Origin of the sequence: Zobellia barbeyronii (assembly GCF_018603515.1) — a bacterium.
Classification (GTDB): domain Bacteria; phylum Bacteroidota; class Bacteroidia; order Flavobacteriales; family Flavobacteriaceae; genus Zobellia; species Zobellia barbeyronii.
In genome coordinates, this window is record NZ_JACATN010000003.1 from 57,672 (window position 1) to 115,342 (window position 57,671).

Genomic DNA, 57,671 nt, shown 5'->3' on the forward strand with positions numbered 1-57,671 from the left:
ATATTTCAATGTTGGGAAGTAATGAACATATCAAATGGGAACAGAAACCAGAAGGTTTGGTGGTTACATTTCCAAAAGAAAAACCATGCGATTTCGCTTATGTATTAAAAATTGAGCGGCGTTAAAATTTCTCACTAAAGTCATATAACAATCGTATAGTAACTCAGAAAATGATGTATTTAAATTACCATCGGCAAAAAGAAAAAACCACAATTACATTTACTTTATTATCAATTATATTTTTTCTTTTTTGGAGCTTGGGCTTGTCAGCTCAAAGCGTTCTTCTTGGGGATAACGCCCCCTATCCCAATGTAAATGATGGTGATTTTAAATTGATAAAGGCCGGTTCTTGGCGCCTTGGATTGCAGTCTCCTTTCTGGACGCCCTCTAATGAGCCACAAAAAGAAGGTCATTCTATGGGTTTGGTTACTGGACGGTATTTTAGTTCTTTTGATTATGCTTATATCGATTCTAAACCCCTGAACACCAATTCTGATCATCAAAACCTGAAACCCGGTGATGAACTGAATTGGAGCCTTGGTGCCGATTTGGAATACATAAGTAACGGTACTATTTCGTTACATCTATTCTTTGGAAATCAAGAGTACATCTTAGCCGAAAATATGAAACTCACAGGCTCTGACAAAACTGTTGAACATTTCTCAGGAAGTTATACGGTTACAAAAGCAGATGTTGTAGCCGGACCTCCACATATTCGTGTCTCATTCTATTCAAGTGAAGACGTTAAAGTCTATCTAGATTATGTGAACTTGAATATAAAAACGCCTGAAAAACAAGGCCCTAAGCTTTCAGGAAAAGTTATTGACCAAGGTATTCAGTTAGATTGGCAAGATGAAAAAGCAAATCCAGATAGTACATTTTCAATATACGGAAGCAAAGGTGAAAACGGAGAATACAAAAAACTGAATACTACCCCTAACTCTACCTTTACGGATACAAACCTTATTAACGGTATTACATATAGCTACGTTGTAACCCGTCTCAACACCTCAGAATCTGGAGGATCTAACAAGGTACTTCTTAAGAAAATAGACAGTGATGCCCCTACCCCTCCAACAGCCCTAAAAATTAAGGCATTTGATACCGAGATTAAAATTGAATGGGAGAAAAACCCAGATATTGATGTAGCCAATTATTCGGTTTATAGGGGGGATGCCAACGGGAACCATCTACGACAAATTGCTCATGACCTTACGGATTCTAAATATGTAGATTTTACCCCTATAAAAGATTCCCTTAACTCCTATTTGGTATTTGCACACGATTATTCAGGTAATAAAAGCATGGCTTCTCAAATAGTAAAAGCAAAAGTAAAAGCAGTTTCCGGAGCTTCCTTTAGCGACCTTATTCTACCGATGCCCATTCACAATAAACTAAGAACCGATCTTTGGGGAACGGAGGGTGTTTTGCCTCGTGACCCGGATAACGGTATTGAAGACCCTGAGTGGAGCTATTGGGGTGGTAGACCTGTAAAAGATAGAGACAACAAATACCATATGTTGGTAACTAGGTGGCCAGCAAACGCAACTAAAGGTCATTGGGAATGGCCAAATTCAACTGTAGCGCATGTGGTCTCTGAAGCACCTACTGGACCATACAAGGTAAAAGAAGATACGGCGTATGATTTTCACAATGGGCTGGGCCATAATCCCGATATTATATTGTTAAACGACGATACATATCTGTTTTATTCTTTGGTAAATTGGGAAGCTACATTATTTACTTCCAAAACCATGAATGGCCCATGGAAACGTCTAGGGGTTATGACGGTAGATTGGAAAAGCACAAATGAAGATGAAAAACTGTCGTACCGTTATTATCGTAATCTATCTGGAGTTCAGTTAGAAGATGGTAGGTTTCTATTTGTGACAAAGGCCGGAGAAATGATGCGCAGTGAAACAGCTGATCCTCTAGGGCCGTATACCGTTCTGACCGATCAGATTAGATACAACCAAATTATTCCCGAAAAATATAGAAACTCCAATTACGAAGACCCAGTACTTTGGAAAGATGAAGTACAATACCATATGATGATTAATGCCTTTTGGGACTATCGTGCAATTTACCTACGTTCCCCAAATGGTATCCATTGGAAATTCAATCCCGGAACGGCATATACACCAGACAATACTTCCTATGAAGATGGTACGCGAACCCATTGGTACAAATTAGAGCGGCCCCATGTATTACAGGACCAGTATGGTAGAGCCACTCATCTTTCTCTTGCAGTAATAGATGTCTCAAAGGCAGATGATTTGGCCAGAGATAAACACAGTTCTAAAAATATTATTGTTCCCCTTACTGTGCATAAACGCATTAAGATGTTGAATAAAAAGAAGATAGATTCAACCACAAAAAAGATTAAAATTCTGGTGTTTTCAGAACAGGGTTTTGATGCTCAAAAAGATATTGACCTTGCCTCTTTGCGATTCGGTGCTACGGAGGAGGTTGATTTTGGAAGGGGATCAAAAGCTATTAAAACCAAGAAAAAAGGGAATGACCTTATTATTGAATTCAACGGCACCGGAAACGGAATTACAGCTATCAATTTTGCAGGAAAACTACTTGGAAAAACAAAGGAGGGTAAGTTGATTATAGCCTTTTCAAAACTTTCATCAAACAAAGATTAAGCATTACACACATTTCAAAAAAGAGATGGCCTTAAACCAAAAAATAGGATGAATACATTTAAAATAGTTTTCTTTTTTCTGTTCTTATTTTCTTCAGCACAGATAGAAGCTCAGTCTAAAAATGTCATTATCATCTTCACAGATGACCAAGGGTATGAAGATTTGAGCTGTTTTGGTTCGAGTAATTTACAAACCCCAAATATTGACCGTATGGCCAAAGAGGGTCTAAAGCTCACTAGTTTTTATGTGGCTTCATCTGTCTGCTCTCCTTCCAGAGCTGCTTTATTAACGGGAAGAATGCCCAAACGTGTAGGCGTGCCGGGTGTATTGTTTCCTAAACCGAATGAAGGCGGACTTCCTCCGGATGAAGTAACCATTGCAGAGCTTTTAAAAGAAAAGAACTATAAAACCGCATTGGTAGGCAAGTGGCATTTGGGGCATGATAAAAAGTATTTACCCTTAAATCAAGGCTTTGATTCGTATTACGGTATTCCGTACAGCAATAACATGTCTGTTGCTCCAGGTATTGACATTTCAAAAGATGTAGTATTAAACGATAACTACACGTATGAACATATGGCTTCGGATATCAGTAGAGTAGAAAAAAACCTAACTAAGGTGCCCGAAGAAGACCTTAAAAACAAACCTCCATTAATGCGGGGAAATGAGATTATTGAATACCCTACCAATCAAACAACACTTACCGAACGGTATACCAAAGAAGCCGTTTCTTTTATCGAGCAGAATAAAGAAAAACCGTTCTTCCTATACTTCGCTCACTCATTTCCGCACGTGCCTGTTTTTGTTGGTGACAAGTTCAAAGGAAGTAGTGGAACTACCCCGTATTATGATGCCCTTCAAGAAATTGACTGGAGTGTGGGTGAAATTTTAAAAACACTAAAAGAGAATGGTTTAGATGAAAATACAATGGTGATTTTCACTTCTGATAACGGACCAAACCGTCACGGTTCTGCTAAACCGCTCAAGGGAAGAAAATTCGATACGTATGAAGGCGGACAACGTGTTCCGGCAATTATCTGGGCTCCAGGTAATATAAAAGCTGGTACGGTTAGCGATGAAATTGTTTCATCACTTGATATTTTCCCCACCATAGCTAATTATGCGGGTATTTCTTTACCAAAAAATAGAGTGTTTGATGGTTACGATATGTCATATTTTTTCAGCGGAAAAACCAAAAAATCACCTAGAAAAGAAATGATTTTCTATGGTTCTAATTCAACAAAAATTGACGGTATTCGTGTTGGAGATTGGAAGTATTTAATTAAGGGGTATAGAAAAACCTCTTGGCATAAACTTTCTGAGGCAGACCTTAAAATTAAATTATTCAATGTAAAAGATGATAAATCCGAGTCTGAAAATGTAATTGATTTGAATGCTAAAAAAGCAAAAAAACTTTTAAAACGAATGCAGCATTTTGATACTGATTTAGAAATGGATATTTCAAAAAAATAATGCACTCATTTAGTTTGCACGAGTGATACCTCCTGGAAAGGAAAAGCACTGATGAGTCTAAGTAGGCTGATATGAAATTATCAAAGATTAATGTAAAAAAATAAATTTATGAGATTATATAAAATGATTTTTGGCTTTGCTATAGTGCTTACTTTTTGCCAATGCCAACAGCTAAAAAACCAAAAAACGGATAAGGAAAATTGGCAAGTTCTTTTCAATGGAAAAAATTTGGCCGGATGGGTAGTTAAGTTCAACCATCATGAATTAGGAGATAATTATGCAAATACTTTTAGAGTGGTTGACAGTGTGATTCAAGTAAATTATGATGGTTATACTGAATTTGGAGAACGCTTTGGACATTTATTTTATCATAAACCATTTTCAGCTTATCACCTTAAATTCGAATATCGTTTTACAGAACAGTGGATGGACGAGGCTCCTATTCATGCCTATCGTAACAGCGGTATTATGTTTCATTCACAAGACCCAAAAATCATTTTAAAAGACCAGAAATGGCCTGTAGCTGTAGAGTTTCAATTTTTAGCCGAAGAAACAGAGGGGGAACCAAGGCATACGGGAAATTCATGCAGCCCGGGAACGCACATTCATAAAGATGGTAAATTAATTAAACAGCATGTGGTACAGTCTAGTTCCAAAACTTACAAATGGAATCAATGGGTGAAGGGTGAGTTAATTGTAGATAAGCAATCTAATATAACGCATATAGTGGAAGGAGATACTGTTTTGCAATACTCCAACCCTATAATTGGAGGTCGTGCTATAGTAGGTTCTGATCCAGCTATGCTAGTTGATGGCAAAGCAATATCAAGTGGCTTTATTGGTCTACAGGCAGAAGGTCAAGGAGTAGAATTTAGGTCTATTAAGATTAAGACACTGGATTAAAAATTACAGAAAAAGGAAAATAATTACATCATAAATTCTCTCCAATATTGAATTTAATGGAACAATTAAGGCTTAATAAATATTAGACAAAAAACATGATGACTTTTTTTAATAAACAGACAACACTATTAATTCTTCTACTATTGATAAGTGGATGCTTTGCAGAGGCAGCTAGTCAACAAAAGCCAAACATCCTTTTTTGTATTGCCGATGATCAATCTTTTGTCCATACTTCCGCTCAAGGTACGGCAGAGTTAAACACGCCTAATTTTGACCGCGTTGCCAAGAGTGGGGTTATATTCAACAACGCCTATACGAACGTGTCTTCTTGTGCTCCGTCAAGAGCTTCCATTTTAACCGGGCGTAACATTTGGGAACTTGAAGAAGGGGGACTATTGTTTGGAGGATTGCCTAAAAAATACACCACTTTTTCGACTCTATTATCCCAAAACGGATATAGCACAGGGTATTCTGGCAAAGGGTATATGCCGGCCAATCAAAAAGAACCCTACCAGATACGCCCATTAGCTCCAGAGTTCAACGACATTAAAATGGATGCCCCAAAAAATATGTCCAATAAAGATTATGCGGAAAACTTCAATGCATTTCTTTCTAGTAAAGAAGAGGGCAAACCTTTCTTTTTTTGGTTCGGGTCACATGAAGCCCACCGAGGATACGATGCTGGAAGTGGCGCTAGAGCAGGCAAAGATATTTCAAAAATAGAGGTACCCGGATTCTTACCCGACAATGAATTGATACGTAATGATATCGCCGATTATTACAATGAAATAGAATGGTTTGACTCGCACTTGGGTCGTATGATCAAAGCGCTAGAAGAAGCCGGAGAGTTGGAGAACACTATCATAATTGTAACGGCAGATAATGGAATGCCTTTTCCCCGTGCAAAAGGTACCTGCTATGATTATGGCACACATATGCCTTTAGCCATATGTTGGGGCAATAAAATTAAAGGGGGCAACCACGTAGATGATTTTATAAGCTTCACTGATTTTGCTCCCACTTTACTAGAAGCCGCTGGTATTGCTGTTCCCGAAGATATTACAGGAAATAGTTTTCTAGAAGTTTTGCTGTCCAATAAAAGCGGGCAAATTGACCCTAAAAGAGATCGGGTATTTACGGCTTTGGAACGCCACACCTATTGCCGTCCCGGAGGAGCTCCCTATCCCATACGAACCATTCGCAAAGGCGATTGGTTGTACATGCTAAATTTTGAACCTGACAGATGGCCTTCCGGTAATCCTGATTTTGCTTCTCCACACCAAGGTTTTTACGGAGATATTGACGCGGGACCTTCCCGTGAATATTTAATTGTAAACAAAGATGAAGCCTCTGTAAAATTTTATGCCGACCTATCACTTAAAAAACGCCCTGAAGTAGAGCTGTACAATGTAAAGGAAGACCCTTATCAATTACATAACCTTGCTTCTGACGATTCTTATGCAAACCTGTGTATCGAATTGAAAACAGACTTGTTTGCCTATTTAAAAAAGACGAACGACCCAAGAATGCAGGGGGAATCGCCTTGGGACAATTACCCCTATTTTTTTGAAGGTTTCGAAAAAGAACATTTGAAACCTGTTAAGGAAAGACAATAACAAACCATAACACTACTTAAAATATAGAACACGTATGAATCCATCCACATTAATAAACAAAATATGCTTCCTAGTTTTATTTGCAGGACTTAGCAGTTTCCTTAATGCTAAGGAACAACCAAATATTGTAATCCTAATGGCCGATGATATTGGTGTTGGAGATATCGGCTTTTATCACAAAGAAAGAACGGGTAAAGAACCATTGGTTCCGACACCTAATATAGATGAACTCATTGCAAATGGTATGCGCTTTTCTGATGCCCACTCCCCTGCTTCTTTATGTGCTCCTACCCGATATTCAATGATGACAGGCAATTATCCATACAGAAATACAAATAGCCCTTGGGGTGTTTGGTCTCCCTTAACAAATGACGGTATTGATGATGACTCCACTACTCTATCTCGGATTGCGAAAAAAGCAGGATATAACACGGCATTTTTTGGCAAATGGGGATTAGGCGGCGTTTGGAACGGTGCTCCAGAGAATTATTCAAAAACTGAAGGAGGTGCTCAAAAATTCGACTTTGATTATTCTATAGAACTTCCTCAGGGGATTCAAAACAAACCTTATGTCTATTATGAAAATGGCGCGTGGATGAAACTCAAATCAGATTCAAAACTGGTACACATTCCGTTTGCACAGACGGAATATGATGAAGATAACAGAAAGCGTAATCGTGATGGTATTGGCGATTCTAATTGGAACCCTTCATTAGCTGGCCCAATATTAGCTAACAAAGCAGTGGAGTATATAAAAAAACAGAACCACAATCCATTTTTTATTTACTACTGCAGCCAGGCCGTTCACGTGCCACACAGCCCATCTGAAACTCTAGACGGAGTAAAAATAAAAGGTTCAACCTTAGGTAATCATGGGGATATGATTGCAGAACTAGATGCCCAAGTAGGTATGATGATAAAGGCTCTCAAAAAAACAGGCAAATATGAAAACACACTCTTTGTATTTACTTCAGACAATGGTGGTCTTAATCACAACAGAGCCTTAACTCAGGCAGGACATGATTCCAGTAATGGATTGGCAGGTAAAAAAGCATCAATCTATGAAGGGGGACACCGTGTTCCTTTCGTAGCGGTTTGGCCAGGAAAAATTGTCAAAAACTCAGAATCTCAGGTACCTATTATAGGTCAAGACATGTTTGCCACCTTATCGACTCTATTAAAAATTCCGCTTGATGATAATAAAATTTTAGATTCCGCTAACCTTCTTCCCATTTTTCAAGAACAATCTACTGAACCACTGCACAAGTACCTCATGCATAGGTCACAAGATGTAAAAGGTCCTTTTCATGCCATTCGCGAAGGTAATTTTAAACTGATCATGATAGCGGATAGTAAGAAAAACCTAAAAGGACTAAAAGCAATTGAACTGTATGATTTAAAGGACAATGTTCAAGAAAAGAAAAACAAAAACTTAATTAATGAGCCCGGGCAATCAGAACGTATTCAAAGAATGCAAAAAACCTACTTGGACTTGCTCAACAATGGAGGGACGACTCTTTTTTAAAAACTAATAAACAAGCTCTTACCTAGCTTAAAATATTCTTATACATACCAGAACCAGTTACCAAAATAAAACAACGATTATGAAAAAAACAGTCTTCATTTTAATAGCCATTTTGTTATACCTGCCCTCCTGTTTACAAGCTCAGGAAAAAAATTATGAACCGGCTTGGAGTTCGCTTCGCAATCACCATACCCCTGAATGGTTAGTCAATGCCAAGTTCGGAATATACTGTCATTGGGGTATTCAGACCATCAGTTATGAAAAAGGAAAAGAAGATTGGACGGATGAACAATTGCTCAAACAATTTAAAGGCGAAAATTTTAATGCAGATGAATGGGCCAAACTGTTCGAAACTGCGGGAGCCAAATTTGGTGGAGTAATCGGATGGCATGGTAGTGATTTAAAACATTGGGACAGTGACATATCAGATTACAACACGGCTAAAGTTGGACCTAAAATAGATATTGTAGGCGAAGTTTTTAAAGCTGTCCGAAAACGAAATATGAAAACCTTAGTTTCCTATCATTCCATTGAAGGTGCTGAATGGATTAATTTTGCAAAAGAAGGTGTAGACAAGTATGATCCGGATATTTTTTGGGTGGATGCTAGTTTTGGCGGTACCAAAGGCTCACACAATAAAAAAGTGACTCGTAAAAGTAAATTTATTGGTGAAGGAACTTCACCATCTCCCGTATTCGAAGATAAGTACCAAAGGGAGTTTATTTCTTACTTCTTCAACAAGTCTATAGAGCGAAATAAAGAAGTTGAATTTGTTTATAAATCCAATGACATTCCACCTTCTGTAGGAATGCGAGATTTAGAAAATGGTATTCTTACCGAAACTGCTTATGATGTTTGGATGACCGATATGGATATGACCGTTCCACCAGATTTCCCAACACATGGTTGGTTTTATAGAGAAGGCATTCCTATGCGTTCCACCAATGAATTGGTAGATATGTTGATGGATGTTATTAGTAAAAACGGAGTTCTTTTATTAAATATCCCTCCAAAGTCAGACGGTACTTTTCCTGCCGAAGTAGTCCAAAACCTAACACAGATGGGCAAATGGTTAGAAAAGAATGGTGAAGCTGTTTATAACACAGCTCCTTGGTTTATTTATGGCGAAGGCCCTACTGATATTGATGAAGGTAACTATACGTACCATCACAACAATCATTTTGCACAAGTTCAATACACAAAAGAAGACATCCGGTTTACTGTAAACGGAAACAACCTTTACGCCACTTGCTTAGGCAAACCTGATGGTGACTTATTGATAAAATCTTTAAATTCAAGTTTTAAACTTCGCAAAGGTGATATTCAAAAAGTCGTGCATTTGGGTACAGGTAAAACCCTTCAATTTAGTCATGATGAAAAGGGTCTAAATCTAAAATTGAACGATGCTACACTAGATGAATCTGCGAATGTTTTCAAAATAACTCTTAACTAATTTTTTATATCAATTGCTGTGTCATATCGGTTTAGAAAATTAGAAATCATGAAAAAGCACATATGATATAGGCATATGATCATTTGTAACAACTTCAATAGGGTGCTATGATTATTTTTACGAACAATCATTCTTACCAACCAATATTGCAGTTTTAACCAAAAACGAACAACAAACAAACGCCAAAAACCGAATATGAATCAATTATTTTACCAGTTACCAAATCGTTCTACGATACAAAAAAGTCTCTTCGTTACTTCTGTCCTTATTCTATTAACCCTTGGCAGTTGTAAAAAAGAAAAACCGGTCTACGCAGATGTTATTTATACCAAACCAACACTTGTAAAAGACCCTCCAGTTGTTTTTATGACCCCGGAAGAGAGTATGAAAACAATGCATCTTCCTGAGGGTTATCATATGGAACTAGTTGCTAGTGAACCTATGATCAATGAACCTGTAACGATTGCTTGGGGGCCTGACGGCAAACTTTATGTTGCTGAAATGCTCACTTACATGCAAGATATTGACGGTACAGATGAGAATGAACCGTGGAGCAGGGTTTCAGTTCTTGAAGATACTGATGGCGACGGAAAAATGGACAAAAGCACCGTTTTTGTGGACAGCTTAATTCTTCCAAGGATTATTGTTCCTTTAGATGACCGCGTCCTTATTGGGGAGACCTATAACCGTAGTCTTTATACCTACAGAGATACAGATGGCGATAACGTTGCCGACGAAAAGAAGCTTGTTTTAGAAAAGAACAAACGAGACAATGCAAATTTAGAGCATCAATCTGCTACAATGATTTGGGGACTTGACAACTACCTTTATCAGTCTAATGGTTCATTTCGTTATAGGTTTACTAGAGGGGAAATGGAAATTGATACTCTAAGAGATGCACCTTCGGGGCAATGGGGAATGACACAAGATGAAGTCGGTCAACTTTACTATTCCAGTGCCGGTGGGGAAACTCCGGCGTTAGGTTACCAAAAACACCCCTACTACGGTACTTTGGAAATGGAAGGAAAATGGGAAGAAGGCTTTGAAAAAGTATGGCCTATTATTGGAACACCAGATGTTCAAGGTGGTTTTGGCCGTCTTCGTGAAGATGGGACGCTTAACCATTTTACCGCCAGCTGTGGGCAATCTATATTCTTGGGAGACAAACTACCCATGTACGGAGACCTTTTTATTCCAGAGCCTGTTGGGCGTTTGATTCGCCGTGCGAAAGTGAACTTGGTAAACGGAAAAAAAGTATTGTCTAATCCTTACGGCGAAACAGAATTCTTAGCATCTACAGATACCAACTTTAGACCTGTTGATACACAGACTGGTCCTGACGGTTGTCTGTACGTGGTTGACATGTACCGTGGTATTATCCAAGAGGGTAACTGGGTTAGAAAAGGTAGTTTTTTACGCCCCGTGGTAGAAAGAAAAGGTTTTGATAAAAATGTTGGAAAAGGTAGAATTTATAGAATAGTTCATGATGAAATAGCACCTTCAAAACAAGAAGATTTATTGCATAAAACTAATGATGAGTTATTAGATTACCTACATCACCCTAACGGTTGGTACCGTCTTACAGCACAGAAAGTATTGGTTCTAAAACAAGATAAAAGTATCGTTTCTGATTTGAAAGATATGGTTACTGTTGGAACCCCTTTTATAGGTTCTATGTTAGACGATGCCGATTATGCATTGGGAAGACTTCATGCCATCTGGACATTAGATGGTCTTGATGCCATAGACAAACCTCTTGTCATAGTCGCTTTACAAGATGAAGATGCCCGTGTACGTGCAGCAGCCTTGCGAGTAAGTGAACCATTTTTAAAATCTGGAGATGCTAGTGTTTTTGAAGCTGTTCAGGCTTTGAAGAGTGATAAAGCTCCAGAGGTTTTACAACAAGTAGTCCTTTCTTTGAATTCAGCTAAAGACAAAATGGGAAAAGAAACCATTTCTGAAATTATTGCAGCTAACCCAAGTAATGAAGCCATTGCAACTATTGGTGAAGAAAGCTTAAAGGAAGTTCCTTTAGAAATAGAGAAAATTAAAAAACAGTATGTTTTACAAAACAGTAATACCCGAAAGAGAATCGTAGAGGGGTACAACAATTTCAAAAACCTCTGCGCTGCATGCCACGGCATGAACGGTACGGGTATTGAAGGAATGGCTCCGTCATTGGTGGGCTCTCCTAGGGTTACCGCTAAAGATTGGAATATTCCAGTGAAAATTCTTCTAAATGGACTTACCGGACCTGTGGACGGTAAAGAATATTCCGGTGTTATGGCGGGTATGAAACAACAGGACGATGATTACATTGCCAGCGTGGTGACTTATATCAGAATGCACTTGAACAACGAAAAAGGTGTTGGTGGATGGCAAGTCAGTAAAGTTCGAAAGGAACAAGAAAATCGCGAAGATTATTGGACGATTGAAGAGCTTGAAAAGAGCAAATAAACAATTTTCATTAAAGAACATTATAGAATGAAGCATTACAGATTAATGCTCTGTGCACTATTGTTTACCGCAATAGCTTGGGGGCAGAATACAACCTTACCAGAAGGGTTTACAAAGACTGACCGTTCCAAACTAAATATCAACCAAGGATGGAAATTCCATTTGGGCGACCCCGATGCCGATTTCTTTAAATTGGATACGGATGATTCCAACTGGGAAACAGTTAACGTGCCTCACGGATTGGAACTTACTACAATGGACCTCAACGGGGCTCAAGATGATAAGTACCAAGAAACCTTCATGCGAAAAGTAGGTTGGTATCGAAAAGAGATTCAGGTTTCCGAAAACGCGAACAACAAGGTTTTTCTTGAGTTTGAAGGTGTTCATCAGGTAACGGACGTGTGGGTAAATGGCAAGCACATTGGTCAGCACTCCGTTGGAGGCTACACTCCTTTTCATTTTGATATTACGGATTTTGTAAATCGAGGCGAAAAGAACCTCGTAACGGTTTTAGCCGATAACAGAAAACGGGATGATATTCCACCAGACCCTGGTCCAATGGACTATATTAAGTTCGCCGGTCTGTATCGCGATGTGTATTTAGTAGAAACCAATCCTCTACACATAACTTTTAATTGGGAAGCTGAAAATGCAGGTCAATACATCACTACACCAACCGTAGACCCAGTTAATCTTAATGCTACTATCAACATTAAAACTACGGTTCGTAATGAAAATGTTCAATCTAAAAAGACTACCGTTTTAAGCAGAGTAATAGATGTTAAAGGTTTAGTCGTATTAAAACTAAAGCAGACCAAAACTATTCCAGCAGGAGCCGATGTTCAATTTAACCTCATTGGCAGTATAGAAGATAATCTAAAACTTTGGTCTATAGATGAACCTAACCTCTACCGAGTACATACGTTAGTTCTAGAAGATGATAAGGCTGTGGACCAAGTAGAAGTTAAAACGGGATTCAGGAAAATTGAAATGAACAATCATGATGGTATTGTCCTGAACGGAAAACCCATAAAACTCATTGGCACCAATTTACACCAACATTACGGTTTTATAGGTGATGCCATGCCCAATTCTTTGCATTACAAAGATATCCTACAATTAAAAAAACTGGGAATGAATGTTATCCGAACGGCACATTACCCACATGACAATTCTTTGCTAGAAGCCTGTGACGAACTTGGTATGCTGGTATATGAAGAGGCCCCAACATGGATGTCCATCGGTAATGAAGCTTGGTTCGATAATTTCGAAAAAGCAGCAAGAACTATGGTCAGAAACCATAGAAACCACACTTCCGTTTTTGTCTGGGGAGCTGGTATCAATCACAGGGGTTATGTTCCAAGGGCTCATAATGTAATTAAACAAGAAGACCCGTTTAGATATACCGCTTCGCAAAGTAGCCGTTGGACGGGTTGGCAAACCTCTGGTTTAACGGATATTTATGGGCAAATGGTGTATGGACCCTATTATTGGAGTGGAGATGAACCCATGCTAGCAATGGAAGGGCGTCGTGGTCCTGAGGCTATTAATGAATATATGAACAGTCCCATGAAATTGGGTCTCATATCGTGGACGGCACATGCCTATTATACTTTTCATCCTACCGACACGCCAAAAGATAGAAGTCGAGGCGGTTTTATGACCGCTTTCCGCTACCCGCGTCCCGAAGAAAATCTGGCTTGGTATCCTGCCGAACTAACCGATTATCCTTATCTCCTTATTAATACCGATTGGAAAGAAGGTACTAAAGAAGTGGTCGTGTTCAGCAATTCGGAGAAAGTGGAATTAAAAGTGAACGGTAAGACCATTGCAACACAACACCCTACAAAAGCAGATAAATACAAATATTTAAAACATGCGCCGTTCGTATTTTCTATCCCACAATATGAAAAAGGAAAACTGACGGCAAATGGTCTGCTTGATAATAAAGTTGTTGTTTCCGAAACTAAGCAAACTCCAGAATCGGCATATAAAATAGTTCTAGAACCTGATACTGAAGGCAGAAAATTTGTTGCGGATGGTTCTGATATTCTTGTGGTTTATGCAAAGGTGCTAGATAGAAACGGTACACTACTGGGTGATACTGACACAGCTGTTGAATTCGCTATAAAGGGCGATGCTGAAATTATTGGCGATAAAGAAGGTATTGGTTCCAATCCTATGCCAACACAATATGGTGTTGCCCCAGTACTGATTCGCGCAGGTAATTCTCCCGGTGAGATTACGATTACAGCTAAAGCAAAAGGTCTGAAATCTGCCTTCGCAACAGTTGCAACCGTAAAAGCTAATTTTGATGTGATAGCTGCAAATGCAAAGCCTATCTATGATTTTGAAACGCTTCGGGTAGATTTAGGAGGAGATGAACAATTAGTTCAGTTTGATTGGACTCCGTGGAATGGCAAAGACAATGCGGCCTCTACAAAGGAATTTGAAGAGTTTGAAGGTTTCTCCGCTACCGTTCAAAGTAATGGTGATGCTAGCTCAACCCGTTGGTTGGGTGAAATAAATGTTATTGGAAAATACGGTTTCGCTCATGGCGAAGGTGTTCTGGGTGTGTCAAAAGAAGGACTGACCTTAGAATTTTCTGGATTGAAAAAGGGAAAATATAAGTTGAATACAGTTCATCATGCCCCTAGAACCAATACTGATAGTATGGACCCCAATCAGGAAAAAATAGCCACTTATAAAATCTATAAGATTCCTTATGCCAAAGAAATTGGTGTTACTATTATCGATGCAAATGGTTCCTCTACTCTATCTAACATAACCGTAACCGAAGGAGAAACTATGCAGACTACACCTTTTCAACCCACCGAGATATACTTTGAATCGGATGGGAACAGTAATGTTCGTTTCATATTTAAAGGAAGTGACGAAAAAGCAGTTTGGCTCAATAGTTTTATTCTGAGCGAATGGCATTAAACAGATAGCCTTTAGTATTCTATGAATCCCCCTGGTATTGCCTTGGGGATTTTTTTTTATAAACAGCTTAAAACTACCCTCACTAACAAATATTCAAAATCTAACCCAAAAATATATTAACATCACTTATTACAGGCTAAATAATTAGATTAAAAATAATTTTATATATTTACCGAAACCGTACTAGACCGTACTAGATTTATTTCGTCCTGATACAGAACATTATACTTTATGAAAAATTTACTGACCGTCCTCATCCTCTTTATCGCTTCGCTCAATGCAGTAGCACAAGATATCCTTTTAGAAGCTGAAAGTTTTGATAATCCCGGTGGTTGGGTCGTAGACCCACAGTTCGTAGAACAAATGGGATCGCCCTACCTCAATGCGCACGGCATGGGTAAACCGGTAAAAAATGCTTCTACTTCTGTAGAATTCAAAAAATCGGGTACATATCATATTTGGGTACGCACCATGAATTGGGTTCCAGGTGAATGGGAAGCACCGGGAAGATTCCAATTAAAAGTAGGCGAAACGGTATTAGATACCGTTTTGGGAACCCGATCCGGTTGGGGATGGCAATATGCCGGAGAAGCCAAAATAAACAAAAAGCAAGCTACGCATATTGAACTACAAGATCTTACAGGTTTTAACGGGCGTTGTGATGCCATCTATTTTTCAACTAAAAAAGATGCACCTCCCTCATCCACTAAAAAATTAGCAGCTTGGCGTCAAGAAATTACGGCCCAACCAAATGCTCCCGAAGAAGTAAAAACGTATGATTTAGTAGTTGTAGGTGGCGGTTTAGCGGGTTGTGCAGCAGCTATTGCTGGGGCAGAACAGGGATTGAAAGTTGCGTTGATACACGATCGTCCTGTTTTAGGAGGGAATGCCAGTGAAGAAATTCGTGTTCACACCTTAGGTATCTACGGTAATTTTGAGAGGATATTAAAGAAAATCGATACAGAACACTATCCAAACGGTTCAGCAGATGCCAAACTAGACCAAGAAAAAAGAGATAAAAATGTTAAGAGTTATGACAATATTGATTTATTTCTAAACTGGCGAGCTTACGATGCTTTATCTGAAGAAAACAGCGTAAAATATGTAGATGCCAGACAAACTTTTACGGGAGAAAGAAAGCGGTTTACTGCTCCTTATTTTGTAGATTCTACAGGAGATGGCTGGATAGGTTTTTGGGCTGGTGCCGAATTTTCATACGGTCGAGAAAGTGTTGACACCTACGGTGAACATTGGGAAGAACATGGTGAATTATGGAGTCCAAAAGAGGCAGATAATGCTGTTATGGGTTCTTCTGTACTTTGGGGATCTAAAGATACAGATAGTCCTCAGAGTTTTCCGGAAGTTCCTTGGGCCATGCCTGTTTCTAAAGATTATTCCGAGGTTAATGGTGAATGGCAGTGGGAATTTAGCCGTAACGATTTGAGTCAGATTGATGATGCCGAAGAAATACGCGATCATATGCTCCGCGCTATCTATGGTTCTTTCTCCAGTGCTAAAAAAGACGAAGTAAACGAAAATCGAAAATTGGAATGGGTATCATACCTAGTAGGTAAAAGAGAATCTAGACGTTTGGTGGGAGACCATATTTTCACCTTCAACAATGCCAAAGAAGGAACAGAATTTCCTGATGGCGTGGTAATCGAAACAAGAGCGGTAGATGTACATTATCAAACCGTTCTAGAGGATGAAAATAATCCAGATTTCATTTCAGAAGCATTATTTTATAGAGCTCCACAATACTATATCCCATACAGAAGTTTGTACTCTAAAAATATTAAAAACCTTTTTATGGCAGGCCGTAATTTCAGCTGCTCACATGCCGGACTTGGAGGCCCAAGAGTTATGCTTACTACGGGACAAATGGGAGCTGCTGTAGGTTATGCCGCTTCACTTTGCAAAAAATATGAAGTTATGCCTCGTGAAATTTATACTGGGTATTTAGAAGAATATTTAAATTTGATAGAAGATCAGAAATACGAAAAAATTCCTACTTCTAAAAAATGAGACGAATTGCGTTAGGCTTCCTTTTATTTGTAACCCACTTTTGTGATGCTCAGTTTGGGTCGCCTATCGCATTTTCTGATAGTCAAGAAAAAACTGTTTTAGAGGCTAGTCCAGAGTTTTTTATATTGGACTGGAAACCAAATACATCGCTCCACATTTCAGAAACTCCATTGGAAATCATTACGGATTCTGTGGGTGCTCAAAAAGTAAACTTATTTCGCGATAATACAGAGGCGCCCATCTTATATTCCTCCAACATTATAACCCCTGTCTGTGCCGATGGTGATTGCAAATTTATGCACATTACGCTGTATTGGACACTTTTGGGTGATTATGCTGGTTTTGACCGCTCAGTTAAGGAGCCATTGACCAAACATGATCACGATGAGTTTTTGTTCTCAGATTATTGGAAGCTTCACGATTTGCTGAAAGATGATAATTCAATCTTAAAGAGAAGAGCCATAGACGAGTTGGTTACCAAGCCCAAGCCTTCTAAAATTGAAGGTGTAGATGCCTTATCCGGTGCTACTGTAAAAGAGGTGAAAGAATCTGTTGTCTCTGGCGCCCTATATTCATGTTATGTAGCTTGGCATTTAGTTCATGGTAAAATTAAGGAGCAAATTAAAGCCCATACCGTTCAGCAACAAGATGAAGCTATGTTGGTACAAATGCTGAACAACGACCATACCAATTATCAGATGTATGCATTAGAAAACCTTGACCAAAATCAGTATAAAGTCAATTTTTCCAGAGTATCGGAGCTTTTCAAATCGGGTATTCCATTGGTGCGTTCTTTCATCATTAAAAATTTAGCAAGCTCTTTTTCGCAATCTCCAACTACCATGCAACCTTTTTGGGATGCACTTCCCTATATTGATATCAATACCAGAAGTTTATTGCTTCAACATATTGATTTCGCTTCTGATGCTACCGTGACGCATATCTCTACGCAGCTGAGTGTACTTACTAAAAACCAGTTACTTAAATACTTAGAACACCTAGCAAGTAAAAAAGTAATTTCCACGGAAGTGTTAAAAAATCTTGAGCATTTTTCCGCATCCAATAAAGAGAAGAATGCATACCTTGTTACTGAATTCCTAGAGGATAATAGCTAATCTGATATTTTAAAATCTACATTTTATGGTTTCGTTTATTATTTCTGTTCTTGTATTGATACTGGGTTATTACACCTATGGGAAACTTGTAGAAAACATTTTTGGTGTGGATACAGAAAGGGAAACCCCTGCCATACGATTACGGGATGACATAGATTTTATGCCCCTACCCGCTTGGCGTATATTTCTTATTCAATTTTTAAATATAGCCGGTCTAGGCCCTATTTTCGGGGCAATTGCAGGTGCCATGTTTGGACCTGCTGCTTTTTTATGGATTGTGTTGGGTAGTATTTTTGCAGGAGCTGTTCACGATTATTTTTCAGGCATGTTATCCGTACGTCATAACGGACTAAGCATCAGCGAAATTGTGGGTATCTATTTGGGTCCACGAATGAAACATATCATGCGTTATTTTACCGTTATACTTTTAATTTTTGTGGGTACCGTTTTCCTTATGGGTCCGGCAAAAATTATAGATGGGATGACCGGTAATATGTGGAATCTTTGGATTTGGGTCGGGATAATTTTGGTGTATTACATATTATCCACTCTCTTACCTATAGACAAAATGATAGGCAAAATCTACCCTGTATTTGGGGTCGCTATGTTGCTTATGGCCTTAGGATTATTAATTGCACTATTTTTTGGTGATTATCATATTCCTGAGTTGGTGCCTGCCAATCTAATTAATATGACTTCTGACCCAGAAGCCACACCACTCTTTCCTATACTTTTTGTTACGATTGCTTGTGGAGCCATATCTGGTTTTCATGCTACGCAATCGCCGCTCATGGCACGTTGCATGCAAAATGAAAGACTAGGTAGAAAGATTTTCTTTGGAACCATGATTACCGAAGGTATCGTTGCTCTAATCTGGGCTGCTGCTGCTATGACATTTTTTGGTGATGTGGGAGGTCTTAATGATGCTATGCTCGCCAACGGAAATAACGCAGCATGGGCAGCCAATGAAATATCTTTAAACATGTTGGGTAAAGTTGGTGGTATTCTTGCTCTATTAGGCATTGTAGCTGCTCCTATTACCTCTGGCGATACTGCTTTCCGTTCAGCAAGACTTATATTATCAGATATTTTTAAGACTGACCAAAAGAAAATAAAGAATCGGCTTTATATCAGTATTCCTTTGTTTATAGTTGCTTTTGCACTTACCCAGATGGATTTTGGGATGATATGGCGGTACTTTGCCTGGAGTAATCAGACCTTGGCTACCGTTGTTTTATGGACGATTACCGCGTATTTAATTTATGAGAATAAATTCTATTGGATAACTCTCATTCCGGCAATTTTCATGACCATGGTATGTACCACGTACATTCTCATAGCACCAGAAGGATTTGAACTAGAAAATAACATTGCCTATATAGGGGGCACTGTGCTAACGATACTAATTTCGTTGCTATTTTGGTATTATGCCGTGCAACGAAAAAAAGTGTTTACACAGCTGATGTAATTGATTTTTTAGAGCGAATTCCTTAAAATCAACTTGGTTTCATTGCTTTTATGTTCTCTTCTGCCTTCCAAAATCATTTTGGCAGCCTCCTCTCCCATTTTCTTAAAGTCAGTACTAATTACTGATATACCACCGGCTAAAATCTCTTTAGTACTAGTATCATTGTAACTGATTAGTCCAATCTCTTTACCTAGCTCCCATTCAGATTTACGAGCTAGTTTTATAATCTCCACCATATCTCTATCATAGGCATCAATGGTAATGTAAAGCGTTCCTTTTTTAAAATAGTCTGGAGAAAAACGATCATATACCTCTCCTTTGAATGAGTTTTCATCACAGAATCTATCAAATCCTTTCTTGACGAAATTACCATGTGGTGCGTTTTCTCGGTTAAAGAGAACCAACCTCTCATATTTTTTCACCAAATCAATATTTTTAACCAAAAGATTGAAAATGTCATTTTCAAAATCTTGGAAAACCATTCCATAACCCCTTGCCAAATTTGGCTCATACTTATCCACGATAATTAATTTTTCTGGTGGAATCTTGTCTAAAGCGTCATATAATTTTTGATTTTCATTGATGTAAGTAGTAATGGCAAAATGAGTATAACTTTTAAGGTTTTGAAGAATGAGCGATTCAAAAAGTTCAATGTTCTGATGGTGGAAATACATGCTAACTTTTGCTCTATCGCCAAGAGTAGCAAGCAAAGAATTGAATAAATCTTCTTTAAAGGCCGTGAACTTATCTAGCATCAAGAAAACTCTAAATTCTGTTTCAGGGGACACATCATTTACAAAATAACCAATTTTATCTACCGCCTTTACGATACCCTTCTCACTTAGGTAGTTTAGTGCCTTAAAAACGGTTTCCCTACTAAAATTAAAGTGAGCGGAAAGTCTATTTACAGAAGGTAATCTTTCATTAAGAACCAATTGTTTTTGTTCAATTTGGGAAATAATACTATCTGCAAGCAGTAAATATTTAGGCTTCATTGAATTCTTTTCAACACTAAGTTTATCCATTTATTGCTTATTAGTTCTTTGAAACTACCACAAAAATACTAAAACAAAAATTAGCTATTCGTTTGTAACATCTCCAGCAAATTTCTTTACATATTAATACTCCTTAGTCATTTTCTAGGGTAAATAAGACCTTCTACATTTAATACCCAAACTTAAACACGCAATTTAGAAATGCTTTTTATAAGAAAAATCTTATTAATTTTTTAATTAATTGAGAGTATCTGAATTGTTACACCCTCAAATTCAATATTTAACAAAAATATATTTGGGAAATCTATAATAATGTTATTTATTTGTTAACGGACTAGACCAGACCAGACTTTTAATTTGGTAGGACTATCTATAAATAACCACTATTCACCACTAAAACTAAAGCTTATGAAAAAAGCAATTCTATTTTTTCTTCTATCGATATTCGCACTTTGCGAAATATCGGCACAAATTACGGTCTCAGGTACCGTAAGCGATGAAGAGGGTATTCCCATACCAGGAGCAAACGTTATCGAAAAAGGAACAACAAACGGAGTTGTAGCAGATTTTGATGGTAATTTCAGCATTGAGGTTGAAGGTCAATCTACACTAGTTTTCAGTTCTATTGGATATGGAACTGTTGAGAAAGCAATAAACGGCCAAACAACTATAAATGTAACTATAGCAGAAGAGGCATCACAACTAGACGAGGTTGTTGTTGTAGGTTATGGTACACAGAAAGCTGTAAATCTTACAGGCTCTGTAGAGGTAGTCAAAGCTGAAGAGATCAGCAGACAACCTGTAGCCCAAGCATCTCAAGCTTTAGCTGGTTTAGTGCCAGGACTTACCGCAACTCAATCAAGTGGTCAGCCTGGAGAGGATGGCGCTTCTATTCGTATTCGTGGGGTAGGAACCTTGGGTAGTGGAGCAAAAAATAATCCATTAATATTGGTAGATGGTATTCCTGATGACATTAACGGTCTTGATCCTAGTGATATTGAATCTATTTCTGTTCTTAAAGATGCATCTGCTTCAGCCATTTATGGATCACGTGCTGCAAACGGTGTAATTCTTATTACTACTAAAAGAGGTAAAGAAGGTAAAATAACAACTACCTATAATACCTATTTAGGGGTTCAAAGTATCGCCCAAAATCTTAAGTTTTTAAATTCTTTAGGGTTTATGGAGGCATTTAATTCTGCCCAACCCGGAGCGTTTTCAGATGAAACCCTCAACCAATATCGTTCAGGGAACGGAGTAGGTACAGAATCGGCTCCTGATACGGACTGGGTTGGTTTACTTTTTAATTCTGCCGCTGTACAACAATATCATAGCCTTTCTATAAGAGGTGGTTCTGAAAAACTTAAGGTTGCCAGTTCCATATCGTTCACCAACCAAGACGGTAACATCGCGAACTTTAACTTTAAGAGATATAATGGTAGGTTTAATCTTGATTATAACTTGAGCGATAAAATAGATTTAGCTTTTGATTTAAACTTTAGAAGAGAAGATAAATCGCAACCCGGAGCATTAACAAATTTATCCAGACAAGCATATCGTTTGCAGCCATTGTTTAACGCCATTAATGATGACGGAACAAATGGTGCCGGTTTTGGCGGAGGCCAGCCTATTGGTCTTGCCAATTCAACTGGACTAGACCAAACAATTTCAAATTACTTCAGAGGACTTATAAAGGCCACATATAGACCTTTTAATAACTTCTCTATAGCGGCTACATACTCACCTCAATTTTTAGATAGAGATCGTGATAATTTTAACGCACAATATACCTACTATGAAAGTTCAGGAGCGACAGCGCAACAATCTGGATCAAATAGTTTATTCAAAGAAACATTTACTACTTTTCAAGACAACTTTAATGCTGTCGCAAATTGGGGCAAAGACTTTGGTAATCATAGCGTATCTGCTTTAGGTGGTTATGAGTTCTTAAAATTTCAATCAGAAATTTGGTCAGCTAGTAGACAAGGTTTTGTTCTTAGTGAATACCGCGGACTAAATCAAGGTCCTCCAGATACCCAATTAAACAACGGTAGTTCTACACTAAATGGACTTGAATCATTATTTGGTAGAGTTAACTATGCCTATAAAAACAAATATTTACTAGAAGCCAATGTTAGACGAGATGCTTCTTCACGTTTTGCACCTGGTTTCCGTTCTGCAACATTTCCTTCCTTTTCTTTAGGTTGGGTTGTTTCAGAAGAAGGATTTTTAAAAGACAACGAGAACATTAACTTTTTGAAATTTAGAGGTTCTTGGGGTCAGTTAGGTAATCAATTTATATTCGCCGGAAATAGACAAAGTAATGGTCAGAACGTTGAGCTTGCAGATGGTACCGTAGAAACAGTAGAGGTAAACTTCCCATATACCGCTCTATTTGGTCTTGGAAATGCAGATGCTACACTTGGCGGAACCCCAGTAACAGGAGGCGCTCAAGGTGTGTTAGGTAATTCTGCACTTCAATGGGAAACTGGAGAGACCCAAAATATAGCTGTTGATGCTAAACTATTCAATAACAAATTATCATTCACCGGAGAATACTACGTAAGAAAAACAAAAGATATTTTGTTAAGTATTACGATACCACCTTCAGTTGGTTTCAACCCACCTACTCAAAATGCTGGTGAAGTATGGAATGCTGGGTATGATTTATCCTTAGGTTGGAATGATCAAATCGGAGATGATTTTAGATATGGCTTCAACGTTAATTATTCTAATTTCGATAATGAAATCAAGAATCTTGGTGGTTTAGATCAATTACCTCCTGATAACCTTTTAAATGAAGTAGGCGGAGAAGTTAATGCTATCTATGGTTTAAAAGTTGATGGATTATATCAAGAAAGTGATTTTGACACCGATGGTAATCTAAATTCTGCACTACCTAATCCTGGTTTCGGAACAATACAAGCTGGAGATATAAAATACGTAGATTTAAATGGTGATGGTGAACTTAATAACGATGACCGAACTACTATTGGTAGTACTATAAGTAATGAAAGTTGGGGCTTTGAGTTTTTCTCAGAATATAAAGGTATTGATCTTTCTATATCCTTTATTGGAGCTGGAGGAAGAGATGTAATGCTGCAAGGTGATGTAGGTTGGGCATTTTATAATGCTGGTAAAATTCAGGAATGGCAAGCTGATTATTGGACACCTACAAATACGAGTTCTCCTTACCCACGACTACACCCAGCAAGTTCGCACCCAAATTGGCGTGTTAACGAAACTTGGTTGTTTGACACTTCTTATACACGATTAAGAAATGTTACTTTAGGATATAAGCTACCAAGAGATTTTGTTGACAAAATAAATATATCCAATGCTAGGATTTATGTTTCTGGTCAAAACTTAGCGACGTGGGATAATATGCCAGATGGTATAGATCCATTAGTACCAAACTTTACTTCAGGTTCAATCTATCCTGTGACCAAAGTAATTACACTGGGACTTAACATAACTTTTTAGACAATTAATTCTTTGTACAATGAAAGAAATAAAAAAATTAATCATAATAGTAACTGGCCTACTTCTAGTAGTAGCCTGTGAAGATACCGTACTGAATTTAGAAGATCCTGGTAGCCCTACTGATGCTACGTTTTTTCAAAGCGAAGCTGAATTGGAAATTGCTCTTGTGGGAATATATGAAAGCTTAAACTTTGTGAGAGAAGTACCTTTCCCGCAACTTTTAGATCATACTACTGACTATGCCTTTAACAGAGGTAATGTTGGAGGAACCATACCAGCAACAACAGGTGGCCTTACCTCTACAGAAGGTATCGTTACAGCATATTGGGACCGTTTTTATACCGGTATCCAAAGAGCAAATAACTTATTAGGGAATATGGAAAAAGCTGTAGAGGTTTCTGATCCTACAAGATTTGAAGAAATTAGAGGAGAAGCTCTTTTTCTGAGAGCATTTTTCTATAGCTACTTAACTGAATTGTATGGTGATGTTCCTTTTAGAACCTCTATTGCAACGCTAGACGACTTAATCGTACCAAGAACTCCAAAATCAGAAATTATACCAGCTATAATTGCAGATTTAGAAGAGGCAGCTAGCGTATTACCAAGTGTTCAAAGTGGAGCTGCACGAGGTAGAGCTTCAGGTAATGCGGCAAAAACATTAATTGCGCGTATCGCACTTTATAATGAAGATTACCCCTTAGCAGCTAGTTCTGCCTTAGAAGTTATAAATTCTGGAGAACATGGCCTATTTGGCGATTATAAGTCTTTATTTACTGATTCCGGAGTTGGTTCTACTGAGATATTGTTAGACCTTTCTTATACATTAGGAACTACAGTACATGGCTTAGCACAAAGACAAGCAAGCCGTTTTGGTGGTTGGTGTCAATTAGTTCCCGCCCAGCAAACTATTGACAGTTATGAAACTGTAAACGGTTTACCAATTGATGAAGATCCATTATATGATCCTGCTAATCCATTTGATAACAGAGACCCAAGATTAGCGGCCACTATTGCCTTACCCAATAGTATTTGGACTGGCCATATCATACAACAACATAGTGACAGTATTGCTACTTGGCGTGTTGAAGGTGGAGAAAATGTAGAGCGCGTATTTAACCCTAACGCTGCAAACCCTGGTGGCCGTAAAATAATTGACCCATATGATGGTACAGAATATACAAGTGCCGGAGCAAATCGTTTTACATCTTTTTCAGGATATTTCTGGAGAAAGTTCTCCGATGAACCAACTTTATTAGGTGCTTTGGCCGGAACAGGAGAGTCAGGTACAAGATCGGAAGAAACTATTTATTTAATGCGTTACGCTGAAGTATTATTAATTTATGCTGAAGCAAAAATTGAGTCAGGAACAATAGACGGGTCTGTTTTAAACGCAATTAACGAAGTTAGGGAAAGAGCATATAATGGCAGTGGTTTTAGCAACCCAGCTGTTACCACAACCGACCAAGCAGAACTACGAAAAATAGTTAGAAGAGAAAGAAAAGTTGAACTTGCCGATGAAGGCTTTAGACTGTTTGATATAAAACGATGGGGAATTGCTGAAAAAGTTCTGAATACCACTTTACTTGGAGGCCCTGCAAACGGATTTAGTAAAATTGGAGGAGAACTTGGTTTTGTGCCAGATATAGATGATGATGGATTTATCACCTATTCAGGAGCACCAACACAAGAAAGACAAGAGCTTGGTAACTTAGATTTTAGAGAGCTTGAAATACGTTCGTTTGATGCTAGTAAGCATTATTTATGGCCTATACCGCAATCAGAAATTGATGCTAGTGGTGGTGTCGTTACACAAAATTCTGGGTATTAAAGAAGTTTGTTTTTGTTAGTTTTTTCAAATAGGGGGTTTTAGCTCACCCCCTATTTCTAAATTACAGAAAATTAGAGTTAATAGTATATTCATCTTAAGAATGGGCACAATAGATATAACGGTTATACTGATTTTTACTTTGCTTGTCTTCGTATGCGGACTAAGCTTTTCGAAGTCGGGTAAAAACATGAAATCATTCTTTGCTGCAGGTGGAGCACTACCTTGGTGGATGAGTGGTCTTTCTCTATTTATGAGTTTCTTTTCTGCAGGTACTTTTGTAGTATGGGGCTCCATAGCATATTCCAGTGGTTGGGTAGCCATTACCATTCAAACCACAATGTGCATTGCCGGTGTTCTAATCGGTTTTTTCATTGCTCCTAAATGGCAAAAAACAAAAGCGCTTACGGCGGCTGAATTTATTACGGACCGTTTAGGGTACAGCACTCAAAAAATTTACACCTACCTATTTTTATTGATATCTATTTTTACCACAGGTGCTTTTTTATATCCTGTAGCTAAAATTGTAGAAGTATCAACAGGTTTCCCCATAAGTACCAGTATTATCGTATTGGGTATCTTAATTTTAATTTATACCGCAGTTGGCGGTCTTTGGGCGGTAATTGTTACAGATGTACTTCAGTTTGTGGTACTTACCGCAGCTGTTTTAATTGTTGTTCCGCTTTCGCTGGATAAAATTGGGGGTATCGAAAACTTTGTGTCACAGGCTCCTGAGAATTTTTTCAATTTGGTTAATGAAGAATACACTTGGGGCTTTATGATTGCCTTTGGTTTGTACAACCTTTTCTTTATTGCCGGTAATTGGGCTTATGTACAGCGCTATACCAGTGTTGCCACTCCAAAAGATGCTAAAAAAGTAGGGTGGCTTTTTGGCGGACTTTATCTTGTAAGTCCAATAATTTGGATGTTACCTCCTATGATTTATAGAGTTCTAAATCCTGAATTAGGTGGTTTGGCAGATGAAGGCGCATACCTTCTAATGTGTAAGGAAGTACTCCCTGTGGGCATGTTAGGCTTAATGTTAGGCGGAATGATTTTCGCCACTTCCAGCTCTGTAAATACCACTCTAAATATCTCCGCGGGTGTATTGGCCAATGACGTTTACAAACATTTTAGACCCAATTCAGACGGAGATAAATTGGTGAAAGTAGGTAGAACGGCTACTATATTACTCGGTATCTTAACTATACTAATTGCACTACTCGTTCCTTACATGGGCGGTATCGTAGAGGTAGTTATGAGTTTAGCGGCCATAACCGGTGGAGCTATGTTTTTACCACCTATGTGGGCGTTGTTCAGTAAATATCAAACAGGTAAAAGTGCTTTGATTGTGACAGTCATTACTTTGGTTATCAATGCCTTTTTTAAATTTTTGGCCCCTACTCTTCTCAACTTCTCATTTGACAGAGCCCAAGAAATGGGGTTTGGCATGGGTATCCCCGTAGTGCTTTTAGCCGCATTTGAGGTATACGCGCGCTCCCAACAAAAGGCCACTTTAGAATACGACAACTATCAACTTAAAGTTGCTGAAAAAGTTTCCGAGACGGAAGAAGAAGCTGCTGCCGGAAATAAAAAAGGTACTCGGGTTATAGGTATAGGCGTAGCACTAACCGGCCTAATGATTTTAATATTATCCTTCATTGCAAAAACAGGTGCACTCTTGGTTGGTGGAATGGGAATCCTGGTTTTACTTCTGGGCAGCTATATCATATTGAAAACCACCAAAAAAGATTCCGATTAAATAGTTATCACTTACTACGTTTCAAAAAATACCAAATCTAATTACTAAAGTACAAATTGCATTATATGATTTTAGAAGCCTATAGTTCCCAAAAAAGAATCACGAAAACCATACCGTTACAAAGTGACCTTGTCGTTGTTGGCGGTGGTCTTTCGGGAGTTTGTGCCGCAATTACAGCTGCTCGCTCAGGTTTAAAAGTTATACTCTTACAAGACCGCCCGGTTCTTGGGGGTAATGCTTCTTCTGAAGTTCGTCTTTGGAGCTTGGGAGCTACATCGCACATGGGTAATAACAACCGTTGGAGTCGTGAAGGCGGATTGATTAATGAAATTCTTTTAGAGAACCTTAAAAGAAACAAAGAAGGGAATCCGTTAATTTTTGACACCGTACTGCTCGAAAAAGTATACGAAGAAAAAAACATAACCCTACTCCTAAATACAGCTGTTTATGATGTTGAAAAAGGAGACGATAATAAAATTAAAACAGCAACTGCTTTTTGCAGTCAGAATTCCACAACATACATAGCTAGTGCTCCCCTTTTCTGTGATGCTTCGGGTGATGGAATTATTGCCTTTATGGCCGGAGCTTCGTTCCGGATGGGTGCAGAAACCAAGGAAGAATTTGATGAAGGTTTTGCCCCCAATCTTGAAGATTACGGTAACCTCTTAGGACATTCACTTTACTTTTACACCAAAGATATTGGTAAACCTATTACCTATACTCCTCCCTCTTTCGCCATAAAAAATGCAGAAGAACTTCCCCGCATCAAAAACTTTCAACTAGGAGATCATGGTTGTAAATTGTGGTGGGTAGAACATGGTGGACGACTAGATACGATACATCAATCCGAAGACATAAAATTTGAACTTTGGAAAGTTGTGTATGGCATTTGGGATTACGTAAAGAATAGCGGTAAATATCCCGAAGCCGCAAACCTTACCTTAGAATGGGTTGGGACTATTCCCGGCAAACGGGAAAGTCGCCGTTTTGAAGGCGATTTCATGCTTACCCAAAAAGACATTGTTGAGCAACGAGATTATTATGATGCTGTCTCTTTTGGCGGTTGGGCTATGGATTTACATCCTGCGGACGGTATTTACAGCAAACACAATTCATGTACACAATGGCATGGTAAAGGCGTTTATTCCATTCCTTACCGTTGTTATTATTCTAAAAACATAGATAATCTTTTTCTTGCAGGCAGAATTATAAGCGCCAGTCATGTCGCCTTTGGCTCTTCTCGCGTAATGCTTACCTGTGCTCACGGAGCGCAAGCAGTAGGTGAAGCAGCTGTTATTTGTAAAGAGGAAGGTTTATTACCGCGAGATATTGCGTCCAAAGAAAAAATAGGAAAACTACAACTGGCCCTTAACAGAAACGGACAAAGTATTCCACGATTATCATTGGAAGATACAGACGACTTGGCTATCAGAGCAAATATAGAGGCTAGTTCTACTTTAGCGTTTACCGGTTTTGCTGCTGCAGACGATTGGCAGGTACTAAAATTTGGATTAGCTCAAATGGTGCCTCTTAAAGCCAACGAAACTTACAGTTTTGAATTTGAAGTAGATGCTTTAGAAGCTACTAATTTAGAGCTTCAACTTAAAAGCAGTTCGGCTTGCAGTCATTTTACCCCAGATGTAATTATTGATAAAAAAGAAATCGATTTACAGAAAGGGAAGCAAAAAATCACTTTTACAACTACTAAAACACAAACGCAAGACCACTACTCGTTCTTCTGTCTAATGAAAAACGAAAAGATAAAAGTCCGTCTTTCAGATGAGCGTATAACGGGATTAATGACCGTTGAGAACAAAGTCAACAAAGCGGTATCCAATTTTGGAAGACAAGACCCACCTGCAGAAATAAACGTTGATAGTTTTGAATTTTGGACTCCAGAAAGACGCCCAAAAGGCAAAAACATAGCCCTTAAGATGTCAACTTCCTTGCCTATTTTTAAAGTCGATAATCTTAAAAACGGAGAAGTTAGACCCAATTCAAACGGAAGTACCAATGCTTGGATTGCTAACATTGCCGATAATACTCCAACGCTTGATTTAAAATGGGACGATAAAGTTGGTATTAAAACCATAAAACTCTTTTTTGATTGCGATTATGACCACGCTTTGGAGACTACGCTTATGGGACATCCGGAGGACGTTATTCCATTTGTGGTTGCCGATTACAAAATAAAAGATGGCTCTGGGAACACTCTAAAGGAAGTGAAAGGTAATTATCAAGCTATAAACACTATTGAACTAGACCAGGCTATTTCAACAGACAAGCTAACGTTTGAGTTCGACAAAAAAGAAGAGCATATACCTGTTTCTGTTTTTAAAATATCAGTTTATAACTAAACCCTATAAAATGATTAAGAACGTAATTGGGCTTTCTATATTTCTAATTCTGGGCATTACACAGGTAATAGCTCAGAAAGAAAATAGTACCCAATTACCTGATATCAGCTCTTTTCATCAAGACCTTTTTGTTCCTGAAATAACGGAAGGAAAACCCGAAGCTGGTAAACGGGTTCGACAAACTTTAGGTTCATACCAAAACACAGATGTCTATCACTTAGTCTACCTGCCTACCAATTATAAGGAAGGTGAAAATTATCCTGTTATTATAGAATATCCGGGTAATGGACCATATACAAGTTCTTCCGGAGATGTTTCTACAGGCCAAGTAGACGGTTGTAATTTGGGATATGGTCTTAGCGAAGGCAAAGATTTTATTTGGGTAAGCATGCCTTTTATAAGTGGTGACGGAAATGAAAACCAAAAATGGTGGTGGGGAGATATAGAAGCAACCAAAAAATACTGTGTAGACGCAGTCAAAGAAGTCTGTACAAAATTTGGGGGTGATGCTTCCAACGTTATTTTAACTGGTTTTTCAAGAGGAGCCATCGCCGTAAATTATATAGGACTTCACGATGATGAAATATCCAATCTTTGGAAGGCCTTTATAGTCAATTCACACTATGACGGTTTAAAAACATGGGACTATCCAAATTCCGAAAAAACATATGCCCTTGCACGATTAAAACGATTGAAAGGAAGACCACAATTCATTTGTTCAGAAGGTAATGGAAAGGCGGAAAGTGAAAAATATTTAGCTCAATCTGGTATTCACGGAGATTTTACCTTCATGGATATCCCTGTCAGGAACCACACCAATACTTGGCCTTTATACGATATAAAAGAACGCGAGAATATTAGGAAATGGCTATCGAGAATAATCGTAAAAAACTAAGGAAATATCAGTATAAAATGAAAAACGTATTCTACAAATCCACTTTACTTTTTGGTTTCTTGTTCGTGATTTTTTCCTGTAAGACTAGCACAGCAGATGATAAACAAAATCAAACTATAAATTATGGTGCTACAGAAGTTTCTTTGTTTTCAGCCACGAACGGTCAGTTGGCATTTCAAGTTACCAAAGATCAAAACATAGTTCTAGACACTTCTCTTTTGGGTATTAAAATTGACGATAAGCTTTTAGGAAAAAATGTAGAAGTATCGCTTTTGGAACAAGAAAAAGTTAAAATAGAATATCCTCTTAACGGGATTAAAAGCGAGGCCTCCTACACAGGAGATTTATACACATATAAAGTTTCTGAAGCCGATGGAACCGACTGGAAATTAGAATTTCAGCTCTCCAATGAAGGTGTGGCCTACCGTTATGTGGTTTCGGGCCAAGGCACTCAGCACGTACAGGGCGAAGAAAGTAGCTTTAAAATACCGAGCCAAACCAAAGTTTGGTACTTTGAGCGCGATAGCGACTGGAAATTAAAATCCCACGCCGGTGAATGGCTTTCTGCCGATATTTCTAAAATGCCTACGGTTTCTAAAATGGGTCCTATTCAAGGCTTGACCCTTACTTGCGAACTCCCACAAGGAGGGTATGCATTTTTGGCCGAAGCTGCACTTTATAATTATAGCGGTATGCGCTTAGAAGCTGTTGGCAACAACACCTTTAAGGCCAATTTTGAAGAAGGTGATGCTGGTTTTGATGTTACAGGTGATGTAACCACACCATGGCGCTGTATTTTATTGGCGGACACTTTAAATGATTTGGCCAATAATACCATGGTAGCATCGTTAAACCCTGCTCCCGACCCCAAGTTATTTGCGGACACCAACTGGATTAAACCTGGGAAATCCGTTTGGCACTGGTGGTCTGGAAAATATGTTAACTACAAAGAAGAGCATGATATGGTAGATGATGCCGTAGAACTGAACTTTTCATATAATATGGTTGATGACGGCTGGGAAAGATGGCCTGATAAATGGACCAAGGTGACGGAACTCTCCAACTATGCCAAGGAAAAAGGAATCGGCATTTTTATATGGAAGCACTCTAAGGAAATCAATTTTCTTGAAGACGATTATGCTGTAATGGGGCATTTTTTAGATAGCGTAAAACAAACCGGCGCCGTTGGGGTAAAAGTCGATTTTATGAATGGCCAGAGCAAATCTATAATCTCTTTTGATGAAACTTTACTTAAAAAAGCAGCTGAGCGACAATTGATGGTTAATTTTCATGGTTGCCAACAAAGTTCCGGCGAGTACCGGACTTACCCTAATGAGGTAACTCGGGAAGGCATAAGAGGTTTAGAGGTGAACCATATGAAAGAAGGTCCCCTAACCGCTTCTCACAATGCAGCACTGCCCTTTACAAGATACGTTACAGGTCATGGCGATTATACACCGCTTGGGTTTACCGAGCCAGGAGAAACTACTTGGGCGCATCAATTGGCTACTTTGGTAACTTTTTATTCTCCTTTTAACTGCATTGCAGAAAACACTCAATTCCTTTTAAAAACCAAAAGCATTCAACCTGCTCTAGAATTTATAAAGACCGTGCCTTCTGTTTGGGACGAGACCTTTGTATTACCTCAAAGTAAAATTGGAGAATTGGCAGCCATAGCTAGACGCAAAGACAAGGATTGGTATTTAGGTGTTCTACGAAGTGGAGCTACCCAGGAAATGATTATTGATTGTAGTTTTTTAAGTGATGGTGAGTACACCGCAGAAATCTTTACTGACGATACCGAAGCCGAGCGCATTGATTTAAAAGGACTTAATAAAGAAACCGATTTGAGACAGTGGGACACAGCAGTGCCCTTTAAAAAACGTACCGAAACAGTTTCTAAAGATAAAACGATAATTATTCAGCTAGCCGAACACGGTGGTGCTGTCATCAAGTTTATCAAAAAATAAGGAGTATTCATGAGAAATTTTGCTTCCATAGCGCTTTTTACAATCGTTTTTCTAAGTTCATGTTCACTTGAAAAAAAAGAAACTGCTCTAGAAAACGAAACCCTATCTCTTAACGAAGCATGGCACTTTTTGCCCTCTAACGAAGAAAGTGAGAAACAACTATTGACCGCAGATTATGCCAAGTGGGACTCCCTTACCGTACCCGGTAATTGGGATATTGAGAATGCCTATGCCCATTTTAAAGGCAAAGGGTATTACCAACGTAATTTTACCCTTCCCGAAAATTGGCAAAAAAAACAGATCCGATTAAAGTTCGATGCCGTTTATGAAACCTCCAAAGTGTGGTTGAACGGTGAGTTACTGGGCGAACATGAAGGTGGCTACACCCCTTTTGAATTCAATATTACGGACCAAATACAGCCCGGAAAACCAAATTCACTTTTGGTCATGGCCGACAATACCTTTAGAAGAGGTGCCTGGTGGGCTTGGGGCGGTATAAGCCGAGATGTATCCTTACTTGTCCATAACGATGTTCGCTTGGTTTGGCAACATATTTCCGCTGTGCCCAATTTTGATAAGGGTGTGGTGGACTTTAATATTTCTTATAAAATTGAAAATAATTCTGCTAAGGCACAAAGTCTTACTGTAAACACTAAAATTGTTGGGCCCGACCATAAATCGTGGCAACCGGAAACCCTTGAAGTGACCGTAGCCGCAAACGAGACCACAGAAAAGGTCTTGACTTTTCAAAAGGAATTGAAGGATGTAGAATTATGGCATTTTGACCGACCCAATCTATACGTTTTAAATAGTAGTGTTACTTCAAACGACCAAGAGTTAGATGCTGTTTCAGACAAATTCGGTATACGGAAAATGGAGGCTATTGGAGAGGAATTATACCTCAACAACGAAGCTGTGCGCTTAAATGGTTTTAACCGTGTGCACGACCATCGCCTATACGGTAATACTGAACCCCGTGAACTCATCAAGAACGATATTTTAGACATTAAAGCCTTAGGCGGTAACTTCTCTAGGATTATGCACGCACCTGCATCCAAGAATCTTTTAAAGTTTTGCGACAGCATTGGCTATATGCTAATTGAAGAGATTCCGGTTTGGGGCCGTGGCGCTCCAAATGCTATCCCAGATAACCCAAGAACAAAAAAATGGTTGGACGAAATGATTACTCGCGATTTTAACCACGCCAGTGTGGTTGGTTGGAGTATGGGTAATGAAATTGGCAACCCGGACGGCGAATGGCAAGATATGACCATGACTCCAGGTCAGTACGAATATGTGAATGACATGGTAGACCATGTGGCCACTCTTGACTCCACACGTTTAAAAACTGTCGTGAGTTTCACATCTCACCTCCCTCTAGCAAAACCAGGAAACGAACCTTATGAAAAACTAGATTTTCTATGTATGAACTCCTATGGGGAGACCTATGAAAAAGTGGGTAGAGCTCATGCAAAATTTCCTGGAAAACCCATTTTCATTTCAGAGATGGGTGACAAGCAAATAGGTCTTACTCCTGATGCAGAGTTTAGTGATAGTCTCATTGACCAACTAGATAAGTTAAGAACACTGCCATATGTAGTAGGTTCTTCATTATGGACTTATAATGATTACCGTAGTGATTATGAAAAAACACCCCCTTCAGAAAACAGAGCTTGGGGCGTGGTTGATGTATGGCGAAATAAGAAAAAAGCTTACAAACAGATTCAAGATATCTATGCGCCAGTTCTAGGTTTGAAAGCTACGGTTGATAAGAAAGCAATTACCATTACTCTAATCCCAAGAAACAAACAAGACATTCCCGCTTTCGTTATGGAAGATTATACGCTAGTCTATCAATTGTTTGATGCCAATGGTAAATCAATCGGAAAGGAACGTATGGAGCTTCCTATTATAAAACCGGGAGATGAAGAACTGGAATTCAGTTTCAAAAATAACCGTAATGCTTCCCGAACCGATGTCGGTTTATGGTCGCCCATGCAAATAGAAGTTAAAACAGCTTCATCTGAAGAACTTAAAAACCTACCTATAGAAACATCTAACTCTCCTATTATAGAGTTTTTGGGTAGAACAAATGAAAGTGTTGGCATAGGGTATACCGTGAGTGAAAAAGATTCCATTTTCACTTTTAAATATGGTAACAGCAAAGAAAATCTTACGAAAGAAGTTACCTCCGATTTAAAAGGGGCCATCAAAATTAAATGGCCCACAACCGAGCCTTTTTTCGTGAAATTAAAATCTGATGTTACAGAGTGGTCTACAACCAAACAACTTGAAGAGTAAACTGAGAGTGCAGAACAAATAATACCGCAATTTTATGTAAAATGAAGAATATTTCAATTAAATATTATACCATACTTTCCTTTTACCATTAGCTGTATTGTGCAGGTTGGTTTTGTTACCATGAACATAAATGAATTAGCAAAACAAGGTCTGTATTGTAGAAATATATAGTTGAAGAAATAAGTACATCTGGTTCTCAGCAAAAAAACGATGGCCCTGACAGATGGGCCCAATTAGAATGGATTAATAAATAATTTCAATAATTAGAATATGTTAAAAGGAATAATACCGGCTATACCCACCTGTTTCTCAGATGACGGCCAAATTAACAAAGAAGCTCAAAAAAAAGTTATACAATTCGTAATTAAAGCGGGTGCGCATGGTATTGTTTTCCCAGGCTTAGCTAGCGAGTATACCTATCTAACTTCTGACGAACGGGTTGAGTTGATAAAATTACTTGTTGCAGAGGTAGATGGTAAATTACCTATTGTTGCCGGAATTGGAGCTCCTAGTAAAGAGGAAACCATTCTTTTAGGAAAGGAAGCTATGAAAAATGGAATTAACCATTTCATGCTCATGGCTCCAAAGCGCTTTGAAAAAGATATACAAAAGCACGAAGTATTCTTTCAAGAAGTAGCTTCTGCATTACCAAATTGCGTAATACTCCTTCAAAATGCACCATCTCCTATGGGAGCTGGTCTAAATGCCGAAGAGTTAATACAAATCTCAAAAAGCAACTCCGCTATTAAATATATAAAGGAAGAAACACTTCCATCGGGACCTGCAATTACAGCTTTACTAAATCATGATATGCCGCATTTAGTCGGAATATTTGGTGGTGGTGGTTCTCGCTATATTATTGACGAGCTCAACCGAGGTTCTTTGGGAGCTGTTCCCGCTGCCGAAATCACAGATTTGCATGTTGCCATTTATAACGCTCATCAAAATGGTGAGGCAAAAGAAGCAAGAAACTTGTATCGTCTGAGCCTTCCTCTTTTAACAGCACAGACAATATATAGAATGGAGCTTACCAAATACATTCTTAAAAAAAGAGATATAGTTGATGCTTTACATGTCCGAGCTCCATTACCCAAGTTGGATACTTACGCAAAACAAGACTTAGATTTAATACTACAAGATTTACAAGAAGAAAATATATTGATATGAGCCAAGAAGATAAAATTGTCAACGTTGAAGTTTACTTAGTGTCTTTGGACCAAGAAACACCATATTTAGGACCATTAATAAATGAAGAAAAAGCCAGTGAAATGGGCTACTTTGTACGTGAAGTAAACCGTACTGTATACGCCATAAAAAACAAATCATTGGTTGTTCGGGTCCTAACTGAAAATGGTGTTGAAGGATGGGGAGAAACCTACGGACTCATAGCTCATGAAGCCACAGCGGCTATTATTAGAGATTTGTTCAAGGGATTTATAATAGGAAGAAATCCTATGAATGTAGTAACCATTTATGAAGATTTATATGACCTGATGCGCGTTCGTGGTTATACAGGCGGGTTTTATCACGATGCTCTAGCTGCTGTTGATATTGCACTATGGGATATTCTAGGTAAAATTGTAAAACAACCTATTAGCCGTTTACTTGGTGGCATAAGAAATAGCAGCATTCCCGGTTATATTTCCGGCCTACCCGACGCTGATATTGACAAACGTTGTCAACTTGCCGTTAGTTGGCAGAAAAAAGGTTTTAACTCCTTCAAATTTGCTTTGCCAATGGCAACCGAAGGGCTTGTAGAAGAATTTAAACAATTGAGAAAAGCATTAGGCAATGAGGCATCCATTGGTTGCGATATGCATTGGTCAAAAACACCTGGCGAGACTATTGAGTTAATTCAGGAGGCACAGCCCTATAGACCCTGGTTTTTTGAGGCACCAATTAAAACAGAAGATGTAAATGGCCTTAAATGGATAGCACAAAAATCCAACGGTAAAATAGCTGTTGGTGAAGAATGGAGAACGGTTTTTGACGCTAAAGCCAGAATAGATATACAAGCTTGTCAAATAGTACAACCCGAAATGGCTCATACAGGAATCACCCAATTCATGAGGATTGCAGGATATGCGCAGGCACATAACCTCACTGTAATTCCACATGCTACTATTGGTTCTGGTATTTTTCTAGCGGCAAGCCTTCAAGCAAGTGCATCATTACAAAATTGTGTTGCTCATGAGTTTCAACACTCCATTTTCCCTGAATTTATGCATTATACAACGGGCGATATGAAATGTGAGGCTGGCCATTACCAACTTCCTACCGGTAATGGAATAGGTGTAAATCCTACAGAAGAAATGAAATCAAATATGACCCTCTTATGAGCAGCTTCGACTATGCCCTTTTAGCACTTTATATTCTTGGTATTTTTATTATTAGCATAGTTTCATCGCGCCGAATAAAAAATCAAGAAGACATGTTTTCGGCCGGAGGTCAAGCTCCATGGTGGGCTTCAGGTCTAAGTGCATTTATGACCATGTTCTCCGCAGGTACATTTGTAGTTTGGGGAGGCATTGCATATAGATATGGGCTGGTCGCAATCATAATTAATATGTGTTTTGGCGTAGCAGCATTATTGGGTGGGTATTTTGTTGCTGGTAAGTGGAATGCACTTGGTATTGCAACACCTGCAGCCTATCTTCAATTACGGTTTGGGAAGATTGGTCTTAACCTGTATACATGGACTATGATGTTAAAGGAAATAATGGCCGTAGCAATAGCTGTTTATTCTTTAGCTATTATTTTAGTAGCGTTGATTCCTCTGGACGAAGGAAATATTCTAAGAGATGGGTTAACAGGGAATCTTTCACTAAACTATGCCATTCTAATCTTTGGTGCCATCGTAATACTTTATACCATGATAGGAGGATTATGGGCCGTATTGATGACAGATGTTCTACAGTTTATAGTGCTCACTTTAGTGGTATTCATGGTTTCTGTTCTTATGGTTAACGGGATAGATGATTATGAAGTACTTCTCAATAATTTACCCGAAGGTTTCTTCTCTCCCACTGCTTCTGAATATGGATGGCTGTTCCTATTTGGGTGGGTCAGTATAGCCTTCTTTGCCGTAGGTGCAGAATGGGCATTCGTACAAAGATATATTGCCGTAAAATCACCCGCCGAAGCAAAGAAAACTGCATATCTTTTTGGAGGAATGTATTTGTTTACTCCTATTCTTTGGATGTTGCCTCCAATGCTTTACAGGGGGATTAATCCATCAATAAACCCAGAACAGGCTTATATCTTAGCCTCCCAATCAGTTCTACCTGTTGGTATCTTAGGATTGATGTTTGCTGCCATGTTCTCTGCTACCGCTAGTATGGTAAGTTCGCAGTTAAACGTTTTTGCCGGAGTTCTTACCAATGATTTTTATAAAGCCTTGCTAAAACCTAATGCCAGTAGTAGTCATTTGGTGAAAATAGGTAGAATTTTTACCGGAACGTTAGGACTAGCTTTAATTGGAGTTGCCTTATATGTACCTAACATGGGCGGAGCGGAAAAGATTATAATATCAATGAATTCTCTAGTTGTAGTCCCTTTATTAGCACCTGCCCTATGGGGACTTTTCAGTCCGCAGATAGGTATAAAGGATATGTTAATCGTAGCTTTCACAAGCTTTTCTGTAGGTCTCATCCTACGTTTTGGCTTTTCTATTAGCGGAGGCGATGTAGATGTAATTATTGGTGTGATACTTCCTATTTCCATGCTTTTCCTTATTCAAAAATTAAAAGGTAATACTACAGATATTGGATGGAAAAAAATTGAAGACAACCGCACACTTAAAATTATGGAAACGCCAGAAGTACCAGATACAACAGTTGATGTATTTCCACAAAAAGTGGTTATGATAAGTCTGCTTGTCTGTGCTTTAAGTTTATTTGCATTATTCTTTCTAACGGAAAGCGGCCGAACAATTATCGCTACTTTCGGAATATGTCTGTTATTAATTGCAATAGGTATTCGTATTCAAATAAAAAAAATGACTTCCAAAACAACTAAATGATACTAAAAAAAATGAAAAAACACTTTTTTTTACTTTCTACTTTAACACTGTTTTCGTGTCAAATTACCTTAGCACAAAACAATACTACAGAACGCCCCAACATTGTTTGGATTATGTTGGAAGATTGGGGTCTTGACTTGGGCTGCTACGGTACTCCGGGAATAGAAACGCCGGTGACGGACAAATTAGCTTCAGAAGGCATACGCTACACCAATGCTTTTTGCACCTCTCCCGTATGTTCAACTTCTCGTTCAGCCATGCTCACAGGCTATCACCAGAATTATATTGGTGCACAACAGCATAGGACCTCAAAAGACGAAAAAAAGCCTTTACCCTACGATATTGAACCTATGCCGGTTCTATTAAAAGAGGCTGGGTATTTCACCGCTTTAATGATGTATAATAAAACAGATGCCAATTTTAGTGGTGATTTAGGTTTTATGGGTGAAGATTGGAAAGAACGCGAAGAAGGACAACCTTTTTTCGCTCAGATTACATTAGGAGGAACTCACAGAGCTTGGAACAGGGACCCTAAAAACCCTATTGATCCTGCCAAAATAGAGCTTCCTCCCTACTATGCAGATACACCTTTTGCCAGACGGGATTGGGCCAATGGTCTAGAACAAATGCAAGTCTGCGATCGCGAAATTGGCGATATCCTAAAACGATTAGAAAAAGAAGGCCTTGCCGAAAACACATTAATTTTCCTAATTGGAGATAACGGCCGATGTCATATCCGTGGAAAACAATTTTTATATGACCCGGGTCTTCAAGTGCCAATGATTATAAAATGGCCTGGCAAAATTGCCCCCGCGCAAGTAAATACAGATATTGTCCAGACTATTGATATTACCGCTACTATTCTAGAAGTTGCAGGAGCCAAACCAAAGCATGAGTTGCAAGGAAAAAACCTCTTTGAAGAAGAATCTAAGAACCGGGAATACATTTTTGCTGCAAGAGGTAGAATGGGCGGCACTCATGATGCTATGCGTACTATTCGCTCTAAAAAATATAAATTAATTCATAATTTAATGCCAGAGCGTGCATGGTTGCAATACAGTGGTTATAAAGAGGATATGTATCCTATGTTGGCCGAGATGAACATCATGTACATGGAAGGGAAGCTTAACGAAGACCAAGCTAAATTCTTTGCCCCAACAAAGCCCGAGTTTGAGCTTTTCGATATTGAAAAAGACCCTTACGAACTAAATAATCTTGCCAATGATTTACACTACGGAGATGTTAAGGATAAACTTTTGGAAGAATTGTATGTTTGGAGAAAATCTATAAAGGATGAAGGTGTTTCCCAAGAATTTAGGGAAGGCGGACTATCTTCAAAATATCCAACTAGAACACTTGAAGAATGGAAGGAACGCTATGAAACTTGGAAGCCATGGGTCTTTCGCGAACCTAAATCAAAAGTAAAACACCCGTTCGTTAAGAAAAACTATTAGAAGTTTATGAATTTAAAGTATTTGGCATTCCGTATACTCTTTCTTGTCTTTGGAATTTGTTATGCCCAAACGGAAAAAGATAATTCCTCTAGTGAGGAGCAACTTTTACTTAGTGGTAATTGGAAATTCCACACCATTTATGGTGAAGGCTCAAATTATATCGATATTTCCGAAACTGCTGAAGATATCGTAATAGACAACACCGATCAAACTCAGGTTACGGTAAAAGGTGAATGGAGCACAAAAACAGAAGGAGAACGTGGCTCTGGTTTTTTTGGCAAAAATTACTTACAAAGGGATTTCAAAACGGGGGAATCCGAGAGCAATTACGTTCGCTATAGCCCAAATTTATTACCATCTGGTCTTTACGAAGCTCTCGTCCGTTTTCCGTTTGCAGTCCATTTAACAGCAGAAGTGAATGTTAAGCATGCCAATGGCACTACTCCTTCTTATTTTAACCAACGTAATCGGTGTGATCAATGGTTAAGTTTGGGGGTCTTCAGTTTCAATACTTCAGACGATAATTATATTGAAGTAACTGCAATAACTGCTAGTTCAGTAGCTGCAGATGCAGTAATGTTCAGACCTGTTTCTAAAGATAAAATGGAAACATCTGTTGCAGAGAAAGCGACTATTTTTCAATCAGATTTTGATGATTCTAACTGGAACGACTTGAGCGTACCGGGACATTGGGGAATGCTTAATGAATATTCAAATTACACAGGAAAGGGCTGGTACCGCAAAAATTTCAATCTTCCCAAAAACTGGAAAGCGAACTCAAAAGAAAGAGTGCGCCTTAAGTTTGATGCCGTTTACCACATTGCCAAAGTCTTTTTGAACGGAGAACTGGTAGGCAGTCACCAAGGTGGCTTTACCCCTTTTGAATTTGATGTAACCGATAAACTGAATTTTAACGGGCAGAATATTTTGGCCGTAGAGGCAGACAACAACGCGTTAGTAGGTGCTACTTGGAACTGGGGTGGAATTATCCGAGATGTTCATCTGGTCAAAAACAATGATGTGCGCATCAGTTATCAATATATTCATGCAGACCCTGACCTAAAAAGAGGTTCGGCGAATTTGCAACTTAAAATCCGCGTCAAAAACTCATCGGCACAAAATAGAACCATTTTATTAGCTTCTACAATTGACGAAGCATCTACGCCCGACTTACAACATACGATTACCATACCTGCAAACAGCACTAAAGAAGTTCAATTAGCAACTACGTTGCCTGCAAATGATGTAAAATTATGGCATTTTGATACGCCTAATTTATATCACATTACAACTACCGCTACCGAAAACGAGCAAGTCTTAGATACTCAGAAAGACCGTTTTGGAATTAGAAAAATAGAATTGACGGATTCCCAATTAATCTTAAATGGAGAACCTGTACGTCTGGCTGGTTTTAACCGCGTGAGTGACCATAGATATTGGGGCTCTTCTGAACCGCAATATTTGATCAATAAAGATGTGGACCTCATGAAAAATGCAGGTGCCAATTTTATGCGAATCATGCACGGTACACAGAATAAAAAGTTGATTGAACGCTGTGATGAAAAAGGTATCCTAATCTTTGAGGAAGTTAACGTACGTGAACTTACCAATCCTGAATTTACGGCTCCACATTATCCCTTGGCCAAACAATGGCTAAAAGAGATGATTGAAAGGGATATTAACCACCCCTGTATTATTGGGTGGAGTGTCGGCAACGAACTTAAAGACCATTTTGATTATGCCAAATTAACGATTGATTATGTCAAAAATGAATTAGACCAACATCGTTTGGTTACTTGTGTTAGCAATAGTGGTTGGAAAGATTCGGCTACGCCAGAGAACGACCCCAATAGTTTAGTGGATATTATTATGCACAATCTATATCCGTTTCAAGGTAAGCCAGATGAAGTATTTAAAACCTTGCGTTCTAAATGGCCCAACAAACCTGTTTTCATCTCAGAATATGGTATAAAACCTATGGCCACCACTTCTTTGGATGGTGATATTCCCGAAATATCGGAGTGGAACAACAGTCTACGAGGCAAGAATCCTTTTGTGATTGGAGCATCATTATGGACATTCAATGACTACCGAAGTGGTTATGCTGCTACCTCACCAGAGGAAAACCGAGTTTGGGGACTTGTAAATACCTGGCGCCAAAAGCGAAAATTATATAATCGAATAGAAAATGAACATAGCCCTATTCAACAAATTGAAGTATCAGATTTAGATGTAAGAAAAGGAAATGCCAAGATTTCACTTACTCCTAAAAACTTAGGAGACTATCCTAGCTACACTTTAAAAAATCACCTTTTAGTATGGTCTGTCCATGATTCAAAAGGAGACACATTGGCCAAAAAAACTATAGAAATACCCGTATTAAAACCGGGAACTGGTCCAACAGAAAATAATATTGACTGGAAACCATACCTGACAGACATATCTAGCTTACACATAAATTTACTTTCGCCAAATGGCTACAATAGGTTTAAAAAAAGTATAGCTATTGCTGTTCCTGAACAGCCTTCCATTTCTGAAATAGAGCCTGGAAATACATCAGTTAGGATTCATTTTAATCCTGTTTTTGGTGCGGACACCTACCATATTATTCATCAAAACACTAGTGGTGAACTGGTTAAATCCGAAAAAACCACAACCAACTTCTTGGAAATTGAAAACTTGGAAAACGGAAAAGAATATATTTTTCAGCTCGTTGCTACAAATGAGAAAGGTATAAGTAAACCTTCCGAAACACGTACTGGCAGACCCAGTGGTAAAGAGCTTCCGCCTGTAATCTGGGATGCTTTTATAGTTGGAGATAAGCTTGTTGTTGGGTATTCTGGTGAAGCTGATGATACGGACTACGTGGTAAGGTATGGCACTAGAGCCAGTTACCTTCCTTTCAAAAATGCTACACGAACAAAAGGAATGACGGTAATTGATTTTGAAGGTGACGACCCACACTTTGTGAGCATCATGAAAAAAACAAAAAAAGGAGAAAGTGAATGGTCAAAACCAAGGTATGTATACACTTTGAGAAATATTAATAGATAACGACTCTGAAAATTCAAATTAACTATAAAACAAATAACGAGTTAAGAGCTTCTCTTTCATAACTCGGTTCAACAAACAGAATACAACTATGAAAAAACTGAATCTAATCGCGGGCTTAACAATTGTCTCTTTGCTCTTTTCATGTAAAAGCGAAAAAAAATCGGATACAGAAACTACTGTATTAGCAAAAAATGAAGCGGCTACCGCCAAAGCAGTTCCCGACTATAAAATAGAATTCGGAAAGGTTTCACCGGAGTCTATATTCCGAAATGACAGTCTTAGTATTTGGGGTGGTTCTATGGTTAAAGGAGAAGATGGGCTTTACCATATGTTTTACTCCCAATGGCCTAAAAACATTGGCTGGGAATGGGTAAACTACTCTGTAATTGCCCATGCGGTATCAGAATCGCCCTTTGGTCCATTTGAGCATAAAGACTTTGCCTTACCGGACCGTGGTGCAGAATTCTGGGATGGTTCTACAACCCATAATCCTACTGTGCATAAATTTAACGGAAAATATTATCTGTATTATATGGGTAATACAGGAGATAAGAAAATTGTAAGTGTTCCCGGCAAACCTAAAATTAACTGGGTACACCGTAATAACCAACGTATAGGCGTAGCTGTAGCGGATTCACCTAACGGACCATGGGAACGATTTGATAAGCCTGTGTTGGATATTGCACCTAACGAAGACGCCCTAGATGCTTTAATGACTTCTAATCCTTCTGTATGTCAAATGCCAGATGGTAAAATCTTAATGGTGTATAAGGCTGTGGGTAAAAAAGACCCGCTTCCAGGAGGTGGCCCTGTTGTTCATATGGTGGCTATTGCAGATTCTCCTACTGGCCCGTTTAAGAAATATCCAGAACCTGTTTTTACTTTTGAAGGCGAACGCTTTCCTGCCGAAGACCCTTACATTTGGTACCAGGACGGTAAATTCAGAGCTATTGTAAAACGTATAAAACACGAAGGTAAAACTCGCGAATTCTCTTTGGTACATTACGATTCCGAGGATGGGATACATTGGAATACTGCTATGAATTTTGAAATATCAAAACGTATCGTTGAATGGGAAAACGGAAGAACGCAACAATTTGAACATTTAGAACGACCACAAGTGTACTTAGAAAATGGCGAACCTATTGTCCTCCTATGTGCTGCAGACACCCTTGATGCCAATGGTATACGTGAGTCTTTCAACATACAAATTCCGTTGAAAATCGAAAAAATAGCTAACTAAAGTTAGTACTACAAAACAAACTCAGTTCAAACTATAAAATACTAAACATGCAAATCAACCCTTTTCTAAAGCATTCAGCACTGAGCCTTCTAATGGTTAGTGCGTTTATCGCTTGTTCAGACCAAAAGCCAAATATAAAGTCCCCCACATCAGAAGATATTACAGCAACTGAACACCAAGTTTTCCCTCATAAATTACCCTCGGAAAAACCGGATATGCCACTAAGTGCATCGGCTGAACGTATGTTCAACTACCCCACTCCCCGTGTTCAGGATAACGAGCTTTTTTCTCAATTTAAATACACTCGTTTAAAAGGTTTTGATTATCACAACGGAGATGGAACCGTTTCTAGACGTGATCCTTCTAGACCTATTTTAGTTGACGGAAAATACTATTTATACTATACCAAAAGAGATACCAAAGTACCACCAATTGGTTGGGACCGCGCTGATGAAGCTACAGATGAAATTCCATCTACGGATTGGGATTTATGTGATATTTGGTATGCTACCAGTGAAGACGGAACCACATGGAAAGAAGAAGGCATAGCTGTTGGGAGACCAGAAAAGCCAAAAGCGGGATGGCGCTCAGTTGCCACACCAGATATTTTGATATGGAAAGGAAAATACTATTTATACTATCAAGCATTTAATGAGCCTAGTGGTTTACGAGGAGATTGGTGCCCCGTATCTGTTTCGTATGCAGACTCACCTAGTGGCCCTTGGACCCATGGTGGTGACTCCGTAATTCCCTTTGGAAAAAAAGGAGATTGGGATCAAGATGCTACGCATGATCCGCAACCAATTGTTTACAAAGGAAAAATTCACTTATACTATAAAGCCGCTTACAATAAGTGGCCTGACATTCGCGATAAATATGCTGTTGGCCATGGTCTTGCTATAGCCAATGACCCATTAGGCCCTTTTGAAAAACACCCTTTAAACCCCGTTATGACCTCGGGGCATGAAACCACTTACTTTCCATTTAAAGAAGGTGTAGCAACGTTGGCTATCAAAGATGGTAATGAAAGGTACACTATGCAATATGCAAAAGATGGTGTCAATTTTGAAATTGCTTCTGTGGTATCATTAGCACCTACTGCAGCTGCTCCTTTTGCTGCAGATGCCTTTACAGATTCCGGTGACGGAAGAGGAGTTTCTTGGGGGCTTTGCCATTTTACCAATGCCAGTAATACTCCTAAGAAAGGATATTCTATTATGGCCAGATTTGATTGCGACTTAAGCCTTGACGTTGATGACCCTTCTTATAAAAAAACAGGAGTATGGCATAAACCTGAAGTTTACTTTGCACAGGCACCCAACCAAAATAAGACCCCAGAAGGGCGATAAGAATTTGCTTCAATATAAAATTATAACAGTCTAATGTCTGGTTGTTAAACAGTGGTAAAAACTTAATTATTATCTTAAATTTAGCAAAGGACTTTTTTGTTGGACAGAGCCTTATCATACCCTCTTTTTCATCAAAAAAGTCTTTTTCCTTAGAACACAAACTACCAAACCACTGTTTACATGAACAACACATCTATTTTTCTCGCTTTCATTGCTTTGCTTTCCTTTAATTTATCCATTGCCCAAAACCAAGATAAAGACCGTCCCAATGTAGTTCTGGTTTTTATTGATGACGAGGGTTATGGTGATGTGGGCGTATATGGCGCTACAGGATTTGAAACCCCTAACATTGACCAACTGGCCGCCAAAGGAACACGTTTTACTAATTATTACTCCGCACAGCCTGTATGCAGTGCTTCAAGAGCGGGAATACTAACTGGGTGTTATCCCAATAGAATCGGGTTTTCCGGTGCTCTATTTCCACGACATGAAATCGGTTTGAACAAAGATGAACTTACTATTGCTGAAATGTTCAAAGAACAGGATTATAAAACAGCTTGTTTTGGAAAATGGCACTTGGGATGGCAGAAAGAGTTTTTACCGTTACAACATGGTTTTGATGAGTTTGTTGGCCTACCCTACTCCAATGATATGTGGCCGCATGACAGCGCTACCGGAGAACATCTTTCTGCAGAGAAGAACAGAGCTCAGTTTCCTGATTTACCAATTATAGAAGGAAACGAAACCATAGCGTACGTTAAAAGCTTAAAAGACCAAGACAAGTTAACTACCCTATACACAGAAAAAGCGGTAGATTTTATAAACAGAAATTCTAACGAACCCTTTTTTCTATACGTGCCCCATACTATGGGACACATTCCTTTAGGTGTATCGGACAAATTTAGAGGCAAGAGTGAGCAGGGTCTTTATGGCGATGTTATGATGGAGATTGATTGGTCCGTAGGTGAAATAGATAAAGCCTTAAAACGAAATGGTGTTGCGGATAACACTATTTTTATTTTTACTACAGATAACGGACCTTGGTTAAACTTTGGTAATCATGCAGGCTCCTCGGGCGGATTAAGAGAAGGGAAAACCACCAGCTGGGAAGGCGGCCAACGGGTTCCTTTTATCATTCGGTGGCCTGGAAATACTCCAGAAGGAACCGTTTCTCATAAATTGGCTTGTGCGGTTGATTTGCTTCCCACATTCGCGGCGATTACCAACGGAAAACTATCCAACAATAAAATAGACGGCGTAGATATTTCTTCGCTTTGGAGAGGCGAATTAAACAGCGAACCTCGAAATACCATTTTATACTACCACGGAAAAAATAACTTAAACGGAGTTCGAAAAGGCAATTGGAAACTCGTGCTTCCCCATACCTATAGTAGCTATAATACAGAAAGCGGCAACGATGGGTACGGCGGACAAAGAATAAAGACTGTTGTAGAACAGCCTGAACTTTATAATATGATGCGTGATCCAGGAGAACGATATAATGTAATTGCCTATCACCCGGAAAAAGTAAAAGAATTGATGGTAGCTGTAGAAAAAGCCCGTAAAGAACTGGGAGATTTAAATGTAGGTATCGAGTCTGGAACCGAAAATAGAGAGATTGGCAAATTATAAAGAACACCTTGCCAATCTTGAAATAACTAAACTAATAAATACCACAATATGAAACTGAATAAACTAATCTGTCTGGTAGCTTACCTGCTCCCATTACTCACTATTGCCCAAGAAAAGAAACCTAATATTGTCTGGATTTTTTCTGATGACCATTCTTACCAAACTATTGGAGCTTATGGTGGTAGACTACAAAGTTTAAACCCAACTCCTAACATAGATAAACTGGCCGCACAAGGAATGCGTTTTGATAAGGCCTATGTAGAAAACTCAATCTGTGCACCAAGTAGAGCTACATTATTGACGGGTAAAATGAGCCATCTTCATAAAAAACTGGACAACACTAAGAAAACCGTTTTTGACCATGATCAGCAGCAGTTTCAAAAAATTCTGCGTACCAACGGTTACCAAACTGCTATGATCGGGAAAATTCACCTTCCGGGAAAAATGCAAGGTTTTGATTATTGGGAAGTTCTTCCTGGACAAGGAAAATATTACAACCCGGATTTTATTACTGAGGAAGGCGATACAAATTACAAAGGTGAATATGTTACCGACGTCATTACAGAACGTGCCCTGAATTGGTTAGAAAACGAACGAGACCAAGACAAGCCATTTATGATGATGGTACACCACAAAGCTCCGCACCGTAACTGGGATCCGGCAGAACGCTACATGAACAAATATGAGGATATAGAAATTCCTGAACCGGATAACTTTTTTGACGATTATGCTACACGTACTACAGCAGCACATAAACAAGAAATGGACATTGCCACAAGCATGAAAATTGATTCCGATTTAAAGGCTGAAGGCGAACGTTATGCTAACGACCCAAGGTATAAGGAACGTTACGCAAAATTTGCCCAAGACAATCTTAAAGGCAAAGAGCTTGTTAAATGGAAATACCAAACGTACATGAAAGATTATTTACGTTGTATTTGGTCGGTAGATGAAAGTGTGGGTCAAATAATGAAATCACTTAAAGAGCAAGGTCTTGATGAAAACACCATAGTAATCTACTCTTCTGACCAAGGTTTTTATATGGGCGAACACGGTTGGTTTGATAAGCGTTTTATGTATGAAGAATCGTTTCGGACACCGCTTATTGTAAAATGGCCTGGAAAAGTTAAGGCTGGAAGCGTAAATACCGATTTGGTACAAAACATTGACTTTGCCGAAACCTTTCTTGACCTTGCCGATGCTCCTATTCCAGATGACATGCAGGGTAAAAGTGTCGTACCCCTTTTAGAAGGAAAAGCTCCTAAAGATTGGCGAAAATCCATGTACTACCATTACTACGAGTATCCGGGCGCTCATGCAGTTCGTAAGCATGAAGGTGTTGCCAATAAACGTTATAAGCTTATTCGTTTTTACGGAGAAGATGTTCCAAACGGGGAAGAATGGGAATTTTACGATTTGGAAAAAGACCCTTCGGAGATGGACAATATCTACAACTCATCTGCTGCGGCAAAGCAAGTTTTAGAGATGAAAAAAGAACTTGGTAAGCTAAGGGTTCAATACGCGGTAAACGAGTAAAATATATTGTTTATAAGTAACTAAAAACTGATGAAAAGAATACTGCTAGCTGCCTTACTATGTGCCTCTGCTTATTGTAACGCACAGGAAACAACATCTGATTCAAAAAAGTATGAACCATATGTAAACCAATTGGGCTATAACTTAGGGGAATCCAAACGTTTTGTGTGCTATGGTGCTGAAAATGATACGCCTTTCCATATTATAAGCACCACCACTTCTAAAGTTGTGTTTGAAGGAAAAATGCTAAATAACGAAGGGTGGTTTTCGGAATTTGAGCCAAAAGAAACTCAAGACGAATTTGTAATTAAAGTTGATGGACACGGCAGTTCGGTTCCGTTTTTAGTAGCAGACTATCTTTTGGAAACGACATCCTCTAAATTAGGTTATGATTTTTTTGTTGACGTCCGCGGATTCGATGATTTGAGCACCTACGATATGGCTGCCGTATATGGTGGCGGTCCAACACGTGATGGAGGGGCTTACGGACTTGAAACCATTTTTGAAATATTGCAATACGCAAGTAATCCAGCCCTTTTTGATAATTGGAAAACGGAATTGGGTGATAAAAAAGTAGCCGACCTTATAGACCTCATCCTTTGGCATGCTGAGTTTGCTTACAAATATGTTGATTATAACGGCCCGGTAAAAACACGTCACGGCACCTTGGGCTATCAAGGTCAACCCAGAATGACCTATGATTACTGGAATACATTAGACCAATTGGCAGTAGTTTGTGCAGCATACCACTCATTTTTAAAACCCTATTTAGCCGAAGAAACCTATCAGAAATATAGAAAAGTTTGTTTGGATAATTGGGAAGCGTATGACCGTCATAAAGTAGTTCGGTTCTGGACGTATAGTACCAAATGGGTAGATGAAGGTTTTCAGGAATTCAATGAAATGGGTAACGCCTACGGGCAATCCGTTTTTCGTAATCTTCTTATGTATGAGTCCGAAAAACATGAAAAAGATGGCTCTCCGGATAAGTTCTTAAAATGGGCGCAATCAGGCGCTTCGGATATTATAAATAATTGGGATTTCAATAATCCACGACACATGTGGTGGATAAGAAATGCCGAACATATTACACCACAGGCTCTAGCTTACTTCCTTCTTTTAGCTCCAGAAAAAGCTCCTGAAGGAACCAAAGAGAAACTTGAAGACTGGGCGCTACATATAAAGCAAAAGAGCAATAATTTCTGGAAATACCGCAAGCATAGCGAAACGGAATGGGCACATCCAAAAACTAAAGAATTAGGCGGCGCACCCGCTTTGGGCGGTTCTATGTTCGCCGTAGCTCATCTACTGAATGACCCTGACCTTAGGGCTTTGGGTTGGGCTCAGACAGATTTTGTATTTGGTGTTAACCCTGTAGGAACTCACCTGAGCAATAAAAGTGAAGCCCGTCTGAAAATTGGCGGGTATTGGGACGGTGTTGAAAATGGTTGGCCGCAATCCCACCCAAAGGGTTATGGAGAATTGGGCAGCGTAAGAGGCACATTAGATGGTTCTCCTTTAGACAGTCAATTCCCAATTGCTGAAAAAATTGAGAAGATTGAAGGAAAAAATGAAGGTCGGGTTTTTGGTAAAAATGCCTACGCAACCGAAGGCTGGGGAGTTTCTAACCGAGGCTGGCAAGCCACCTTAACCTTTTCTACATTAGGCAGCCACAAACTTAAAGTCTTTAATAGTGATTTTAAAAAAGAAATCTCATCTGTAAAACCAGGTCAAACCATTACCATACAACTAAATGCCGCCTTAAATATTGATAGAAACGCCATAGATAAAGGTTGGGTACTTTTAAAACAAGGTGAGAAAGTTGAAAAAATTCAGCTTACGGAAACTGGTGTAAATACCGGGATATTTGCTTCCAAACTCAAAATACCTAAAAATACGGACGTTAACTTTTATGAGTTATCTTACGGTTTCTTAGGTCTTGAAAAGAAACTTAAATTAGACGTTCAACACTAAATTAACCTCATTTTTAACATGAAAAATTTTTCCAATTACTTAGTATGTTTTATCCTCGCAACGGTAGTCATATCATGCAAGAACGAACCTAAAAGCACTACTATGAAAGAGGTAGAACAAGAGGTTAAAAAACCGAATTTAAAACTATTGGTAGGTACTCACGCAAGTGGAGATGAGCAAGGTATTTATCAACTAGACTTTAATCCAACAACCGGCGAATTATCGAACTCAGAACATTTAGTAAAAGAAAACAACTCAGGTTACCTGTACCTCTCTAAAGATGGAAAAAGGGTGTATTCTTCTAACGGAACAAAACCAGGTAGTGTATCTGCATTTGAGTGGGATAATGAAGGTGTTAAGTTAAATAAAGTTGCTAATGTATCTAGTGAAGGTGATGGTGCTTGCTATATTGAACTAAGTCCGAATGAGGACCTTCTTGCTGCTGCTAATTACGGCTCAGGCGGTATAGTACTATATAAAGTAGCTGAAAACGGAAAAATTACGGGTGAGCCAGAAGCTCGCCAACACTTAGGTAAAGGGCCGCATGACAATCAAAAGTCTCCCCATGCACATTGCGTGAAATTTAGTAAGGCTGGAGATTTTCTTTATGCCGTAGATTTGGGAATTGACAAAGTATTAGCTTACCCAATTAATAGTGACGGTACATTAGGAAAAGAACATACCGCTTTACAATTAGACCTGGGTGACGGGCCGCGTCATCTTATTTTTCACCCTACAAAAAACAGGGTTTTCATTATTAATGAATTGTATAGCTCGGTTGTCTCTGCAGATGTGGATACTAAAACGGGGATATTTACTAAAATTGATAAAAAGAGCACTCTTCCAGAAGAATATGATGGCCCAAATGCGTGTGCAGATATTCACTTGAGTAATGATGCTAAATTTCTATATGCCAGTAATCGTGGGCATAATAGTGTTGCTATTTTTTCGGTTTCGGATGATGGACAAATGAATTTATTGGGTACAGAATTCGTTCAAGGAGATTGGCCAAGAAACTTCACTTTATCACCGGATAATAATTTTCTGTTAGTTGCGAATAGAAAGTCTAACAATATTGCAGTATTTAAAAGAGATACTGCCACTGGTCTTTTGTCATTTACAGGTAACGAAGTGAAGTTACCTCAGCCAGTTTGCCTAAAATTTAGATAGCTTGTCTCCCCTTTTGGGTTTTAGCCAAGTAAAAAAATTGCCATTAATTTACTTTCCAAAAGGAGAGCGCCGATTAGCTACCTTTAATATTATATACTATTTATGTCAATGTATTTATGTTCTTGTTCTACAAGTTCTATAAGCATACGCTGTTCGCCAGCAGGAAAATCCCATATTAACGCATCACCTTGTGCATAACCAATTACAGCTGCACCCATTGGCGTTAATATTGATATTCTACCACTGTTTACATCACTCTCTGTGGGAACGACCAACTTAAACTTCTTTTGCCATCCATTTTCTGAGACAATGGTAATAGTAGAATTAAAGCGAATAACATCTTCGGGCATTTCTGCCTCATCATATATTTGTGCCGACTCTAGCTCACCCACTAATTTTTCTACCGATTTACGCAAAGTTTCATCTTTGTAATAGCCCGAAAGGTTCATGAACCTTTTCAACAGTACATATTCTTTCTTTTCTATAACCAAGCCACCGTATTTCATCTCACTTTTATTTATGGAAAAATTCCTCTTTGAACATAAGTTTCCTCAAGCCTTTCTATTGCTATGATAAACGCTGCTGTACGCATATCAATACCTCTTTGTGCTGAAGTTTCCATTACCTTAGTAAAAGATTCTTTTAATTTTTTCTCCAGTTTCTCTAATACTTCGTCCATTTGCCAGATTTCACCGTTTCGGTTCTGAAGCCATTCAAAATAACTTCCTATTACCCCACCAGAATTACATAGAATATCCGGTAAAATGGTAACTCCTTTTTCCAGTAAAATCTCTTCTGCCTCAACATCGGTAGGTCCGTTTGCACCTTCTGCAATTAGATACGCCTTTATTTTTGGGGCATTAGCAGCAGTAATTACATTTCCTAATGCAGCTGGTATACAGATATCGCAATCCAAACCAAAGAAGTTTGCCTTGTCCAGAGTCTCTGCTCCTGCAAAGCCCATGATACTGCCTTTATTTGCTTTAGTATATGCCAATAAATCGTCTACAGAAATACCTTCTTCGTTAATAATACTTCCGTAAGCATCTTGAACCGCAATCATAGAGGCACCTTCTTTTTCAAGAAAATAAGCGGCCCAATATCCTACATTACCAAAACCTTGAACAGTAAAACGTTTGTCTTTCAAGTCAATTTTCTTGTGTTCTGCCCAGAATTTAATATTAAGGAAAACACCATAACCCGTTGCTCTATCTCTACCTTGAGAACCACCGGCACCAATTGGTTTACCGGTAACAACGTGCATGTTTGTAGACCTTTCTGCAGGCGATTTTGTAGACATATAAGTGTCTAAAATCCACGCCATAGTCTGTGGGTTGGTATTTACATCTGGAGCAGGAATATCTAATTCAGGTCCAATGTTATCTCCCAATGCATACGTAAACCTTCTAGTAATACGCTCTAGTTCTGCATTAGAATATTTGGTAGGATCCAATTGAATCCCCCCCTTTGCACCTCCGTACGGTAATCCCGCCAAAGAAGTTTTCCAGGTCATCCACATAGCCAAGGCGCGTGCTGCATCTATATCTACCGTTGGGTGATAACGTAAGCCACCTTTGTACGGTCCAAGAGCGTTATTATGTTGTACCCTATAACCCGTGAATATTTCAACCTCGCCATTATCCATTCTTACAGGAAAATGAACGACCAGTTCATTATTGGTTACTTCTAAAATCTTTCTGATGTTAGAGTTTAATCCAATGATGTCCGCGGCATTATCAAATTGTCGCATGACGTTTGAGAGCATACCTTGCTTAATAGCTTTTTTATGCTCAGGAGTTTTTACTGTCATAAACTTATACTTAAAATAAGACCTTTGCGGCCTTTCGATTTCTAATAATTCGTTTCGATTCCGGTTTTCTCCGTACCGAGCGATTGTTTTCTATTGGCCCATCCTCAAAGAGATGTATATATTCACTACACGAGCTAATAGTATTTTTATTTGTAGTGATTACACAATGCGTAACGTACCTACACGTACTGCAAATACTTCTGTTATACCCATTCATTTTATAATTTGATTAAATATTTTAAGTACAAAATCTACCCGATATGCCTGAGAATTCAACAAAACTCAGGTGCGGACAACCGGGTAGATCTTAGTCACCACTATCAAACTAATTCATTAGCAATTCACCTGCTGCAAGTGCATTGTTTATATCTGCTGAAACAACGGTATGACTTCCAAAGAAACGACCACCGTCTTTACGCTTTATTTTTATTTTGGTAGAACCATCCTTTTCCGTTTCTACTGCGGTTACCACAACTCTATCTCCCTTTAGTCCTTTATAATTTGCCAAACCACCTCGTTTTATTATAAAATTGGCCCTTGGAAAATTTATATGTTTATAATCCATGCGCTTAGATGTACCTATTTCAAGTACATCACCAATCTGAACGTTTGACGTGTTAGTTTTTACTTCTTCCTGTGCCTGTAATAAACTTGCCGAAAACAATAAGGCAAATGCAAATTTCTTCATCATCTATTTTATGTTTAAGTTAAAAAATGGTGTTACACTTCTACTTTTTCCAGCTTTAGATTACCCACTTTACTTATTTTTAAAGAAACACTATCTGCCGGAGGTCCGTAGTTTATGATATCATCTTCTGATTTACCAATAACCAAAGAACCCATAGTGCTTGTAACGGATACCTTTCCGTTCTTGGGGTCATTATTTAGAGGAGAAACTAATTGAAAAGTATACTCGAATTTTGAAATACTAGAAACAGTAACCATTGAATTAAAACCAATGGTATCATCGGGCATATCTTTCTCTTCTAAGATTAATGCTGTTTTTAGATTATCCTCTAAAGTGTCTAGCGCATCTTTATGTGAATAATCTTCTATGTAGAGATTATGCTTTAGGTATTTTTTTAAAACCCTATAATCCTTCCTCTCCAAAACTAGACTACCATACTTCATACGCTTTACTTTTCAATTATATCATCTCTAACTGATGACTTACCAAAAAGCAAAACATATGCCTTTCAGAAGAAAAATATTTGCATACAAATACAACCCACTGAATATCAGTAGATAAATAAAAAATAATTTTTTTAAGAGGAAATATAAAGTGAGGAAAATTTACCCGGTTGAGTACGTTTTCCCCATATAATTACTTAAGTTTTTCACGTAAGGTTTTACGATCTATTTGAAGAATTTCGGCTGCTTTAGTTTTGTTGCCTTGCGTGTGAAGAAGTACGCGCTGCAGGTACTCTTTTTCCATTTCCCGTAAAGGTTTAAAGTCGTTTTCAGGAAAATCTATTCGGAATTTTAAAGCTTCGGGAAGGTCTTTAAGAGTGATAATGCCATCAGACATAATTACAGCACGTTGTACCACATTTTCTAGTTCTCTAATGTTACCGGGCCAGTTGTATCGTTTTAGAACGGCTAAAGCATCTGGAGAGATTTTCAGCAACCGATCTTTATACTCCACTCCATATTTCAACAAGAATTTATCGACCAATAATGGAATATCAGTTTTACGGTCTCGTAGAGGAGGTACTTCTATTTCTACAACGGTAAGACGATAGTACAAATCCTCCCTGAACCGGTTTTCTTTTATATCTGTCAATAAATCTGCATTTGTGGCGGCTATGATACGGATATCTACTTTCTCACTTTTTCTGGCACCTACTTTAGTGATTTCGCGCTCTTGTAAAGCTCGGAGTAATTTAGTCTGAACGGTTAGAGGTGCTGCTCCTATTTCGTCTAAAAAAAGAGTCCCACCTTCTGCAGCCTGAAAGAATCCTGTTCGGTTTTCATTAGCTCCTGTAAATGCTCCTTTTACATAACCAAAAAGTTCTGCTTCCAACAAATTTTCTGGGATTGCCCCACAATTGACCGCCACAAAAGGCGCTCGAGAAAACTTTCCGGAATAATGGATAGCCCGTGCTACAAGCTCTTTTCCTGTACCACTTTCCCCTTTTACCAAAACGGTAGCCTTATTATTTTTAACCCTTTCAATAACATCGGTAATTTTATGAAAGGCCTCTGATTCGCCTATCATTTCATTATGAACCGACTTATTTGCCATGACCGTTTTAGATTTCACAGCCTTACGACTCTTACCATGCTCAAAAGCTTTGTGCACGGCTAGTCTTAGCTCTTCTTTTGTAAAAGGCTTGGTCAAATAATCTGTAGCTCCGGATTTAATTACTTCCAAAGCACCATCTACAGAAGGGTAACCGGTAATAACGAGTTTGGGGATTTCCGGATAATGCTCATCGGTGAATTTTAATAATTGTAACCCATCTACCTCAGGCATTTGAATATCGGTTATCAGTAAATCAATAAACGTATCCTTAAGAACATAGAGGGCTTCTTTTACAGACACCGCTTTGTAGGTATGATAATCCATGGATTGCAAATGGCGCTGTAAAAGCTCCAAAATATTTACATCATCATCTACCAGTAGAATATTCTCTTTTTTAAGCATAATTACAATTTAGGAAAATCTAGAATGAAAATAGTCCCTTTTGGTTTATTGGGTTTATGCTCTATGGTTCCTTTATGGCTGCTAATAATACCATGAACAACACTTAGACCAAGTCCAGAACCTTCACCCAAGGGTTTGGTAGTAAAAAACGGTTCAAAAATCTTATCCTCTATTTTTGGGTCTATTCCCGTTCCTTCGTCAGAAATACATATTTGAATTTTCTTTCCTTTCTCAGAAATAGAAACACCAACGGTACCCTTATTTGGAGAATAATAAATTGCGTTCATTACCAAATTGAAAAGTACTTGGGTAAACTGAACTTTATCTGCCCGTAGCCGAATATCATCCGAGCCAAACTTTTTAGTCAGTTTAAGATTCTTTGCGCGTAGTGAAGGTGTTAATAATTTAAGCGTACTTTCTATAATAGGGTTTAATTCTACCGGCTGCATTTCTTGCGGCATTTCGCAAGCAAAAAACATTAATTTTTTTACTATCTCCCTGCTAAATATGGTATTCTCTACAATCTTGTCCAAATCACGTAATGCTCCCGCATCTCCTACCCTT

The 57,671-nt window shown here is 38.6% G+C and carries 37 protein-coding genes (2 of these 37 cut by a window edge); 30 read left to right on the forward strand and 7 right to left on the reverse strand.

Annotation, left to right across the window (positions count from 1 at the left end; all coding sequences use genetic code 11):
• From HW347_RS08920 to HW347_RS08975, 12 genes are all read left to right on the forward strand, one after another.
• On the forward strand, positions 1–125 hold the final stretch of the coding sequence (locus HW347_RS08920) for an alpha-L-fucosidase (RefSeq protein WP_214611557.1). Its footprint begins 1,408 nt before the window's first position; the window shows 125 of its 1,533 coding nt (coding positions 1,409–1,533); its start codon lies off the left edge, out of view; it ends in the stop codon at positions 123–125.
• Positions 126–263: 138 nt separating this feature from the next.
• Positions 264–2,651: a hypothetical protein gene (locus HW347_RS08925; RefSeq protein ID WP_214611558.1), complete on the forward strand. Its 2,388-nt coding sequence runs from the start codon at positions 264–266 to the stop codon at positions 2,649–2,651.
• Positions 2,652–2,699: 48 nt separating this feature from the next.
• Positions 2,700–4,124: a sulfatase family protein gene (locus HW347_RS08930; protein WP_214611559.1), complete on the forward strand. Its 1,425-nt coding sequence runs from the start codon at positions 2,700–2,702 to the stop codon at positions 4,122–4,124.
• Positions 4,125–4,232: 108 nt separating this feature from the next.
• Positions 4,233–5,027: a 3-keto-disaccharide hydrolase gene (locus tag HW347_RS08935; protein WP_225901881.1), complete on the forward strand. Its 795-nt coding sequence runs from the start codon at positions 4,233–4,235 to the stop codon at positions 5,025–5,027.
• A 95-nt stretch (positions 5,028–5,122) separates the two neighbouring features.
• Positions 5,123–6,643 (forward strand): sulfatase family protein, encoded by a 1,521-nt coding sequence (locus HW347_RS08940; RefSeq protein ID WP_214611560.1) that lies wholly within the window; start codon positions 5,123–5,125, stop codon positions 6,641–6,643.
• A gap of 34 nt (positions 6,644–6,677) precedes the next feature.
• Positions 6,678–8,168 (forward strand): sulfatase family protein, encoded by a 1,491-nt coding sequence (locus HW347_RS08945; RefSeq protein WP_214611561.1) that lies wholly within the window; start codon positions 6,678–6,680, stop codon positions 8,166–8,168.
• A 79-nt stretch (positions 8,169–8,247) separates the two neighbouring features.
• Positions 8,248–9,621, forward strand: a complete 1,374-nt coding sequence (locus HW347_RS08950; RefSeq protein WP_214611562.1) for an alpha-L-fucosidase — start codon at positions 8,248–8,250, stop codon at positions 9,619–9,621.
• Positions 9,622–9,816: 195 nt separating this feature from the next.
• A complete protein-coding gene (locus HW347_RS08955) occupies positions 9,817–12,078 on the forward strand; it encodes a DUF7133 domain-containing protein (protein ID WP_214611563.1) in 2,262 nt (753 codons plus the stop codon).
• Positions 12,079–12,105: 27 nt separating this feature from the next.
• Positions 12,106–15,021, forward strand: coding sequence for a glycoside hydrolase family 2 protein (locus HW347_RS08960; RefSeq protein WP_214611564.1), 2,916 nt, complete (start codon positions 12,106–12,108; stop codon positions 15,019–15,021).
• A 231-nt stretch (positions 15,022–15,252) separates the two neighbouring features.
• On the forward strand, positions 15,253–17,046 hold the full coding sequence (locus tag HW347_RS08965; protein WP_214611565.1) for an FAD-dependent oxidoreductase: 1,794 nt from the start codon (positions 15,253–15,255) through the stop codon (positions 17,044–17,046).
• Positions 17,043–18,161, forward strand: coding sequence for a hypothetical protein (locus tag HW347_RS08970; protein ID WP_214611566.1), 1,119 nt, complete (start codon positions 17,043–17,045; stop codon positions 18,159–18,161). The genes HW347_RS08965 and HW347_RS08970 overlap by 4 nt, the downstream gene beginning before the upstream one ends.
• Positions 18,162–18,186: 25 nt before the next feature.
• Entirely contained in the window at positions 18,187–19,629 is a 1,443-nt protein-coding gene (locus HW347_RS08975) for a carbon starvation CstA family protein (protein ID WP_214611567.1), read from the forward strand.
• Between the two features lie 8 nt (positions 19,630–19,637).
• On the opposite strand, the gene HW347_RS08980 is transcribed toward HW347_RS08975, so the two are convergent.
• Entirely contained in the window at positions 19,638–20,654 is a 1,017-nt protein-coding gene (locus HW347_RS08980) for a GntR family transcriptional regulator (protein WP_214611568.1), read from the reverse strand.
• Positions 20,655–21,032: 378 nt separating this feature from the next.
• On the opposite strand from HW347_RS08980, the gene HW347_RS08985 reads away from it, so the two are divergent.
• The 18 genes from HW347_RS08985 to HW347_RS09070 all read left to right on the forward strand — a co-directional run bounded on the left by HW347_RS08985 (position 21,033) and on the right by HW347_RS09070 (position 52,650).
• Complete coding sequence (locus HW347_RS08985; protein WP_214611569.1) at positions 21,033–24,107, forward strand: SusC/RagA family TonB-linked outer membrane protein; 3,075 nt, start codon at positions 21,033–21,035, stop codon at positions 24,105–24,107.
• 19 nt (positions 24,108–24,126) lie between these two features.
• Entirely contained in the window at positions 24,127–25,935 is a 1,809-nt protein-coding gene (locus HW347_RS08990; RefSeq protein WP_214611570.1) for a RagB/SusD family nutrient uptake outer membrane protein, read from the forward strand.
• A gap of 187 nt (positions 25,936–26,122) precedes the next feature.
• A complete protein-coding gene (locus HW347_RS08995; protein ID WP_225901882.1) occupies positions 26,123–27,694 on the forward strand; it encodes a sodium:solute symporter family protein in 1,572 nt (523 codons plus the stop codon).
• Between the two features lie 65 nt (positions 27,695–27,759).
• On the forward strand, positions 27,760–30,051 hold the full coding sequence (locus HW347_RS09000; protein WP_214611572.1) for an FAD-dependent oxidoreductase: 2,292 nt from the start codon (positions 27,760–27,762) through the stop codon (positions 30,049–30,051).
• 10 nt (positions 30,052–30,061) lie between these two features.
• The gene (locus HW347_RS09005) at positions 30,062–30,946 is read left to right on the forward strand and encodes an alpha/beta hydrolase family protein (protein ID WP_214611573.1); all 885 of its coding nucleotides are present in this window, start codon (positions 30,062–30,064) and stop codon (positions 30,944–30,946) included.
• 17 nt (positions 30,947–30,963) lie between these two features.
• A complete protein-coding gene (locus tag HW347_RS09010) occupies positions 30,964–32,916 on the forward strand; it encodes a glycoside hydrolase family 97 protein (protein WP_214611574.1) in 1,953 nt (650 codons plus the stop codon).
• 9 nt (positions 32,917–32,925) lie between these two features.
• On the forward strand, positions 32,926–35,217 hold the full coding sequence (locus tag HW347_RS09015; protein ID WP_214611575.1) for a glycoside hydrolase family 2 protein: 2,292 nt from the start codon (positions 32,926–32,928) through the stop codon (positions 35,215–35,217).
• A gap of 270 nt (positions 35,218–35,487) precedes the next feature.
• Positions 35,488–36,384 carry a dihydrodipicolinate synthase family protein gene (locus HW347_RS09020; RefSeq protein ID WP_214611576.1) on the forward strand — a complete coding sequence of 299 codons (897 nt, stop codon included), beginning with the start codon at positions 35,488–35,490 and terminating at the stop codon, positions 36,382–36,384.
• On the forward strand, positions 36,381–37,556 hold the full coding sequence (locus tag HW347_RS09025) for a mandelate racemase/muconate lactonizing enzyme family protein (RefSeq protein ID WP_214611577.1): 1,176 nt from the start codon (positions 36,381–36,383) through the stop codon (positions 37,554–37,556). Before HW347_RS09020 ends, HW347_RS09025 begins: the two co-directional genes overlap by 4 nt.
• Entirely contained in the window at positions 37,553–39,238 is a 1,686-nt protein-coding gene (locus HW347_RS09030) for a sodium:solute symporter family protein (RefSeq protein ID WP_214611578.1), read from the forward strand. The genes HW347_RS09025 and HW347_RS09030 overlap by 4 nt, the downstream gene beginning before the upstream one ends.
• 11 nt (positions 39,239–39,249) lie before the next feature.
• On the forward strand, positions 39,250–40,692 hold the full coding sequence (locus tag HW347_RS09035) for a sulfatase family protein (protein WP_214611579.1): 1,443 nt from the start codon (positions 39,250–39,252) through the stop codon (positions 40,690–40,692).
• A gap of 6 nt (positions 40,693–40,698) precedes the next feature.
• Positions 40,699–43,746: a glycoside hydrolase family 2 TIM barrel-domain containing protein gene (locus HW347_RS09040; RefSeq protein ID WP_214611580.1), complete on the forward strand. Its 3,048-nt coding sequence runs from the start codon at positions 40,699–40,701 to the stop codon at positions 43,744–43,746.
• An 88-nt stretch (positions 43,747–43,834) separates the two neighbouring features.
• Positions 43,835–44,989, forward strand: a complete 1,155-nt coding sequence (locus tag HW347_RS09045) for a glycoside hydrolase family protein (protein ID WP_214611581.1) — start codon at positions 43,835–43,837, stop codon at positions 44,987–44,989.
• A gap of 47 nt (positions 44,990–45,036) precedes the next feature.
• Entirely contained in the window at positions 45,037–46,338 is a 1,302-nt protein-coding gene (locus HW347_RS09050) for a glycoside hydrolase family 117 protein (protein WP_214611582.1), read from the forward strand.
• 180 nt (positions 46,339–46,518) lie between these two features.
• Complete coding sequence (locus HW347_RS09055; RefSeq protein WP_214611583.1) at positions 46,519–47,970, forward strand: sulfatase family protein; 1,452 nt, start codon at positions 46,519–46,521, stop codon at positions 47,968–47,970.
• A gap of 48 nt (positions 47,971–48,018) precedes the next feature.
• Positions 48,019–49,506: a sulfatase family protein gene (locus tag HW347_RS09060; protein WP_214611584.1), complete on the forward strand. Its 1,488-nt coding sequence runs from the start codon at positions 48,019–48,021 to the stop codon at positions 49,504–49,506.
• Between the two features lie 30 nt (positions 49,507–49,536).
• Positions 49,537–51,480 carry a cellulase N-terminal Ig-like domain-containing protein gene (locus tag HW347_RS09065; protein ID WP_214611585.1) on the forward strand — a complete coding sequence of 648 codons (1,944 nt, stop codon included), beginning with the start codon at positions 49,537–49,539 and terminating at the stop codon, positions 51,478–51,480.
• Between the two features lie 102 nt (positions 51,481–51,582).
• Entirely contained in the window at positions 51,583–52,650 is a 1,068-nt protein-coding gene (locus HW347_RS09070; protein ID WP_214611586.1) for a lactonase family protein, read from the forward strand.
• Between the two features lie 89 nt (positions 52,651–52,739).
• Here HW347_RS09070 and HW347_RS09075 read toward each other — a convergent pair whose 3' ends face one another.
• The 6 genes from HW347_RS09075 to HW347_RS09100 all read right to left on the reverse strand — a co-directional run.
• Positions 52,740–53,156, reverse strand: coding sequence for a GreA/GreB family elongation factor (locus HW347_RS09075; protein ID WP_214611587.1), 417 nt, complete (start codon positions 53,154–53,156; stop codon positions 52,740–52,742).
• Positions 53,157–53,167: 11 nt separating this feature from the next.
• Complete coding sequence (locus tag HW347_RS09080; RefSeq protein ID WP_214611588.1) at positions 53,168–54,460, reverse strand: Glu/Leu/Phe/Val family dehydrogenase; 1,293 nt, start codon at positions 54,458–54,460, stop codon at positions 53,168–53,170.
• A 325-nt stretch (positions 54,461–54,785) separates the two neighbouring features.
• Positions 54,786–55,151 carry a hypothetical protein gene (locus HW347_RS09085; protein WP_225901883.1) on the reverse strand — a complete coding sequence of 122 codons (366 nt, stop codon included), beginning with the start codon at positions 55,149–55,151 and terminating at the stop codon, positions 54,786–54,788.
• 29 nt (positions 55,152–55,180) lie between these two features.
• Positions 55,181–55,591: a GreA/GreB family elongation factor gene (locus HW347_RS09090; protein ID WP_214611589.1), complete on the reverse strand. Its 411-nt coding sequence runs from the start codon at positions 55,589–55,591 to the stop codon at positions 55,181–55,183.
• A gap of 193 nt (positions 55,592–55,784) precedes the next feature.
• Positions 55,785–57,110, reverse strand: a complete 1,326-nt coding sequence (locus HW347_RS09095; protein WP_214612132.1) for a sigma-54-dependent transcriptional regulator — start codon at positions 57,108–57,110, stop codon at positions 55,785–55,787.
• A protein-coding gene (locus HW347_RS09100) for a sensor histidine kinase (protein WP_214611590.1) crosses the window boundary here: on the reverse strand, positions 57,110–57,671 show its 3' portion. Its footprint extends 527 nt past the window's final position; only the last 562 of its 1,089 coding nucleotides appear in the window; the start codon falls outside the window, past its right edge — the gene reads right to left on this strand; it ends in the stop codon at positions 57,110–57,112. Before HW347_RS09100 ends, HW347_RS09095 begins: the two co-directional genes overlap by 1 nt.

Coding starts and splice junctions, on each gene's coding strand:
- HW347_RS08930 (WP_214611559.1), top strand. CDS start 2,700: ATGAATACATTTAAAATAGTTTTCTTTTTTCTGTTCTTATTTTCTTCA.
- HW347_RS08935 (WP_225901881.1), top strand. CDS start 4,233: ATGAGATTATATAAAATGATTTTTGGCTTTGCTATAGTGCTTACTTTT.
- HW347_RS08940 (WP_214611560.1), top strand. CDS start 5,123: ATGATGACTTTTTTTAATAAACAGACAACACTATTAATTCTTCTACTA.
- HW347_RS08945 (WP_214611561.1), top strand. CDS start 6,678: ATGAATCCATCCACATTAATAAACAAAATATGCTTCCTAGTTTTATTT.
- HW347_RS08950 (WP_214611562.1), top strand. CDS start 8,248: ATGAAAAAAACAGTCTTCATTTTAATAGCCATTTTGTTATACCTGCCC.
- HW347_RS08955 (WP_214611563.1), top strand. CDS start 9,817: ATGAATCAATTATTTTACCAGTTACCAAATCGTTCTACGATACAAAAA.
- HW347_RS08960 (WP_214611564.1), top strand. CDS start 12,106: ATGAAGCATTACAGATTAATGCTCTGTGCACTATTGTTTACCGCAATA.
- HW347_RS08965 (WP_214611565.1), top strand. CDS start 15,253: ATGAAAAATTTACTGACCGTCCTCATCCTCTTTATCGCTTCGCTCAAT.
- HW347_RS08970 (WP_214611566.1), top strand. CDS start 17,043: ATGAGACGAATTGCGTTAGGCTTCCTTTTATTTGTAACCCACTTTTGT.
- HW347_RS08975 (WP_214611567.1), top strand. CDS start 18,187: ATGGTTTCGTTTATTATTTCTGTTCTTGTATTGATACTGGGTTATTAC.
- HW347_RS08980 (WP_214611568.1), bottom strand. CDS start 20,654: ATGGATAAACTTAGTGTTGAAAAGAATTCAATGAAGCCTAAATATTTA.
- HW347_RS08985 (WP_214611569.1), top strand. CDS start 21,033: ATGAAAAAAGCAATTCTATTTTTTCTTCTATCGATATTCGCACTTTGC.
- HW347_RS08990 (WP_214611570.1), top strand. CDS start 24,127: ATGAAAGAAATAAAAAAATTAATCATAATAGTAACTGGCCTACTTCTA.
- HW347_RS08995 (WP_225901882.1), top strand. CDS start 26,123: ATGAAATCATTCTTTGCTGCAGGTGGAGCACTACCTTGGTGGATGAGT.
- HW347_RS09000 (WP_214611572.1), top strand. CDS start 27,760: ATGATTTTAGAAGCCTATAGTTCCCAAAAAAGAATCACGAAAACCATA.
- HW347_RS09005 (WP_214611573.1), top strand. CDS start 30,062: ATGATTAAGAACGTAATTGGGCTTTCTATATTTCTAATTCTGGGCATT.
- HW347_RS09010 (WP_214611574.1), top strand. CDS start 30,964: ATGAAAAACGTATTCTACAAATCCACTTTACTTTTTGGTTTCTTGTTC.
- HW347_RS09015 (WP_214611575.1), top strand. CDS start 32,926: ATGAGAAATTTTGCTTCCATAGCGCTTTTTACAATCGTTTTTCTAAGT.
- HW347_RS09020 (WP_214611576.1), top strand. CDS start 35,488: ATGTTAAAAGGAATAATACCGGCTATACCCACCTGTTTCTCAGATGAC.
- HW347_RS09025 (WP_214611577.1), top strand. CDS start 36,381: ATGAGCCAAGAAGATAAAATTGTCAACGTTGAAGTTTACTTAGTGTCT.
- HW347_RS09030 (WP_214611578.1), top strand. CDS start 37,553: ATGAGCAGCTTCGACTATGCCCTTTTAGCACTTTATATTCTTGGTATT.
- HW347_RS09035 (WP_214611579.1), top strand. CDS start 39,250: ATGAAAAAACACTTTTTTTTACTTTCTACTTTAACACTGTTTTCGTGT.
- HW347_RS09040 (WP_214611580.1), top strand. CDS start 40,699: ATGAATTTAAAGTATTTGGCATTCCGTATACTCTTTCTTGTCTTTGGA.
- HW347_RS09045 (WP_214611581.1), top strand. CDS start 43,835: ATGAAAAAACTGAATCTAATCGCGGGCTTAACAATTGTCTCTTTGCTC.
- HW347_RS09050 (WP_214611582.1), top strand. CDS start 45,037: ATGCAAATCAACCCTTTTCTAAAGCATTCAGCACTGAGCCTTCTAATG.
- HW347_RS09055 (WP_214611583.1), top strand. CDS start 46,519: ATGAACAACACATCTATTTTTCTCGCTTTCATTGCTTTGCTTTCCTTT.
- HW347_RS09060 (WP_214611584.1), top strand. CDS start 48,019: ATGAAACTGAATAAACTAATCTGTCTGGTAGCTTACCTGCTCCCATTA.
- HW347_RS09065 (WP_214611585.1), top strand. CDS start 49,537: ATGAAAAGAATACTGCTAGCTGCCTTACTATGTGCCTCTGCTTATTGT.
- HW347_RS09070 (WP_214611586.1), top strand. CDS start 51,583: ATGAAAGAGGTAGAACAAGAGGTTAAAAAACCGAATTTAAAACTATTG.
- HW347_RS09075 (WP_214611587.1), bottom strand. CDS start 53,156: ATGAAATACGGTGGCTTGGTTATAGAAAAGAAAGAATATGTACTGTTG.
- HW347_RS09080 (WP_214611588.1), bottom strand. CDS start 54,460: ATGACAGTAAAAACTCCTGAGCATAAAAAAGCTATTAAGCAAGGTATG.
- HW347_RS09085 (WP_225901883.1), bottom strand. CDS start 55,151: ATGATGAAGAAATTTGCATTTGCCTTATTGTTTTCGGCAAGTTTATTA.
- HW347_RS09090 (WP_214611589.1), bottom strand. CDS start 55,591: ATGAAGTATGGTAGTCTAGTTTTGGAGAGGAAGGATTATAGGGTTTTA.